The organism is Streptomyces griseorubiginosus (assembly GCF_017614965.1).
Classification (GTDB): domain Bacteria; phylum Actinomycetota; class Actinomycetes; order Streptomycetales; family Streptomycetaceae; genus Streptomyces; species Streptomyces griseorubiginosus_B.
In genome coordinates this window covers 1-41,024 of the sequence record NZ_WVUG01000045.1, presented here as the reverse complement: position 1 = coordinate 41,024, position 41,024 = coordinate 1, and the positions used below count along the sequence as shown (strand labels likewise).

39 protein-coding genes are annotated in these 41,024 nt (G+C 71.6%); 12 read left to right on the top strand and 27 right to left on the bottom strand.

Translation table 11 applies throughout. The annotated features are described in order from the left end of the window. The 6 genes from GRC12_RS11990 to GRC12_RS11965 all read right to left on the bottom strand — a co-directional run. Positions 1 to 688: hypothetical protein (locus GRC12_RS11990; RefSeq protein WP_208779200.1), on the bottom strand; the 688-nt coding region annotated here is incomplete at its 3' end. A 303-nt stretch (positions 689 to 991) separates the two neighbouring features. Next, positions 992 to 1,975 carry an aldo/keto reductase gene (locus tag GRC12_RS11985; protein ID WP_208779194.1) on the bottom strand — a complete coding sequence of 328 codons (984 nt, stop codon included), beginning with the start codon at positions 1,973 to 1,975 and terminating at the stop codon, positions 992 to 994. Positions 1,976 to 2,045: 70 nt separating this feature from the next. After that, a complete protein-coding gene (locus GRC12_RS11980) occupies positions 2,046 to 2,711 on the bottom strand; it encodes an NUDIX domain-containing protein (RefSeq protein ID WP_133048066.1) in 666 nt (221 codons plus the stop codon). A gap of 56 nt (positions 2,712 to 2,767) precedes the next feature. After that, entirely contained in the window at positions 2,768 to 4,216 is a 1,449-nt protein-coding gene (locus GRC12_RS11975; RefSeq protein WP_208779192.1) for an alpha-amylase family glycosyl hydrolase, read from the bottom strand. Continuing rightward, positions 4,213 to 6,945: an MGH1-like glycoside hydrolase domain-containing protein gene (locus tag GRC12_RS11970; protein ID WP_208779190.1), complete on the bottom strand. Its 2,733-nt coding sequence runs from the start codon at positions 6,943 to 6,945 to the stop codon at positions 4,213 to 4,215. Before GRC12_RS11970 ends, GRC12_RS11975 begins: the two co-directional genes overlap by 4 nt. A gap of 151 nt (positions 6,946 to 7,096) precedes the next feature. After that, entirely contained in the window at positions 7,097 to 7,591 is a 495-nt protein-coding gene (locus GRC12_RS11965) for a PaaI family thioesterase (RefSeq protein WP_208779187.1), read from the bottom strand. Between the two features lie 93 nt (positions 7,592 to 7,684). Here GRC12_RS11965 and GRC12_RS11960 point away from each other — a divergent pair, with 93 nt between their 5' ends. Further along, positions 7,685 to 8,158, top strand: coding sequence for a winged helix-turn-helix transcriptional regulator (locus GRC12_RS11960; protein WP_208779185.1), 474 nt, complete (start codon positions 7,685 to 7,687; stop codon positions 8,156 to 8,158). Between the two features lie 5 nt (positions 8,159 to 8,163). On the opposite strand, the gene GRC12_RS11955 is transcribed toward GRC12_RS11960, so the two are convergent. Next, entirely contained in the window at positions 8,164 to 9,345 is a 1,182-nt protein-coding gene (locus GRC12_RS11955) for an acyltransferase family protein (RefSeq protein WP_208779184.1), read from the bottom strand. Positions 9,346 to 9,536: 191 nt separating this feature from the next. Between GRC12_RS11955 and GRC12_RS11950 the strand changes: the two genes are divergently transcribed. The 4 genes from GRC12_RS11950 (at position 9,537) to GRC12_RS11935 (ending at position 12,337) form a co-directional block, all read left to right on the top strand. After that, the gene (locus GRC12_RS11950) at positions 9,537 to 9,785 is read left to right on the top strand and encodes a hypothetical protein (protein WP_208779198.1); all 249 of its coding nucleotides are present in this window, start codon (positions 9,537 to 9,539) and stop codon (positions 9,783 to 9,785) included. Between the two features lie 11 nt (positions 9,786 to 9,796). Continuing rightward, entirely contained in the window at positions 9,797 to 10,972 is a 1,176-nt protein-coding gene (locus tag GRC12_RS11945) for an SPFH domain-containing protein (protein ID WP_208779183.1), read from the top strand. Between the two features lie 76 nt (positions 10,973 to 11,048). After that, on the top strand, positions 11,049 to 11,336 hold the full coding sequence (locus GRC12_RS11940; protein WP_208779182.1) for a DUF1905 domain-containing protein: 288 nt from the start codon (positions 11,049 to 11,051) through the stop codon (positions 11,334 to 11,336). Continuing rightward, the gene (locus tag GRC12_RS11935) at positions 11,336 to 12,337 is read left to right on the top strand and encodes a glycoside hydrolase family 43 protein (RefSeq protein ID WP_208779181.1); all 1,002 of its coding nucleotides are present in this window, start codon (positions 11,336 to 11,338) and stop codon (positions 12,335 to 12,337) included. Before GRC12_RS11940 ends, GRC12_RS11935 begins: the two co-directional genes overlap by 1 nt. Before the next feature lie 57 nt (positions 12,338 to 12,394). On the opposite strand, the gene GRC12_RS11930 is transcribed toward GRC12_RS11935, so the two are convergent. Further along, on the bottom strand, positions 12,395 to 13,381 hold the full coding sequence (locus tag GRC12_RS11930; RefSeq protein ID WP_208779197.1) for an endonuclease/exonuclease/phosphatase family protein: 987 nt from the start codon (positions 13,379 to 13,381) through the stop codon (positions 12,395 to 12,397). Between the two features lie 116 nt (positions 13,382 to 13,497). Next, positions 13,498 to 14,145, bottom strand: a complete 648-nt coding sequence (locus GRC12_RS11925) for a M15 family metallopeptidase (RefSeq protein ID WP_208779180.1) — start codon at positions 14,143 to 14,145, stop codon at positions 13,498 to 13,500. Between the two features lie 87 nt (positions 14,146 to 14,232). Here GRC12_RS11925 and GRC12_RS11920 point away from each other — a divergent pair, with 87 nt between their 5' ends. Both GRC12_RS11920 and GRC12_RS11915 read left to right on the top strand, forming a co-directional pair. Continuing rightward, complete coding sequence (locus GRC12_RS11920) at positions 14,233 to 14,928, top strand: response regulator transcription factor (protein ID WP_208779179.1); 696 nt, start codon at positions 14,233 to 14,235, stop codon at positions 14,926 to 14,928. A gap of 10 nt (positions 14,929 to 14,938) precedes the next feature. Next, positions 14,939 to 16,054 carry a sensor histidine kinase gene (locus GRC12_RS11915; protein WP_244372656.1) on the top strand — a complete coding sequence of 372 codons (1,116 nt, stop codon included), beginning with the start codon at positions 14,939 to 14,941 and terminating at the stop codon, positions 16,052 to 16,054. On the opposite strand, the gene GRC12_RS11910 is transcribed toward GRC12_RS11915, so the two are convergent. The 4 genes from GRC12_RS11910 to GRC12_RS11895 are packed head-to-tail and all read right to left on the bottom strand — an operon-like array spanning position 16,029 to position 20,759. Then, a complete protein-coding gene (locus GRC12_RS11910) occupies positions 16,029 to 17,429 on the bottom strand; it encodes an acyl-CoA reductase (protein ID WP_208779177.1) in 1,401 nt (466 codons plus the stop codon). The two genes, GRC12_RS11915 and GRC12_RS11910, sit on opposite strands and share 26 nt — an antisense overlap. After that, on the bottom strand, positions 17,426 to 18,769 hold the full coding sequence (locus GRC12_RS11905) for a hypothetical protein (protein ID WP_208779176.1): 1,344 nt from the start codon (positions 18,767 to 18,769) through the stop codon (positions 17,426 to 17,428). Before GRC12_RS11905 ends, GRC12_RS11910 begins: the two co-directional genes overlap by 4 nt. Positions 18,770 to 18,779: 10 nt before the next feature. Continuing rightward, on the bottom strand, positions 18,780 to 19,505 hold the full coding sequence (locus tag GRC12_RS11900) for an ABC transporter ATP-binding protein (RefSeq protein ID WP_208779175.1): 726 nt from the start codon (positions 19,503 to 19,505) through the stop codon (positions 18,780 to 18,782). A gap of 15 nt (positions 19,506 to 19,520) precedes the next feature. Continuing rightward, on the bottom strand, positions 19,521 to 20,759 hold the full coding sequence (locus tag GRC12_RS11895) for an ABC transporter substrate-binding protein (RefSeq protein ID WP_208779174.1): 1,239 nt from the start codon (positions 20,757 to 20,759) through the stop codon (positions 19,521 to 19,523). A 126-nt stretch (positions 20,760 to 20,885) separates the two neighbouring features. Here GRC12_RS11895 and GRC12_RS11890 point away from each other — a divergent pair, with 126 nt between their 5' ends. Then, positions 20,886 to 23,582, top strand: coding sequence for an ABC transporter permease subunit (locus GRC12_RS11890; RefSeq protein ID WP_208779173.1), 2,697 nt, complete (start codon positions 20,886 to 20,888; stop codon positions 23,580 to 23,582). 28 nt (positions 23,583 to 23,610) lie between these two features. Here GRC12_RS11890 and GRC12_RS11885 read toward each other — a convergent pair whose 3' ends face one another. The 5 genes from GRC12_RS11885 to fabG are packed head-to-tail and all read right to left on the bottom strand — an operon-like array spanning position 23,611 to position 29,078. Continuing rightward, complete coding sequence (locus GRC12_RS11885) at positions 23,611 to 24,405, bottom strand: SDR family NAD(P)-dependent oxidoreductase (RefSeq protein ID WP_208779172.1); 795 nt, start codon at positions 24,403 to 24,405, stop codon at positions 23,611 to 23,613. Between the two features lie 17 nt (positions 24,406 to 24,422). Further along, on the bottom strand, positions 24,423 to 25,631 hold the full coding sequence (locus tag GRC12_RS11880; RefSeq protein ID WP_208779171.1) for an acetyl-CoA acetyltransferase: 1,209 nt from the start codon (positions 25,629 to 25,631) through the stop codon (positions 24,423 to 24,425). Then, complete coding sequence (locus GRC12_RS11875) at positions 25,628 to 27,067, bottom strand: OB-fold domain-containing protein (RefSeq protein ID WP_208779170.1); 1,440 nt, start codon at positions 27,065 to 27,067, stop codon at positions 25,628 to 25,630. Before GRC12_RS11875 ends, GRC12_RS11880 begins: the two co-directional genes overlap by 4 nt. Before the next feature lies 1 nt (position 27,068). Continuing rightward, the gene (locus tag GRC12_RS11870; RefSeq protein ID WP_208779169.1) at positions 27,069 to 28,298 is read right to left on the bottom strand and encodes an acetyl-CoA C-acetyltransferase; all 1,230 of its coding nucleotides are present in this window, start codon (positions 28,296 to 28,298) and stop codon (positions 27,069 to 27,071) included. 33 nt (positions 28,299 to 28,331) lie between these two features. Beyond that, entirely contained in the window at positions 28,332 to 29,078 is a 747-nt protein-coding gene (fabG, locus tag GRC12_RS11865; RefSeq protein WP_208779168.1) for a 3-oxoacyl-ACP reductase FabG, read from the bottom strand. 124 nt (positions 29,079 to 29,202) lie between these two features. Here fabG and GRC12_RS11860 point away from each other — a divergent pair, with 124 nt between their 5' ends. Further along, the gene (locus GRC12_RS11860; RefSeq protein WP_208779167.1) at positions 29,203 to 30,429 is read left to right on the top strand and encodes an acyl-CoA dehydrogenase family protein; all 1,227 of its coding nucleotides are present in this window, start codon (positions 29,203 to 29,205) and stop codon (positions 30,427 to 30,429) included. Here GRC12_RS11860 and GRC12_RS11855 read toward each other — a convergent pair. After that, positions 30,416 to 30,988 (bottom strand): DUF2889 domain-containing protein, encoded by a 573-nt coding sequence (locus tag GRC12_RS11855; RefSeq protein ID WP_208779166.1) that lies wholly within the window; start codon positions 30,986 to 30,988, stop codon positions 30,416 to 30,418. The two genes, GRC12_RS11860 and GRC12_RS11855, sit on opposite strands and share 14 nt — an antisense overlap. Beyond that, entirely contained in the window at positions 30,985 to 31,812 is an 828-nt protein-coding gene (locus GRC12_RS11850; RefSeq protein ID WP_244372653.1) for an enoyl-CoA hydratase-related protein, read from the bottom strand. Before GRC12_RS11850 ends, GRC12_RS11855 begins: the two co-directional genes overlap by 4 nt. 169 nt (positions 31,813 to 31,981) lie before the next feature. Between GRC12_RS11850 and GRC12_RS11845 the strand changes: the two genes are divergently transcribed. Together GRC12_RS11845 and GRC12_RS11840 are read left to right on the top strand one after the other, a co-directional pair. Beyond that, entirely contained in the window at positions 31,982 to 32,785 is an 804-nt protein-coding gene (locus tag GRC12_RS11845; RefSeq protein ID WP_208779164.1) for a FadR/GntR family transcriptional regulator, read from the top strand. Positions 32,786 to 32,911: 126 nt separating this feature from the next. Beyond that, a complete protein-coding gene (locus GRC12_RS11840) occupies positions 32,912 to 34,093 on the top strand; it encodes an amidohydrolase family protein (RefSeq protein WP_208779163.1) in 1,182 nt (393 codons plus the stop codon). Positions 34,094 to 34,143: 50 nt separating this feature from the next. Here the strand turns inward: GRC12_RS11840 and GRC12_RS11835 are convergent, their stop codons facing one another. Genes GRC12_RS11835 through GRC12_RS11810 form a run of 6 tightly spaced genes read right to left on the bottom strand, consistent with a single transcriptional unit; the run spans position 34,144 to position 39,017 of the window. Next, positions 34,144 to 35,241 (bottom strand): serine hydrolase domain-containing protein, encoded by a 1,098-nt coding sequence (locus GRC12_RS11835; protein ID WP_208779162.1) that lies wholly within the window; start codon positions 35,239 to 35,241, stop codon positions 34,144 to 34,146. After that, on the bottom strand, positions 35,234 to 36,724 hold the full coding sequence (locus tag GRC12_RS11830) for a class I adenylate-forming enzyme family protein (protein WP_308286532.1): 1,491 nt from the start codon (positions 36,722 to 36,724) through the stop codon (positions 35,234 to 35,236). Before GRC12_RS11830 ends, GRC12_RS11835 begins: the two co-directional genes overlap by 8 nt. 4 nt (positions 36,725 to 36,728) lie before the next feature. Further along, complete coding sequence (locus GRC12_RS11825) at positions 36,729 to 37,151, bottom strand: MaoC family dehydratase (RefSeq protein ID WP_208779161.1); 423 nt, start codon at positions 37,149 to 37,151, stop codon at positions 36,729 to 36,731. Then, on the bottom strand, positions 37,148 to 37,600 hold the full coding sequence (locus GRC12_RS11820) for an FAS1-like dehydratase domain-containing protein (RefSeq protein WP_208779160.1): 453 nt from the start codon (positions 37,598 to 37,600) through the stop codon (positions 37,148 to 37,150). Before GRC12_RS11820 ends, GRC12_RS11825 begins: the two co-directional genes overlap by 4 nt. A gap of 18 nt (positions 37,601 to 37,618) precedes the next feature. Next, positions 37,619 to 38,467 carry an enoyl-CoA hydratase-related protein gene (locus GRC12_RS11815; protein ID WP_208779159.1) on the bottom strand — a complete coding sequence of 283 codons (849 nt, stop codon included), beginning with the start codon at positions 38,465 to 38,467 and terminating at the stop codon, positions 37,619 to 37,621. A gap of 4 nt (positions 38,468 to 38,471) precedes the next feature. After that, positions 38,472 to 39,017 carry a PaaI family thioesterase gene (locus tag GRC12_RS11810; RefSeq protein ID WP_208779158.1) on the bottom strand — a complete coding sequence of 182 codons (546 nt, stop codon included), beginning with the start codon at positions 39,015 to 39,017 and terminating at the stop codon, positions 38,472 to 38,474. 145 nt (positions 39,018 to 39,162) lie between these two features. Between GRC12_RS11810 and GRC12_RS11805 the strand changes: the two genes are divergently transcribed. Further along, a complete protein-coding gene (locus GRC12_RS11805; protein WP_208779157.1) occupies positions 39,163 to 40,359 on the top strand; it encodes a CaiB/BaiF CoA transferase family protein in 1,197 nt (398 codons plus the stop codon). A 10-nt stretch (positions 40,360 to 40,369) separates the two neighbouring features. Here the strand turns inward: GRC12_RS11805 and GRC12_RS11800 are convergent. Beyond that, positions 40,370 to 41,024: SDR family NAD(P)-dependent oxidoreductase (locus GRC12_RS11800; protein ID WP_208779156.1), on the bottom strand; the 655-nt coding region annotated here is incomplete at its 5' end.

Below are 41,024 nucleotides of genomic sequence, written 5' to 3'. Positions count from 1 at the left end.
GGACGGAACCGGGGGTGGCCGGGGAGGGCGGTCCGTCGGTGCGTCGGCGGGCGCGCTCGTGGACCAGGGCCAGGACGATGGCGGCCGCGACCGCGATGAGGTGCTCGCGGCCCGCCAGGTTGGGGACGGCGATCGACTCCCAGACCATCGAGCCGCCGGTCAGCGTGAACACGATGGGGGCGCGGCGGACGACGGAGATGTACGTGAACAGGCCGACCACCGCCGCCGACGGGCCGGTGTCGAGGACCTGCCCGATCTCCGGCGGCAGCCCGATGCCGTGCCAGCCCGGCCCGATCGCGAGCATCACCCGCACCGTGAGGGTGCCGGCCAGGGTGGTGACGTAGGAGATGAGGAGGGTTCTGGCGCGGCCGAGCGCGAGTTCGGCGAGGGCGAAGGCCAGGAACAGCTGGGTGATGCCCGCCCACACCGGCAGGTCGAGGGCGGGCACGTACAGCGAGACCGGTGTGCGCAGCAGCGCGAGCCACAGCGGCAGGTCGGCGTAGACGCCGCCGAGCAGCCGTACGGCGGTCGCGCCGGCCGGGTGCTGGGCGATCGCGTGGAAGAAGATGACGCCGAAGGCGGCGAGGAAGGCGAGCGACAGCGCGGGCAGCCCCCGGCGTCTCAGCTGCCGTACCGGGTCGACGATGATGCCGTTCCACTCGCCGCGCAGTGTGCGCCACAGGAACAGCAGAGCCCGCCACCACCATACGGCCTGGGGTTGTCCCTCACCCCGTTCGACCAGGTCGGTCCCCCTGATAAGCAAGATTCCCCCGTCTCTCGAGTACGGCCCCCACCGTATGGACCGGAAATCCGCGCGGGTCGTTCATAACCCTTGGCTAAAGCTTCAGTGAATTTTTCGAGGCTGTCACGTGTACAACCATTGACCGACTGTTCCCGTCGACCTGGCGGCATCGGCGCTCCGCGCTGTCCTGCGAGTACCCAGGAGAGCCGATTTCTTCGCGCGCCGACCGGCGGTTGGTATACGGCCGGCTCAGTTCGCCGCGTCCAGCCTCGCGCGCTGGTCCGCCGTCAGTTCCAGGTCGACGGCGGTGAGGTTCTCCTCCAGCTGGGCGAGCGAGGACGCGCCGGCCAGCGGGACGACCGGGAAGTCCGAGCCCAACTGCCAGGCGAGGACGACCTGGTTGACGCTCGCGCCGGTCTCCGCGGCCACCTCGTGCAGGGCCGCGAGCCGGGGCGGGGTGCCGGGGTGGTCGTAGTCGTGCGGCAGCCGTTCGGGGCGGACGTAGGCGCCCTTCAGCAGGGGCGAGTAGGCGACCAGGGTCAGGCCGGGTTCGGCCCGCAGATAGCTCAGCAGCTGCGGGTCGACGGTGCCGAGGCTGCCGTCGGGGAAGAGCTCGCTCGGCACGTCGGTGCGCGGACGCAGGTAGCTGTGCTGGTACTGGAGGACCTGGTAGCCGGGCAGCCCGGCCGCGGCGGCGATCGCCCGGGCCCGCTCCACCCGCCACACGGCCTGGTTGCTCACCCCGAGCAGACCGACCGTGCCCTCGGCGACGAGCTCGGCGAAGCCCTCGACGGTCTCGCGCTGCGGGACCGTCGGGTCGTCGATGTGCGCGTACAGCAGGTCCAGCTTCTCCACACCGAGCCGTTCGCGGCTGCGTTCGGCGGACTCGCGGATGACCTTCGCGGACAGGCCCTCGGGATTGTCGACGTAGCTGGTGCCGGGGGCGAGGGGGCGGGCGCCGAGCTTGGTCGCGATGACGATCTCGTCGCCGACGCCGCGGCTGCGCCGCCACCGGCCGAGCAGTTCCTCGCTCTGGCCGCCCTGGCCGCCGTCCTCCCAGAAGGCGTAGTTGTCGGAGGTGTCGATGAAGGTGCCGCCCGCCTCGACGAACCGGTCGAGCAGGGCGTACGACGTCTTCTCGTCGGTGCGGGAGCCGAACAGCATGGCGCCCAGCGCGAGGACGCTGACCTCCCGGCGGTGAGCCGGCTCGGTTCCGATCGTGCGGTACTTCATGGGTGTCCTCCCGTTCGTGCCCGGATGAGCGGCTACGCACGGGAGTCTTCCTCTTGAAGTGCGCTTGAGGTCAACCCTTCGCGAAGGGTCCGTCGAGAGCGGCCCACTGCAGCAGCATGATGGTCTTGGCGTCGTTGATCTCGCCGGTGCGGATCATCTCCAGGGCGCGGCGGAAGGGCAGTTCGACGATCTCGATGTCCTCGCCCTCCTCCTCCAGGCCGCCGCCCTCGTGGGTGTGGGTGGAGGGTCCGTAGGCGGCGGCGAAGAAGCTGACGCGCTCGGTGACCGAACCGGGGCTCATGTAGACGTCGAAGACGTGCTCGACCTCGCCGATGGTGTGCCCGGTCTCCTCCACCACCTCGCGGCGCGCGGTGAGTTCGGGGTGCTCGTCATCGTCGTCGAGCAGTCCGCCCGGGGTCTCGATCAGCATGCCGTCGGGGTGGCCGTTGACATAGACGGGGAAGCGGAACTGCCGGGTGAGCAGGACGGTTTCGCGGTCGGTGTCGTACAGGAGCATGGTGGCGCCGTTGCCGCGGTCGTGCGTCTCGCGCTGCTGGCTGCTCCAGGTGCCGTCGGCGTGCTGGAAGTCGAAGGTGGTGGCGCGCTCCACGTACCAGTGGCTGGAGAGCAGTTTCACCTCGCGCACCCGCACGCGCGGGTTTCCGGTCAGGTCGAGGCCGGTTCTGTCCAGGCCCGTGCGGCCGCGGCGGTCCGGGGTGTCGATGCCGGCGGTCACAGGTCACCGCCTGTCGTGCGTGAGCAGGTCATGGTCGCTGTCTATCACGGCCCCCGTCAGGGCGCGCTCAGGACGTGGGAGTGCCAGGCGGGCAGGTCGACGAAGAGCCCCGGGGCGAGCAGCGCGTCGCCGTCGCGGTCGTACGTCAGGTCCGTCAGCAGGTCGGTGAGCCGGTGCGGGGTTCCGGCCAGGTCGGGCCAGGGCAGGGGGACCTGGCCCTGGGCGGGGGCGTCGGAGTGGTTGACGACGACGAGGTGGCGGGCGCCGGGGCCGGTCCAGGACCAGGCGAGCAGGTTGCGGTGGGTGTCGTTGTCGGGCCAGCCGGTCACGGGGAGCAGGCGCCACTCGCCGTCGCGCACGGCGGCGGCCGCCGGGAGCAACCGGCTGTAGAAGGCGCGGAGTTGTTCGTCGACCGGCTCGTCGGGGCGGCGGGAGAGGAACACCGGTGGGCGGACCCTGCGGCCCTCGAACTGGCCCTCGTGCCAGAGGGTGGCGCCCGGCAGGGTGGCGACGGTGATCGCCGCGGCGCGTTCCCGGTCGCCGGGGAGGGTGGCGGCGGCGCGGGGTTCGTCGTGGTTCTCCAGGAAGCGGACCAGGCCGCGCTGGTAGTCGAGGCCTGCCTGGAGGTGGCCGCGGACCGCGTCGGCGTCCTCGTGCAGGAGGCGGTCGTAGAGGCGCTTGTCGTAGCAGTGGTCGAAGCCCTGCTGCTGGAGCGCCCATTCGAGGTCCCAGTAGGCCTCGGCGACGAGGAGCAGGTCCGGGTGGCGGGCGCGGACGCGCGGGACGACGTACGGCCAGAAGTCCTCGGCGGGCGGCGGTCCCGCCTTCTCGCCCCAGGTCTTGGCGAAGACGTCGTTCATCAGGAGCATCGCCATGTCGCAGCGCACGCCGTCGGCCTGGTCGCCGATGGAGACGAGGGTGTCGACGGTCGCCGCGCGCAGGTCGTCGCTGAAGGCGTCGAGTTGGACGACGTCCGGCCAGGGCGCGAAGTAGGGGTCACGGCCGCGGGCGTAGATCTGCCCGGCGGCCTCCAGGTAGGCCTCGGGCGACCGGGCCAGGTCCTCCGCGCCGCCCCGGATGAGGCAGTGGGGGCGTTCGGCGAGCCAGGGGTGGTCGGGGGCGACGTGGTTGGGGACGTAGTCCAGGATCAACCGCAGGCCGCGCGCGGCGAGTCGGGCGCGCGCCTCGGCGAGGCCCTCCGGCCCGCCGAGGGAGGAGTCGACGACGTAGTTCCGTACGCAGTACGGCGACCCGGCGATGTCCGCCTCGGTGAGGTCGGGCAGGGACTGGACGAAGGAGGTGAGCAGGGACTCGTCGCGCAGGGCGATCGCGAGTCCGGCGGGGCTGCGCTCCCAGACGCCCATCAGCCAGACGGTGTCGACGCCCGGCACGGCGACCTCGTCCCAGGCCTCCTCCGGAACGTCGCCCAGGGTCACCGGACGGTCGTACCGGATGCTCAACTCACGCAGCCAGACGAGGGTGTTGATCTCGTGGATCACCGTCATGAGAAGGGCTCCTCCTCGTCGGTCGTGAACCGTTCGTCCCGGGGCCGCAGGGAGTCGCGCCCGCCGCGCCGCCAGTCGTCGGCGCTGATCGCGCGGAACACGGTGGCGGTGGCCGCGACCAACCCGGTCCAGCCGGTCTGGTGGGAGGCGCCGAGGCCCGCGCCGTTGTCGCCGTGGAAGTACTCGTAGAAGAGGATCAGGTCCTTCCAGTGCGGGTCCTTGGCGAACTTGGGCTGCGCTCCGTGCACCGGCCGGTGGCCGTCCTCGCCGCGCAGGAAGGTGGCGGTGAGGCGGTCGGAGATCTCGCGGGCGACCTCGTAGAGGTTCAGCTGCCGCCCGGAGCCGGTCGGGCACTCCACGGTGAAGTCCGGGCCGTGGTAGGCGTGCAGGTTGAGCAGGGCGCGGATCAGCAGGAGGTTCATCGGGAACCACACCGGGCCCCGCCAGTTGGAGTTGCCGCCGAACATGCCGGAGTCCGACTCGGCGGGCAGATAGCCGACTCCGTAGGTCTCGCCGTGCACCTCGAAGGTGTACGGGTGGGCCGCGTGGTGGCGGGAGAGGGACCGGATGCCGTGCGGGCCGAGGAACTCCTCCTCGTCGAGCATGCGAGCCAGGATGCGGCGCAGCCGGTCCTCGCCGAACAGGGCGAAGAGGTAGCGGCCGTCCGCGTCGGGCGCCGCGTGGACGTTCTGGTCGACGAAGGCCTCGACGGCCGGGTGCCGCTTGATGAACTCCTTCGCTCCCTCCACCAGTTCGGGGAAGACACCGTGGGCCCGGCCGCCGATCACACTGGTCGCCGCGAGAGGGATCAGACCGACCAGTGAGCGCACCTTCATCGGCTGCGCGCTGCCGTCGGGCAGCCGCAGCACGTCGTAGAAGAAGCCGTCCTCCTCGTCCCACAGGCTGGCGTTGTCCTTGCCGATGCGGTTCATGGCGACGGCGATCCAGGCGAAGTGCTCGAACAGCATCTGCGCCTGCTCGACGTAGACCGGGTTGTCGACGGCGAGTTCGATGGCGATCTCCAGGAGGTTCTGGCAGTACAGCGCCATCCAGGCGGTGCCGTCGGCCTGGTCGATGTGACCGCCGGTGGGCAGCGGGGCGCTGCGGTCGAACACGCCGATGTTGTCCAGGCCCAGGAAGCCGCCCTGGAAGACGTTGTTGCCGTCGACGTCCTTGCGGTTGAGCCACCAGGTGAAGTTCTTCGTCAGCTTGTGGAAGGCGTTCTCCAGGAAGGCGCGGTCGGCGTTCCCGGTGCGGTGCTTCTCCAGTTCGTAGACGAAGAGGGTCGCCCAGGCGTGCACGGGCGGGTTGACGTCGCCGAAGTTCCATTCGTACGCGGGGATCTGGCCGTTGGGATGCAGGTACAGGCGGCGCAGCAGCAGTTCCAGCTGGGACTTGGCGAAGCCGATGTCGACCATGGCCAGGGCGATGGTGTGGAAGGCGAGGTCCCAGGCCGCGAACCAGGGGTACTCCCAGGTGTCCGGCATCGAGATGACCGCGTCGTTGACCATGTGGTACCAGGCGCTGTTGCGCAGGCGGGGGTCGGCGGCCAGGGGGTCCACGCCGTGCTCGGCGAGCCAGCGCTCGACGTCCAGGTAGTAGTACTGCTTGCTCCACAGCATCCCGGCGAGTGCCTGCCGCACGACCCGCCGCTCGTCCTCGCCCATGCCGTCGGGAAGGACGCCGTCGTAGAAGGCGTCGGCCTCGGTCCGCCGCGCGTCCATCGTCGCGTCGAAGTCGCCGAAGGGGGCGGCGAGTTCACGGTCGCTGAGGCGCAGGCGGACGGTCACGCCGTCACCGGCGGGCACGGTCAGGACGGTGTGCAGGGCGGCCTTGGTGCCGGTCTGTGCCGGGTTGACGGCGGCGGTGTCGCCGTGGACGACACAGCGGTCGATGCCGTCCTTGACGTAGGGCGTGGTGTTGGGACTGCCGAAGATGCGCTCGTTGTTGGTCTCGTTCTCGGTGAACAGGGCGGTGGCGTCGGTGTCGTGGTAGAGCCAGCGCGGGCCCAGTTCCTCGTGGTCGGCGCGGATGGCGTCCGGTGTCTTCGTCAGGCTCGGTACGGCGGTACCGCCCGCCCAGGACCAGGTGTGCCGGAACCACAGGGTCGGCAGCAGGTGCAGGGTCGCCTCGTCGGGGCCCCGGTTGTGGACGCTGATCTCGATCAGCAGGTCCTCCGGGCCGGCCTTGGCGTACTCGACGAAGACGTCGAAGTAGCGGTCCTCGTCGAAGACCCCGGTGTCGAGCAGTTCGTACTCGAAGTCGTGGCGGGTGCGGGCCCGGTTGGTGTCCACGAGGTCGGCGTAGGGGAACTCGCCCTGCGGGTACTTGTAGAGGTACTTCATGTAGGAGTGGGTGGGCGTGGAGTCGAGGTGGAAGTAGTACTCCTTGACGTCCTCGCCGTGGTTGCCCTCCTGGTTGGTCAGGCCGAACATCCGCTCCTTCAGGATCGGATCGCGGCCGTTCCACAGGGCCGGCGCGAAACAGAGCCGCTGCTTGTCGTCGCTGACACCGGCGATGCCGTCCTCGCCCCAGCGGTAGGCGCGGGACCGGGCCTGGTCATGGGTGAAGTACGACCATGCGTCGCCGCCGGGGCTGTAGTCCTCCCGTACGGTCCCCCACTGGCGTTCGCTGAGGTAGGGCCCCCAGCGGCGCCAGTCGGCCCGGGACGCGTCGGCGTCCGCGAGCCGCTGCCGCTCGGCGCCCGTCACACCGCTGTCCGCCACCATGACCGCCTCCTCGTAGCCGGGCAACGCACCCAGCCTCGACGGTCCCGCGCGGCACCGCAATGCCTGAGCGGCGGAGGGGGGACTTCCCCACGCCGATGGGTGCCCAAGAGCGTCGTCAGCCCTGAGGAGGGGTCACTGGCGGGCTCTGTCTTCAGCTGGTGGGAACCGGGAACAGCATGCAACTGCTCGTCGCGTGGGCGAGGAGGCGGTCGGTCGGGTCGAGGAGTTTCGCCTCGGCGAGGGCGGTGCGGCGGCCGCTGCTGACGATGCTGCCGACGGCACGGACCTTGCCCGTCTCCGCTGTGACCGGGCGCAGGAACTTCACCGTCAGGTCCAGCGAGGTGTAGGCCATGCCCTCGGGCAGGACGGACTGCACGGCGCAGCCGGTCGCGGAGTCGAGCATGGTGGCGTAGACGCCGCCGTGGACGCTGCCGATGGGGTTGTAGTGCTCCTCTCCCGGCTCCAGGGAGAACACCACGTGCCCGTGGTCCACCTCTTCGAGCGCCATGCCCAAGGTGGCGGCGATCGGCGCGGCGGGCAGGCGCCCGGCGAGGATCTCCCGCAGGAACTCCAGACCCGAGCCGCGGCCCACGGCTCCCGCCGAGATCGCGGGATCCTCCCAGTCGTACGTCCGCGTGCGTTCCATGCGCCTGCACCATCTCCCTGGCTCTTTCCCACGAAGCTAGCCGTGCGTCGAGCTGGCTGTCAATGACAGAGTCAGGGGCCTACCATGGCCGTTATGAAGTGGCTGGAGATGAGCACGGAGAACTGCACCGTCCAGCGCACGCTCGACCTGGTCGGCGAGAAGTGGACGCTGCTGATCCTGCGGGACGCCTTCAACGGGGTGCGCCGGTTCGACGAGCTGCGCCGCCATGTCGGTCTCTCGGACGCCGTCCTCTCCGACCGGCTGCGCAAGCTGGTCGCCGCCGGCATCCTCAACACGGTGCCCTACCAGGAGCGGGGCAGCCGGACCCGGCACGAGTACCGGCTCACCCCCAAGGGCCGCGATCTGTGGCCCGTCCTCGTCGCGCTGCGCCAGTGGGGCGAGACGTACGTCGCCAATCCGGAGGGCCCGGTCATCGAGATCCGGCACCGCGACTGCGGCGCCCCGGTGCGGGTCGTGGTCGAGTGCCCCGAGGAGCACACCGCCCTCGCCCCCACCGAGGTCACCGTCCACCCGGGACCGGCAGCCCGGCCCGTGCCGCGGCCGTAGGCGCCCTACCGTTCGGGTGCGAGCCGCCCGACGGTGGGCCGCTTGCGCAGCAGCAGGCGTCGCCCCGGTACCTCCACCGCCTCGTACAGCACCCAGGCCAGCCCCAGCGACACGGCGAACGCGACGGCCGTGGTGGCCAGGCCCGCCGTGACACCGAAGCGCGGGGAGGTGCCGAGCAGGCTGGTAGCGGCCCGCAGGACCAACAGGTGGATCATGTAGAAGGCGAAGGACAGCTCCCCCAGCCGCACCAGCCACCGGCGCCGCCACAGCGAGGGCAGACCGCGCAGGTCCGCGACGGCCGCGGCCGGGATCAGCAGCGCGAAGCCGATCACCGTGCAGGTCGTGGCGGGGTAGCCGGCGGTGACCTGGGGCACCAGGAAGTAGCCGATGACCGCCAGGGCCAACGAGGCCTCCAGACCCGGCCCGCGCCAGCGGTCGAGCAGCACCAGCCGGGCCACGGCGGCGCCGATCACGAACTCGGGCAGCCGGGCGGCCGGGAAGGAGTACAGCGGCTGGTCCGCCCAGTGGTGCGCGTCCGCCCGGGCCAGCACGAACACCGCCAGCAGCGCGAGCCCGGCCAGTGTCGCCGAGCCCCGGGCGCCGAGGCGGCGCAGCAGCAGGGCGAGCAGGGGGAAGGTGCCGTAGAAGAACGCCTCGCAGGCCAGCGACCAGCTGACGGGGTCGAGGGTCTGCCACCAGGGGCGCCACCAGGAGTGCACCAGGAAGGCGTTGGCGAGGCCAGCGGTGAGGGTCGGTCTGTGCTGGTGGGCGAGGGTGAGGGCCATGACGAGGGCGACGGCCGCGGTGACCAGGTGGACGGGCAGGATGCGGGCGGCGCGGCGTCTGAAGAACGGCCACGCGCGGTCGCCGGGCCGCGCGGACCACATCAGGACGAAGCCGGAGAGCACGAAGAAGAACGACACTCCGTTGGCTCCGGCGCCGAAGGCCCACGTCATCAGGCGCTGGCCGGTGCCGTCGAAGTAGTGGAAGTTGTGCACGTGCAGTCCGAAGACCAAGAGCGCGGCGATCCAGCGCAGTCCGGTCAGGGACGGAAGCGTGGGCGCCGCGGCGGGGCGGGGAATCCTGTTCTTCGGTGTGCCGGTGGTCTCGGTGGCGGTGGTCTCGGTGCCGCTGATCTCGGTGGCGGTGGCGGGCGGTGTCCCGGGCGCCCTGGTCGCCGTCGTCATCGGGTCGCCCTTCCGGGGATGTGCGTACGGGGCATGAAAGGGAGCGTTGCCTCTTCGTCATCTTCCAATCGGTCCCGTGGACAACGTCACACCGATGGCGCTGGTTACGAGATCCGTCCCGGTGTTAGGCAGCGGTTACCGGTGGGTCTATCGTCGGAATCGTGGGCCACAGCATGGGAGGTCGGCCGGTGATGCCGCAGGACGAGGCCGTGATCGGCTGCATCGGGAAGGTGCTCATCGGAACCCGGGGAACCGCGGGCCCCGGTGAGGTCCTGGTGCCGGTCCGGGGCGGCTCGGAGACCTTCATAGCCTGGTCCGACGAACCCTTGCCGACGGGGGCGACGGTGCTCGTGATCGAGTCACGTGGGTGTCGTGAGGTCGGCGTCATCGAGTGGAGGGATCCACTCGGAGCGATCGGCGACCGTGCCGACGCGGACTGAGGAGTAGCAGAATGTTCGGTTACCGCGTTCCCGCTCCCGACGAGGCGATGCTGATCTCGGGTGGCAGGCGGGGACTGGGGGGCGCGCCGTTCCGGGTGGTGACGGGGCACGGGAAGTTCGTGTTGCCGTTCTTCCGAAAGACCCGTTTCCTCACACTGGCGATGTGCGAGTCCGAGGTCACGGAGACCTGTGTGACCCGGCAGGGCATCGCGCTGAACGTACGCGCCGTCATCGCGTTCAAGGTCGGCAACGACACCGAGAGCATCATCAACGCCGGGCAGCGCTTCCTCTCGGACCAGGAACAGATGTCGGTGCTGACCGGCCGGATCTTCGCCGGTCATCTGCGGGCCATCATCGGCTCGATGACGGTCGAGGAGATCGTCACCGAGCGGCAGAAGCTCGCCGCGGAGGTGCTGGACACCTCCAAGACCGAGATGGCGAAGATCGGTCTGATCGTGGACTCGCTGCAGATCCAGTCGATCGACGACGGCGACGCCGGCTACATCGACGCCATGTCCGCGCCGCACCGGGCGGCCATCCAGCGGCAGGCCCAGATCGCCCAGGCGCAGGCCACCCAGACGGCGGCCGAGGCGCAGCAGGAGGCGGCGCGCAAGCAGGCCGAGTACGCCCGGCAGACCGCGGTGGTCCAGGCCGAGTACTCGGCCGAGGTGGACCGCGCGCAGGCGCAGGCCGCGCAGGCCGGACCGCTCGCGCAGGCGCACGCCCAGCAGGAGGTGCTCGCCGCGCAGACCGAACTGGCCCAGCGGCAGGCCAAGTTGCGCCAGCAGCAGCTGGTGGCGGAGATCGTGAAGCCGGCCGAGGCGGAGGCCGAGCGGATCCGGCTGCTCGCCCAGGCGGACGCGCAGCGCATGAAGATCCAGGCCGAGGCGGCCGCCTCGTACGACCGGGTGGCGCTGGACCGGATGCTGATCGACCAGCTGCCGCAGATCGTGAAGGAGGCCGCGGGCGGTCTGGCCGGCGCCAATGTCAACGTCCTCAACGGCGCGGACGGCCTCGGTGAGATCGCCGCCGGTCTGGTCTCGCAGGGGCTGACGATCCTGGACTCCGTCCGGCAGAACCTCAGCGGCGGACAGGACGGCGAGAGCCGCCCGTCCGGCAACGGCGTGCTGGAGCTGCGCGCGAAGAACGAGCGCAAGTCCGACGACGGTCCCGTCAACGTCGACTGATCCGCTCCGAGGTCCCCGTCCCCGACGGGGACCTCGGCGTATTCCGACCCCCCTCTGGAGAAGCGGAGCCGAACGGGTGGAACTCGCCTTCACGGGCCGGGTGATCGAGTGGCGCGGCCCGGCGCCCTACTACTTCGTGCCCGTGCCGGAGCAGGAGTCCGCCGACATCCGCGAGGTGGCCGCGCTGGCCTCCTACGGCTGGGGCGTGATCCCGGTCGAGGCCCGCATCGGCGGGACGGCCTTCGCCACCTCCCTGTTCCCCAAGGACGGCGGCTATCTGCTGCCGCTGAAGAACGCCGTGCGCGTGCCGAGCGGGCTGTCCGCGGGAGACGACGTGACGATACGGATGACGGTGCGGCTGTGATGCTGCTTCCCGACATGCCGCTGCACGATCCTTTCGTCGTCGCCGACGGCACGTCCCGTACGTACCACCTGTACACGTCCAACGACCCGTCGGTGTCGGGTGTGGAGGGCGTGGGCACGATGGTGTACCGCAGCCGCGACCTGCGTGAGTGGCGGCGGCCCGTCGTGGTCTTCCTGGCCGGCGAGCAGGAGGGGATCTGGGCGGGCGACGGCGGTTGGGCCCCGGAGGTCCATCCCTGGGACGGCCGCTACTACCTGTTCACCACCCTGCACGACGAGAACAGACCGCTTCCCGTCCCCCCGCCCAACCGGTGGGGCACGCCCTTCCAGCTGGCCAGCCACCTGCGTGGCACGATCACCGCCGTCTCCGACTCGCTCCTCGGTCCCTTCGCCGTCGTCGACGCGGCCCGCCCCACCCCGCCCGCGCACCTCATGACCCTCGACGGCACGCTGCACGTCGACCCGTCCGGACAGCCGTGGATGGTGTACGCGCACGAGTGGCTGCAGACGGTCGACGGCACCATGGAGGCGATCCGGCTGGCCCCCGATCTGTCCCGGACGATCGGGGACCCCGTCTTCCTGTTCAAGGCGTCGGACGCGTCCTGGCTCGGCGAGCAGATCCCGGCGGGCGTGCCCGCCCAGCTCCCGCCGTACATCACCGACGGCCCCCAGCTGTACCGCACGCCCGACGGCTCGCTGCTCATGCTGTGGTCGACGTACGAGAAGAACACCGTCGGCCCGGACGGGAACATCAGCGGCGGTTACGTCCAGACCTACGCCGTCTCCAGGTCCGGTGACCTGACCGGCCCTTGGGAACAGCATCGGCCCCTGGTCCGGGACGACAGCGGGCACGGCATGCTCTTCCGCACCTTCGAGGGCGAGCTGATGATGATCCTGCACCGCCCCTTCGACAACGCCCGCGGCAAGCTGTACGAGATGCGGCTGGACGGCCATGAGCTGCGAGTCCTGCGCCAACGCACGGACCTCGACGGCGGCGGGTGAGCGTCGGCGTCTCCCGGCGGGCTGCGGTTGCGGCCGTTGAGGAACTCCGGTCGGCGGTCACCAGCTCACCCGGGCCGCCACCGGCAGGTGGTCGCTGCCGGTGGCCGGGAGCACCCAGGCGCTGTCCGGCCGCACACCCCTGACCAGGATCTGGTCGATGCGCTCCACCGGGAACCTCGCCGGCCAGCTGAAGCCGAAGCCGGCTCCGGCCTCCTCCTGCGCCGAGCGAAGCTGAGAGGTGAGGCCGGTGAAGGCGCGGTCGTCCATGGTGCCGTTGAGGTCGCCGAGCAGCACCACCCGCCGGGTGGGCTCGGCGGCGACGGCCTTGGCGAGCGCCTGCGCGCCTCTGTCCCGCGAGTCGGTCCAGAAGCCGACCCTGGGGTTCACGCGCACGGACCCCAGGTGGGCCACGTACACCGCCAGCGGCCCCTGCCGGGTGGTGACCGTGGTGCGCAGTGCCCGGTTGTAGGTCAGTTTCTCGGCGGCCGGCTTGGTGGCCGCCAGCGGCCCGTAGTCGGTCGCGATGTCGACCGGCCGGGTGTCCGAGAGCGGCAGCTTGCTCCACAGCCCGACCGTGCCCAGCACCGTGTGGTACCGGTAGGCCTTCGCCAGCTCCTTCTCGTACGTGCCCCGGTCCTGCTCGGTGATCTCCTCCAGGGCCAGCACGTCCGCGCCGGAGGCGGCCAGGTCGCGGGCGGTGGCGGCCGGGTCGGGGTTGTCGGCGGCGACGTTGTGGCTGACCACGGTGAGGTCGCCGCCCGGGTGGGACTTGTCGGTGAGCAGCCCGCCGAAGAGGCTCAGCCACACCGTGACGGGAAGCAGCAGCGCGGTCGCCGCCGAGAGGGAGCGACGCCAGAGGGCGCCGGCGAGGAGCACCGGGACGAAGAGGCCGAACCACGGCAGGAAGGTCTCCACCAGGCTGCCGAGATGGCCGATCCGGTTCGGGATCCTGGCGTGCAGCAGCATGAGCAGACCGAGCAGCAGCGCCAGCGCCGCGAGCACCGGGCCGCGCTTCCAGGGCTCCGGCCGGGAGCATCCGCGGATCGCGCGGCGGACACCCGCGCGCCAGGGACCGGTGCCGGTGTCCCGGTGGTCGGGGCCGGTCCGTGCGGTCCCGGCCGTGTCGACCTGCGTCGTCGTCGGTCCTCGCTCGCTGTCGGTCACTTCTGCATCCTGGGGTCCTGGGTGGGGTCGGCGTACATGTGCGGGCAGCCGTGGTCGACGGCCAGGGGCCGCAGTTCGTAGTGCCAGGGTTCGTTGCGGTAGATCCGGCACAGCCCGTACGCGGCACCGTGCTCGGACAGCCATTCCGTGGCGTCGGAGGGTCCGATGTCGACCGCGTCCCCGGAGACGTGCGGCGAGGTGGCCGCGGTGGCGACCCAGCGGGCGGCCTCGGCCTCGGAGCCGTACTCGGCGACCGCCTCGCCGAGCAGCCGGTTCTGGTAGGCCGGCGAACGCCAGCCGCTGTTGACACGGAACTCGAGCCCGTCGTCCCCGGCGTCCGTGGCGGCCCGGCGGAGGGCCCTGAGCAGGTCCGGGTCGAGCCTGGCCACCGCGGGGACCGTGTCGTCGAAGACCGTCACGCCGTCGGGGACGACCCCGTCCGCCTCGCCCAGCGCACCGCCGTGCCCACCGCGACGCGGAGCCGAGAGCGAGGCGTGCGAGGAGAACGAGGAGGAGGCGGACCTCGGTAACCGGTAGCAGAGGGCGGCGATGACCGCTGATATGACGACGGCCGCGAGAACGACGGCGAGGAGCCGGTGGATGCGGCGGGGCGGTGTGTGGGTCGAGCGCCGGGTCGGTGTCATGCCGCCAGTCAAGGCCGCGCGGTGTTGCCGGCCCGTATGCGGTTTTCGATATGCCGGCGATACGCGCCGGCTCCTAGCATCGGGAGCATGCGTGTGCTGATCGTGGAGGACGAGCCCTATCTGGCGGAGGCCATCCGCGATGGTCTGCGCCTGGCGGCGATCGCGGCCGACATCGCGGGGGACGGCCACGCCGCGCTGGACATGCTGGGCGTGAACTCCTACGACATCGCCGTGCTCGACCGGGACATCCCCGGCCCCTCCGGTGACGAGATCGCGAGACGCATCGTGGCCTCCGGCAGCGGCATGCCGATCCTCATGCTGACCGCGGCCGACCGTCTCGACGACAAGGCCTCCGGGTTCGAACTGGGCGCCGACGACTACCTCACGAAGCCCTTCGAACTCCAGGAACTCGCGCTCAGGCTCAGGGCACTCGACCGCAGGCGCGCGCACAGCAGGCCACCGGTGCGGGAGATCGCGGGTCTGCGGCTGGACCCGTTCCGCAGGGAGGTCTACCGGGAGGGCCGCTATGTGGCGCTGACCAGGAAGCAGTTCGCGGTGCTCGAGGTCCTCGTCGCCGCCGAGGGCGGGATCGTCAGCGCGGAGGAACTGCTGGAGCGGGCGTGGGACGCGCATGCCGACCCGTTCACCAACGCCGTGCGGATCACCGTCTCGGCGCTGCGCAAGCGCCTCGGGGAGCCCTGGGTCATCGCGACCGTACCGGGCGTCGGCTACCGCATCGACACGCAGGCGGAGGCCGGGCGGGAGGGGGCGGGCCGTGGATAGGGCGCCGGGCTTGAGCGTTCGCGTCAAACTCACTCTCAGCTACGCTGGATTCCTCATGCTGGCCGGTGCCCTGCTGCTGGCCGCCGTATGGGTGTTCCTCCTGCGGTACGTCCCCGACCGCGCGATGCTCATCAACCCCGACGACAGGCTGGACGGCAGTGTCTTCCCCATCCGGTCCGCGCTTTTGGCGGTCTTCGCTCCGCGGGCGGCCGCGGTGCTGGCGTTCCTGCTGGTCTTCGGCCTCGTGGGCGGCTGGATCCTCGCCGGCCGTATGCTCGCCCCCCTCACCCGCATCGCGGACGCCACCCGCACAGCCTCGAACGGGTCGCTCTCCCACCGGATCCGGCTGCCGGGCCGCAACGACGAGTTCCGCGAACTGGCCGACGCCTTCGACACGATGCTCGCGCGGCTCGAGGCGCACGTCGCCGAACAGCGCAGATTCGCGGCCAACGCCTCGCACGAACTGCGCACGCCGCTGGCGATCTCCAAGACCCTGCTCGACGTGGCCCGCACCGATCCGGACCACGACACCGAAGAGATCATCGACCGGCTCCACGCCGTCAACACCCGGGCGATCGGTCTGACCGAGGCGCTGCTGCTGCTCAGCCGCGCCGAGCAGCGGTCCTTCAGCCGGGAGGAGGTCGACCTGTCCCTCATGGCGGAGGAGGCGACCGAGACCCTGCTCCCCCTCGCGGAGAAGCACGGCGTCACGATCGAGACCCGCGGCGAGATCGCCCCCACGACCGGCTCGCAGGCACTGCTGCTGCAACTGGCCACGAATCTGGTGCACAACGCGATCGTCCACAACCTGCCGGAGAAGGGCACCGTGTGGGTCACCACCGATGTCCGCCCCGGGACCGTGGTCCTCACGGTCGAGAACACGGGCGACCCGCTCACCCAGGAGTTGGCCTCGACCCTCGTCGAGCCGTTCCAGCGCGGCACCGAGCGCGTTCACACCGATCACTCCGGCGTGGGCCTCGGCCTGGCCATCGTCAGGACCATCGCCGAGGCCCACGACGGGACGCTCACCCTCACCCCGCGCTCCGCGGGCGGGCTCCGGGTCGCCGTGGAGCTGCCCTCGCGGGCTACCGCCGGGGTCGTCACTCGTCGTTCACCCAGCGCATGAGCCGCTGCAGCGGGTAGAAGCCGTCGTGGGAGAGGCCCGGTGGCATGCCGCCCGCCCCGCCGAGGGACACCACGCGCTGGACCCCTGCGCAGGCCAGAGCGTCGCGCAGGCCCGCCTTGCGGGCGTCGGGGTACACGCCGACCGTCTGCGTGGCGACACCCGCGTGCGCGACGGCGTCGGACAGCGCGGCGACCGGGACGACGTTGACGATCTTTCCGTCCGGGTGGAAGTCCACCGGTTCCGGGGAGCGGATGACCAGACCCGTGCCGTCGTAACCGCCCCACACCCGGTAGTCGGGCGCGAGGGAGCGCAGTACGTCGATCTCCTCACGCAGTTCCGAGGCGACCCGCGGGCCGCGCTCCGAGCTGAACTCCCTTGCCACGCCGAGGCGTTCGCACAGCAGGGCGGCATAGCGGTCGGCGTCCTCGGGTGCTCCCTCGACGAACTGGAAGCGACTGGCCACACACGCCTGCTGGTTGAAGAAGGTGGCGTCGGCGGCTCCCGCCTCCGCGGCCTCGGCCAGGCTCCCGGGGGACGCGAAGGCCTCCCGGCCGATCAGCGAGATGGAGGTCTTCGGGTCGAAGGAGACCAGTTCGAAGCCCGGGCCGACGTAGCGCAGCGCCCCGCGGATCGTGCCCTCGCCGCCCCAGGCGACGAGCTTGTCGAAGAACTGGGGGCGGAACAGCACGCTCTCCACGGCCTCGTCGCCGCCGCGCCAGTAGGCGGCGGAGAACGAGCGCACCACGGGGTGGCCGGGGGCGACGCAGGCCATCGTGCGCAGGATCGCGGTCGCCGTGAACAGGTCGTTCGAGGGGAGTTTGAGCAGGTTGACGCCCTTGGTGAGGGCGCCGCGGACGACGGACATCGCGGCGACGCCGGGCGCGTTGCCGGCGATGATGTGCACCAGGCGTGGCGGGTAGGCGCGAGTGGCAGCCACCCGGCCCTCCGGCAGGCGCACCTCGCGCCAGCCGTCGAGGACGTCGGCGCCGCCGAGTTCGTGGTCGATCTGGGCGTACAGGGCGGGCCGGCGGAAGCTGCGCCACAGTACGGCGTAGGCGCGTTCGAGGACCTCGGCGGGGAGCGGGCTGACGGCTGTCATCCGCTCCAGCGCTTCGGCGAGCAGCCCGTCCCGGTCCGCTTTGAGGGCGTCGCCGGTCGCCACCAGCAGGTCGACGATCTCGGCGGTGGGTGTCTGGAAGGCGGGTCCCGGCTCGGTGCGGGGCCATACGAGGCGGTCCAGGTCGAGGGCGGGTGCCGTGAAGGCGGCTCCGGGGCGGCCGTGGGCGATGTGCGGGCCTTCGTCGACCTGGCCGCGGATGACGTGGACCACGGCCACCGGGGCGGCCGCGGTGCTGTCGAGGGTCGTGCCGGTCATCCGTGGATCATCCCCCGCACATAGGAGTCGAGTGTCGCCGCGCAGGTGATCTTGTCGTCGCCGCCGAGGTCGCCGTAGCGCTGGATGTCCGGCAGGACGGCGGGGCCCGGCCGGCCGCAGTCGCAGGGCGAGAAGTCGACGAAGACCCGGTCGCCGCTGATCAGTCCGCCCCAGCGGCCCTCCAGGGAGACGTCCAGGAAGGCGAACCGGCCCTCCACCACGCCGTGTTCGGGGTTGAGCAGGGTTTCGCCCTGTTGGTCGAGGACCAGCGGGATCACCCACGGCGGCACGTGGTAGTGGCCCTTCTCGCAGGCGAGGCAGGAGCCCTGGAGTTCCGTCATGCCGTAGCTGCGCACCCGGCGTACGCCGTCGTAGAAGGCGGCGAACTGCCGCTGGTAGTCCTCGGGCAGGGCACGGCCCTTGTTGCCGCCGCCGCTGAGCACCAGCGTGTCCGGGTGCAGGCCGCCGTCCGGGACGCCACGGGCGCGCAGGGCCTGGATCAGGGCGAACTGCTGGTTGTTCATGCCGGCGATGAGCAGCGGTTCGTCGCGGTGGGCGGCGATGTCGTCGACGATCGCGCCCACAGCCGCGTCCATCTCCGCCTCGCGGGCCTCGGAGGCGGTTTCGTAGGAGCTGATCTCCTGCGGGGTGGCGGTGCCCTCGGCGATCCTGCGGCGCAGCAGTGCGCTGCTCATCAGTTCCGACACCCGAAGCGGTTCGTCGGTGAGCAGTCGGGTCTCGCCGGGGCGGGCGAAGACCTCGGCGTGCCACCGGAAGCCGTCGATGGAGCGCATCGGGCCGCTCGCGGGGGCGAGCAGATATCCGCGGCGGGTGGGTTTCGGCGGCAGGGGGTCGGGCCAGCAGGTGAGGTGCTCCAGGATGTCGTGCAGGAAACTCAGGTCGCTCGCCGCGCAGTTGAGGAAGGAGACCTTCCCGGAGGTGCCGCTGGTGATGTACGGGCGGTGGCCGGCGGCCGTGATCCGCTCGGTCCACTCGTCGATGTCGCGTACACCGTCGATGTCGACCTCGCCGGGTTCGACCGTGGAGACGGTCGTGTACCAGCGCAGCAGCCGGTCCCATCGGCCGGCGGTGATGAGGGAGACGGGGTAGGACTTGTAGCTGGTGTGCGAGAAGAGCAGGGGGACGAGGTCGTCGAGGGCCGTGACCTCGCCGACGCCGGTCTCCTCCGCGCGGGTGCGCAGCAGCGGGATGCGCTCGCGGTGGGCGGTGAAGGCCTCCCGCGCCGCTTCGAGCTGCAACTCCCGTAGCTCTGCCGTTGGTTGGTCGAAGGTGTCGCCGGACAGGACCAGGGATCGGATCTGCGCGCGTGCGCCGGACACAGCATCCACCTCAATCGGTTGCATAGGTTGTCTTTTCCGCAGGCGACCCCGCGGTCAGGTACGACGACTCGATCGCGTCGAGGTCGCCGCGGAGTTCCGCCGGGGTGCCGGTCATGGCGACGCGGCCGCGGTGCAGGACGTACACGCGGTCGGCGATGTCCAGCACCCTGCGCACGTGCTGTTCCACCAGCAGCGCCCCGAGGCCCCGGTCGGCCGCCCTGCGCACGGCGCGCAGCAGACGGTCGACGACGAGGGGGGCGAGCCCGAGGGACAGTTCGTCCGCGAGCAGCAGCCTGGGCGAGCGGCTCAGCGCGCGGGCCAGCGACAGCATCTGCTGCTCGCCGCCGGAGAGCATGCCCGCGCCGGTCTTCAGGCGTTTCTCCAGTTCGGGGAAGAGCTCCAGCGCCTGCTCGGGGGTGACCCGGCCGACCCGGAGGTTGTCCGCGGTGTCGAGGCCGGTGAAGACCGCCCGCTCCCCGACGTGGGCCAGGCCCTGGCGGGCGCGGCGGTGCAGGGGTGCGCGGGCGGTGTCGCCCAGCCAGCGCACCTCGCCGGCCATGGGGGCGAGTTCCCCGGACAGCGCCCGCAGCGTGGTGGTCTTGCCCGCGCCGTTGGGCCCGAGCAGGGCGACGACCTCGCCGGGGCGCACCTCCAGGTCGAGGTCGCGCAGGACGGGTTGGCTGCCGTAACCGGCGCTCAGGGCACGGGCCTGGATCAAGGGCTCGGTGTCGTGCACGGACTTCCCCTTCGGTCAGCCGGCCGGTGTGGACGTCAGCACCTTCCGGACGTCGACGAAGGTCGACCCCGCCTTCGCCCACTCGATCTGCCCGCCCCGGATGGTCAGTTCGGTGGCGGTCGTGTTGTGGATGCGGTTGAGGCCCTTGATCGGCAGGGCTGTCGAGGCCTTCCAGGTCAGCGCGGGGGTCAGACCGCCGGTGTCGATGCCGGAGGTGGTGTTCAGCTCCTTCACCAGGGCCCCGGCCGAGATCGTGGGCAGCTGCTTGACCGCCTCGGTGAAGACCTTGAACGCCACCCAGGTCGTCTCGTTGGCGCCGTTGGTGGTGTCGATGCCCTTGTCGCCCTTGGCGGCCGCGAGGAAGTCCTTCCAGGCCGGGTCGGAGGCCGGCGGGTAGTAGCCGGTGATGGCCGCACCCTCCAGCGGGCCGCCGCTGCCGCCGGTGCTCGCGGCCAGCTGCGGGGTGAGGTTGCCGACGACGCTGCCGAGCTTCGTCTTCGCGCCGGACTGGACATAGGACTTCACGAACAGGCCGGAGGCGGTACCGAGGATGACGCTGACGCAGTCGCTGCCCTTGGTGGCGGCGGCGACCTGCGGGGCGAGGTCGGTGGCGGTGAGCGGCACCTTGATGTCCTTGGGCACGGCGCCTCCGGCGGAGGTGGCCCCGAGGGTGAGGAACTGCGAGACGATCGCGGCGGCCGCGAGGTCGTAACGGACGCCGGCGATCTTCTTGCAGCCCTCCTGCACCAGTTGCCGGCCGTGCGCGGCGAACACCGCCGGGGTGCCCCCGTTGACCGGGAAGGACAGCGGGTTGGAGAACTCCGCGGCCGAGACGCCGGTTCCACCGAGGTAGGGGATGCCGGCCTTCTGCAGGATCGGCATGTAGCGGTCGCCCGCGAGGCTGTACGAGCCCACGACCGCGACCACCTTGTCGGCCACCGCCTGCTGGGCGCACTTCTCGGCCTCGTCGGGGTCGTTCTTCTCGTTGCAGGTCAGTACCTTCAGCGGGCCGCCCTTGATCCCGCCGTTGGCGTTGATCCACTTCTCGTAGGCCTGGGCGGTGAGCCGCACCCCGGGCTGGGCGCTGCCCTGGGTGTCCTCCGGGTTCCAGACCATCACCTTGACGGGCGCGCCCTTCAGGGAGGTCTGGGTCGAGCTGCCGGACGCCTTGCCGCCGCAGCCTGCCGCCAGCAGGGCTGCGGTCACCGCGAGACAGGTCGCTGCGGCACTTCTGCGTCGGTGTGAGTCGTTCATGGCCCCTCCGCGGGCTCGTCGTCGAGATGGCGAACAGCATGGGGTGCGTTTTTGGGTTAGTGAAGTACTCTCGGCACAATTATTTAAATAAATGCGCTGTCTGGCTGACCTCCGGGAGGTTCCCCGATGGACGACATCCTGCGTTTCGCCCTGCTCGGCCTGGGGCTCGGCGCTCTGTACGCACTCACCGCGCACGGCATCGTGCTGGTCTACCGGGGCTCCGGTGTACTGAACCTCGCGCACGGCGCGATCGGGATGGCGGGCGCCTATGTGCAGTGGGAGCTCGCCGTCAACCACGGCGTGCCGTACTGGCCGGCCGTCGCGTGCGGGGTGCTGACCTCCGCACTGCTGGGCGTGCTCACCCATCTGCTGGTGCTGCGGCCGCTGCGCCGGGCGTCCACCCTGGCCCGGCTGGTCGGCACGCTCGCGGTGTTCATCGTGCTCACCGCCGTCGCCGTCAAACGCTACGGCGACAGCCTGCAACTGGTGCCCGGCAAGCTGCCCACCCGACTGCTGACGATCGCCGGAGCCACCATCTCCGAGGACCGCGTCTGGCTGCTCGGCATCGCGCTCGCCGTCACCGCGCTGCTCCATCTCCTCTACCGGCGCACCCTGTTCGGCCTGGGCACCACCGCCGTCGCCGAGAACGAGCACGCCGCCGCCTCGCTCGGCTGGTCCCCCGACGTGATCGCCACCGGCAACTGGGCCCTCGGCTCGGCGCTCGCCGGGCTCACCGGCATCCTGATCGTGCCGGTCATCGGCCTGTCGGTCTCCGGGCTGACCACCCTGCTGCTGAGCGCGCTGGCCGCCGCGCTGGTCGGCAGGTTCTCCTCGTTCCCCGTGACGCTCGCGGGCGGTCTGGTCATCGGCCTCGTGCAGTCCGAGCTCACCCGGTTCGGCTCCGGCGTCACGGGACTCGCCTCGTCGGTGCCGTTCCTGTTCATCGCCCTGGTGCTGGTGGCCCGCGGCCGGGCGCTGCCGCTGCGCGGCACCTTCCTGGACCGGCTGCCGGCGCTGGGCAGCGGACGGGTGCGCCCCCTGCCGCTCGCGTTCGCCGCCGTGGCCGGGCTGGTCCTGGTCGGCGTGTCCACCCCGCTGTGGGCCGACGCGATCACCAGCACCCTGGTGCTCTCGCTGATCATCCTGTCGATCGTCGTGGTCACGGGGTACGCGGGACAGGTCTCGCTCGCGGCCTACGCCCTCGCCGGCACGGGCGCCTTCATCGCCGGGCACGCGGCGGCGGACTGGGGCTGGCCGTTCGAACTGGCCCTGCTGGCAGGCGTGTTGGGCACCGTGCCGATCGGTCTGCTGTTCGCCCTGCCGGCGGTCCGCACCCGTGGCGTCAACCTGGCGATCATCACGCTCGGCCTCGGCACCACGCTGGAGGCGATGGTCTTCCAGAACACCAGTCTGTCGACGACCCCCGGCAGCGACGGCATCGCGGTCGGACACCAGACCCTCTTCGGGATCAGCATCTCCGGAGTCGACCACCCGCAGCGCTACGCCGCCGTGGTCCTGGTGATGTTCCTCGCCGCCACGCTCCTGGTCGCCAACGTCCGCCGCGGCAGGACCGGCCGCCGGCTCGTCGCCGTACGGGCCAACGAGCGGGCCGCCGCCGCGCTCGGCATCGACGTCCGCGCGGCCAAGCTCTACGCCTTCGGTCTGTCCGCGGCCATCGCCGCCCTCGCCGGAGTGCTCATCGGCTTCCGCTCCACCTCGGTGGTCTTCTCCGACTTCGCCAGCTTCGACTCCATCACCGCGCTCGGGCTGGCCGTCATCGGCGGTGTCGGCTTCCTCGTGGGGCCGCTGTTCGGGGCGATGTTCGCCGTGGGCACGGTCGGCGCGCGCATCGGGGACTGGGTGCTGCCCGGGCTGAGCGCGTGGATGCCGCTGATCGGCGGGGTCGTCCTGGTGCTCACGCTGGTGGGCAACCAGGACGGCATCGGCAAGGACGCCGGCCGGCCCGCGGCACGCCTGCGCGACCGCCTGCCGCGCAAGGACACCTCGCAGGCGGTCGAGGGCGAGCCGGCGGCCGTGGCGGACGTCTCCCGGGCCGCGCCGCTGGCCCTCCACGTCCGGGACCTGACCGTGCGCTACGGCGGTGTCGTCGCCGTCGACGGGCTCTCGCTGGACGTCGAGCCGGGCCGGATCGTCGGGCTCATCGGGCCCAACGGCGCCGGCAAGACCTCCGCCATCGACGCCGTCACCGGCTTCACCCGGGCCGTGTCCGGCAGCGTGCGCCTCGCCGAACGGGACGTGACACGGCTGCCGGTGCACCGGCGGGCCACGGCCGGACTGAGCCGGTCCTTCCAGTCGCTGGAGCTGTTCGAGGACATGACCGTCCGGGACAACCTCGCCGTGGCCTGCGAGCGGCCCGGCCCGTGGGCGTACCTCACGGACCTGATCCGCCCCGGCAGCCGCCCGCTCCCCGGTCATGTGCTGGTCGCGGTACGGGAGTTCGGGCTCCAGGACAGCCTCGACCGGCCCGTGGCGGAGCTGTCGTACGGGGAACGGCGGCTGCTCGCCATCGCCCGCGCGGTGGCGGCCTCCCCCTCCGTGCTGCTCCTCGACGAGCCGGCCGCCGGGCTGTCCGACGACGAGACGCGTGAACTCGCCCACCTGGTACGGCGGCTGGCCGAGGACTGGGGCATGGGGGTACTGCTCGTCGAGCATGACGTCGACATGGTCATGAGCGTCTGCGACGAGATCGTGGTGCTGGACTTCGGACGCCGGATCTGCGCGGGCACGCCCGAGGAGGTGCGCCGGGACCCGGCGGTGCGGGCGGCGTACCTGGGCGACCTGGAGCCGGAGGCGCTCGCGTGAGGAGCCCCTCCGGCCGCGGGCCCGGGCGTCAGGCGTCCCGCAGGTCGGCGACGTAGGGCTGGTGGGAGAGCAGTCCGCCGTCCACCCGCAGGGTGTGCCCGGTGATGAAGGCGGACTCGTCGCAGGCGAGGAAGACGACCGCCGCGGCGACGTCCTCCGGGCGGCCCAGGCGCGGGGTGAGGTGGTGGCGCAGCATCGCCTCACGGATCGCGCCGTGGGCCGAACCGGCGCTCGCGGGCGTGACGATGAAGCCGGGCGCGATGGCGTTGCAGCGCACGCCCTGCTTGCCGTACTGGGTGGCGACGTACTGGGTGAGGTTGATGAGCGCGGCCTTGGAGGCGCCGTAGGCGGGGTTGCGCAGGTCGCCGGAGAGGCCGGACCCGGACGAGGTGTTGATGACGGAGCCGCCGCCCCGGGCGATCATGTGCGGGACGGCGGCCTGGATCGCGACCATGGTGCCGCGCAGGTTGATCCGCATCGTGTCGTCCCACACCGCCGGATCGGCCTCGGCGACGGCGAGGTCCCGGTGGGCGGCCAGGCGGGTGGCGGCCGCGTTGTTGTGCAGCACGTCGAGGCCGCCGTAGGTGTCGGCCGCCGCGGCCACCATGGCCCGTACGCTGTCGACGTCGCCGAGATCGACCTCGACCGCCGTCGCGGACCCGCCGGCGGCGCGGATCTCCTTGGTCACCGCCTGCGCGCCGTCGAGGTCGAGGTCGGCGACCACCGTGTGCGCGCCCTCGGCCGCCACCCGACGTGCCGAGGCGGCGCCGATGCCCGACGCCGCCCCGGTCACGACGGCCACCTTGCCGTCGAGTCGTCCCATGTCCCGAACCGCCTTTCCTACTCGGTGAGTTCACTGCCGACGATGGACACGAAGGAGACGCATTCGCCGGGCCCGCCGCCGAGGTTGTGGGTGAGGGCGAGCGAACGCCCCTCGGCCACGGACGGCACCGTGCGCTCCGGGGGTGCCTCGCCCCGCAGTTGCAGCCACGCCTCGAACATCATCCGCAGCCCGGAGGCGCCGATGGGGTGGCCGAAGGCCTTGAGACCGCCGTCCGGGTTGACCGGCAGCGAGCCGTCGAGGTCGAACGCCCCGTCGCTCACGTCCTTCCACGCCTGTCCGCGCGCGGAGAAGCCGAGGTCCTCCATCAGCACCAGCTCCGTGGGCGTGAAGCAGTCGTGGACCTCGGCGAGCGCGAGTTCGGTGCGCGGGTCGCTCACGCCCGCCTGCCGGTAGGCCTCCTGGGCGGAGGCGACGACCTCGGGGAAGGTGGTGAAGTCGTACTCCGGGTCGAGGAGTCCGTCCGCGGGGCCGGCGACGAAGGACAGCGCCTTCACGAAGATCGGCTTGTCGGTGTAGCGGTAGGCGTCCTCGGCGCGTACGACGATCGCGGCCGCCGAGCCGTCCGAGACGCCGGAGCAGTCGAACACGCCGAGCATGCCCGCGACGATCGGGGCCGAGCGGATGCGGTCCAGCGGCACCTCCTTGCGGAACTGCGCGCGGGGGTTGCGGGCGCCGTTGACGTGGTTCTTCCAGGCGATGCGGGTGATGACGTCCTTCAATTCTTCTTCCGCTAGGCCGTACTTGGCGGCGTAGGCGGGGGCGAGGAGGGAGAAGTTGGCGGGGGCGGTGATCTCGCCGCGGCTGTCGTCGCCCGCGCCGGGGATCGCGGTCCCGGACAGCCCGGACATGCCGGAGTCCTTGAGCTTCTCCACGCCGACCGCCATGGCCACGTCGTAGGCGCCGGAGGCGACGGCGTAGCAGGCGTTGCGCAGGGCCTCCGAGCCGGTGGCGCACATGTTCTCGACGCGGGTGACCGGCTTGTTCGGCAGCCGCAGGGCGCGGCTGAGGGTCAGGCCGGAGACGCCGGAGGCCTGGGTGCCGAACCAGAACGCGTCGACGTCGTCGAGGGTGACCCCGGCCGAGGTCACCGCCTCCCCCACCGCGTCGACCAGCAGGTCGTCGGCCGACCGGGTCCAGTGCTCGCCGAAGGGCGTGCAGCCCATGCCGACGATCGCGACCCGGTCCCGGATTCCGTGTGAGCTCATCCCTGTGTCCCCTCGGTCTCGCCGGTGCGCACCGGGCGGGCCTTCCAGAAGTAGTTGTGGATGCCGGACGCGGTGACCGTGCGCCGGAAGGTCATCTCCACCCGGGCGCCGATGACGGCGTCGGCCTCGGTGGCGTCGGTGAGCTGGCAGCGGAAGCGTCCGCCGCCGTCGTAGTCGACGACCACGACGAGCATGGGCGGGCTGGGCGTGTGGGCCAGCCGGTCGACGGTGAACGTGGCGACCGTGCCGCGTACGTGTTCCATCGGCTCGTCGGCCATGGCGTCGACGCTGTGGCAGCCGGCGCACACCCGGTCCGGCGGCAGCTGGCGGGTGCCGCACTTCTCGCAACGGGCCGCGACGAAGCCGTACTTCCAGGCGGTGCGCCGGTGCGCGGGCGGGGCGTACGGCGGCTCGGGGTCCGGGCGGCGGGGCGGTTCGCGGTCGAGCAGGCCGCGCCAGGAGAGGTAGGTGGTGTACGGCATCGGGGCGCTGCCCGCGGCGATCTGCGCGGCGACCGGGCGGGCGCTGCGGTGGGCCGGCAGCGCGTCGGTGGTGCGCAGCAGCAGGACTCCGGCGCCGTCGCCGAGCACGACGAGGGCGATGACCTCGCCGGGCGCCGCGCGGTCGAGGACGTCGGCGAGGAGCAGGCCGGGCTGGGCGGTGCCGGCGTTGCCGATGGCGTCGGTGAGGTCCGGGACCGCCGCCTCGGGGCGGGTGCCGGCGCTCCGCCGTAGGGTCGCACAGGCTCGCGCGTGCAGGCCCGAGACGACGAGGTGGTCGACGGCGCCCCGGTCCAGTCCCGCCTGGTCGAGGGCGGCGCTCAGGGCCTTGTCGGCGAGGGAGACGTAGATCTCCTCGGCGAAGCGTTCCTCCCAGACGCGGGAGGCGGGGGCGCCCGGCAGCCGCCAGCGGTCGAGGAGTTCGTCGCTGACGGTGTCGTGGGCCAGCAGCTCCGCGATGACCGGCGCTCCGTTGCGGTGGCCGCCGAAGACGAACGCCGCCGCGCCGTCGCCGCCCTGGACCTCCTCGGCGCCGCCGGGCAGGCCGGTGCGCAGGTCGGACAGGACGGCCAGGGTGGGGATCGGGGAGCGGGCGGCGGTGACCAGCGCGCCGAGGCCGGAGCGGACCGAGCCCGCCATGTCGGCGGCGAGGACGTGCTCGTCGAGGCGGAGCGCGGCGTGCACGGCGGTCGCGTTGGTCTTGTCGAGGTAGGCGGGCGCCGCGGTGGCGAGGAAGAGCTGGCCGATGCGGGCGCGCAGCCCGTCGCGGGCGAGGGCGGTGCGGGCCGCCTCGACGGCCATGGACGTGGTGTCCTCGTCGTAGCCCGCGACCGCGCGGGTGCCGCGTCCGGGCGCCGTCCCGAGGGTGGCGGCGACATCGGCGCGGGCCAGGCGGTGGTACGGCACATGGGCGCCGTAGGCGATCAGTCCGGCCATGTCAGCGTCCTCCAGTGGCGTTGCCGGTGCGTTCGAAGATGGCTGCCAGGCCCTGGCCGCCGCCGAGGCACATGGTCTCCAGGCCGTAGCGGGCCTGGCGGCGGTCGAGTTCGCGCAGCAGGGTGGCGAGGATGCGGCCGCCGGTTGCGCCGACGGGGTGGCCCAGCGAGATGCCGGAGCCGTTGACGTTCAGCCGCTCGAAGTCGGCCTCGGTGAGGGCCCATTCGCGGGTGCAGGCGAGGACCTGCGCGGCGAAGGCCTCGTTGAGTTCGATCAGGTCCATGTCGGCGAGCTTCAGATCCGCGCGCTCCAGGGCCCGGGCCGTGGCGGGCACGGGTCCGATGCCCATCGTCTCGGGTGGCACGCCCACGACGGCCCAGGAGACCAGGCGGCCCAGCGGGCGCAGGCCGAGTTCGGCGGCGCGTTCGGGGTGGGTGACCACGCAGAGCGCGGCGCCGTCGTTCTGGCCGCTGGCGTTTCCGGCCGTGACGGTGGCCTCCGGGTCCTGGCGGCCGAGCACCGGTCGCAGCCCGGCGAGCTTTTCCAACGAGGAGTCGGCGCGCGGGTGTTCGTCGGTGTCGACCACCGTCGCGCCCCTCCGGGTCCGCACGGCGACCGGCACGATCTCGTCGGTGAACCGGCCCTCCTTCTGGGCGGCGACCGCCTTCTGGTGGCTGCGCAGGGCCAGTTCGTCCTGTTCCTCGCGCGGGATGCCGTACGCGCGGCGCAGGTTCTCGGCGGTCTCCAGCATCCCCCCGGGGACGGGGTGGTTGACACCGCCGGAGGTGACCCGGCCCCGGGCCAGCCGGTCGTGCAGGGTGGTGCCCGCGCCGCGCACCCCCCAGCGGACGTCGGTGGTGTAGAACTCGGCCCGGCTCATGGACTCGACGCCCCCGGCGAGCACGAGGTCGCTCGCGCCCGTCTGCACCTGCATCGCGGCGGTGATGACCGCCTGCAGTCCGGAGCCGCAGCGGCGGTCGATCTGGAGCCCGGGCACCTCCACGGGGAGTCCGGCGTCCAGTGCCGCCACGCGGCCGATGGCGGGGGCCTCGCCGTTGGGGTAGCACTGGCCCAGGAGCACGTCGTCGACGGCCGTGGGCGGGATTCCGGTGCGCTCCAGCAGGGCCCGGACGACGGTGGCGGCGAGTTCGGCCGCGGTGACGTCGCGGAAGGCTCCGCCGTAGCCGCCGACCGGGGTCCGGATCGGTTCGCAGATCACCGCGTCACGCATCGGTCATGCCTTTCGTCAGCGGGTTCGGCGGGCTCACATGTACCGGCCGCCGGTCACCTCGACCACGGCCCCGGTGATGTAGCTCGCCATGTCGGAGGCGAGGAAGAGGACGGTCTGGGCGACCTCGGCGGGTTCGCCCGCGCGGCCCAGGGGGATCTCGGCGAGCTTCGCGTCCCAGGCGGCCCGGGGCATCGCCTCGGTCATGGCGGTACGGATCAGGCCGGGCTGTACGGCGTTGACGCGGACGCCCGCCTTCGCGAGCTCCTTGGCGGACGCCTTGGTCAGGCCGACCAGGCCGGCCTTGGCGGCGCTGTAGTTGGTCTGGCCGAAGTTGCCGACCTTGCCGGCGATGGAGGAGATGTTGACGATGCTGCCGCCCCGCCCGTGCGCGCGCATCGCCTCGGCGGCGTACCGGGTGCCGTTCCAGGCACCGGTGAGGTGCACGTCGAGGACGGCGCGGAAGTCGGCGAGGGGCATCTTGCGCAGGGTCGCGTCCCGGGTGATGCCGGCGTTGTTGACCATGACGCCGAGCGGGCCGAAGGTGTCGGCGCAGTGCGCCACGAGGGCGGCGACCTCGTCCTCGTCGGTGACGTCGCAGCGCAGCGAGGTGGCGGCCACGCCCTGGTCGGCGAGGCGTTTCGCGGCGTCGGCCGCGGCGTCCTCGTCGATGTCGCCGAGGACGACACTCGCGCCCGCGCCGCCGAGGACGCCGGCGATCTCGAAGCCGATGCCCTGTGCGCCGCCGGTGATCACCGCGTTCCGGCCGTCCAGCAGTCCCATGTCAGCCCGCTTCCGACTCGAACCTCTTCACGTCTCTTCCGCGTTAAATAGATAACCTATTATGCTGAAACAATCAATACAGCGATCAGCTGTGCGGGCGGCGCCGGACGAGGAGTGCACGCAGGTGGACATCAGCTATCCCCCGGAGACGGAGACCTTCCGCGCGGAGGTCAGGGCCTTCCTCGGCGCGTCGCTGCCGGCCGGCTGGAGCGGCATCGGCGCCCTGGACGAGGAGGCCGCCTGGACCTTCGCCCGCACCTGGCGCCGGCGGCTCGTCGAGCGCGGCTATCTGTCGTTGACCTGGCCCGAGGAGTACGGCGGCCGTGGCCTGTCCAAGCTGCACCAGGTCGTCCTGATGGAGGAGCTCGCGCGGGCGGGGGTGCCGTTCGGGCTGCCGCAGGACACCTTCGGCGTGAAGATGCTGGCGAACACGCTGCTGCGCTGGGGCACCGAGGAGCAGAAGAGCCGTTTCCTGCCCCGCATCCTCAGCGGTGAGGACACCTGGTGCCAGGGGTACTCCGAGCCGGACGCGGGCTCCGATCTGGCCTCTCTCAAGACCCGGGCCGTGCGCGACGGCGACGAGTGGGTGATCGACGGCCAGAAGGTGTGGACCTCCGGCGCCCACCACAGCGACTGGATCTTCGTCCTGGCGCGGACGAACCCCGAGGCCCCCAAGCACCGGGGCATCTCCTTCCTGCTGGTCCCGCTCGACCAACCCGGCGTCGACGTACGGCCCTTCCGCATGATGAGCGGGCAGCTGCACTTCAACGAGGTCTTCTTCGACGCCGCCCGCACCCGCGCCGACCTCGTGGTCGGCGGTGTCGACAACGGCTGGACGGTCGCCCAGAGCCTGCTGGGCGTCGAGCGCGGGGAGGAGGCGGCGACCAACCCGATCCTGTTCCGGGCCGAGGTGGAACGCCTCGTGGACCTCGCGCGACAGTACGGCAAGGACCGGGACCCGGTGATCCGGCAGCGGATCGCCTGGTGCTGGTCCAAGGTCGAGATCATGCGCTGCCTGGGCTACCGGATCCTGACCGGCTGGCTCAAGGGCGCCGAGCCGGGTCCCGAGTCCTCGATCGCCAAGCTGTACTGGAGCGAGTACCACACCGAGGTCACCGATCTGGCGATGGACATCATGGGCATGCACGGCCAGGTGCCGGTCGGCCGGCCGCCCCTGCGCACGTACCGCACGGACGACCCCGGCGCGGCGAACTCCTCCGCGTCCTGGTCGACGACGTATCTGATCGCCCGCTCCGGCACGATCTACGCGGGCACCTCGCAGGTGCAGCGCAACATCCTCGCGGAGAAGGTGCTGGGGCTGCCGCGCGAGCCCCGGCTCACGAGTCCCTAGACGCCTCGAAGACGCCGAGCTCCGGGACCGGACGCGGACCGGGGCCCGGCGTCCAGCCCGCCTCGATCTTGCGCAGGCCCACCCCGTCCGGCGCCCAGACGTGGCAGCTGTTCAGCACCCAGGAGGTGGCGCGCGGGTCGTGGGAGGCCGGGCCGCCCGCGCGGTTGCGGGCCGAGATGGCGGCCTGGACGACGGCCGGCCCGAGCGCGCGGGTCAGTTCGTACAGGTGGGTACAGCCGGACACGCCCCGGAACCGCTCCTGGATGGCCCGGTTGTAGCCGCCGGCCACGCTGAGCCCGACGAGACCGTCGAAGGCGGGCGCGATCCGCGGGCACTCGGCGTGCGGGAAGTCCTTCATGCCGGCCTCGGCCGCCACGACCACCATGTCCGCGAGCCGCACCCGCACCGCCAGCACCATGCGGTGGACGGTGCCGCCCGGCGGCCGCTCCCAGGGGCGCTCGTCGCGCAGTTCCGCCTCGACCGAGATCTCGCCGGCACCCTCCTCGAAGGCGGTGACCGTGATCGTGCGGCGGTGCAACGGCAGTTCGGTCCGGGTCATGACGAGGTCCCCTCCAGCTGCGACGCGTCCTCCCCCAGCGCGGGGAAGGCCGGTGGGCGGCGCTCGATGAAGCTGAGCACGCCCTCCCGGTAGTCCGGGGCACGCTTGGCCACCGCCAGCAGCTCCGCCGCCCGCTCACTGCTCTCGGCGAAGGTGCGCGCCTGGTCGTCGGCGAGCTGCCGCTTGATGAGGGACATCGCGTACGGACTCGCCGATCGGGCCAGCCCGGTGGCGTAGGCGAGGGCCTCGGGGAGCAGGTCTTCGGGCTCGACCAGGCGGTTGACCAGGCCCATCGCCAGGGCCTCCGTTCCGGTGATCCGGCGCGAGGACAGCAGCAGGTCGGCGGCGTTGCCGTGGCCCACGAGCCGGGGCAGGATCCAGGAGACCCCGTCCTCGGCCACCAGTCCGCGGGCGCTGAAGGCGGCGGCGAACTTGGCCTGCGGCACGGCGAACCGGACGTCGCACATCACCGCCTGGTTGAACCCGATGCCCGCGCAGGCACCGTTGACGGCCGCCACCACGGGCTTGGGAAAGGTCATGGGGCGGGTGCGCGGAGGCAGCTGTCCGGTGGGCCAGGGCCGGGCGCCGGAGGAGGCCCCGTCCAGCACGCTCATGTCCATACCGGGACAGAAGCTGCGTCCGGCGCCGGTCAGCACCACCGCCCGCACCCGCGGATCCGTCTCCGCCCGGTCGAACAGCTCGTTGTAGAGAAGCTCCATCTCCAGCGTCCAGGCGTTGTGCCGCTCCGGCCGGTTCAGGGTGAGGATCATGACCCCGTCGTCGGTGAGTTCGGTGAGGATCACCGGGGTCGCCTGCTCGGTCATCGAGGTCACTCCCACGGGCCGGAGACGCTTAATAGATAGATGAATCATCTATATCCCACGGAGTGGCACCGGCGCCAGACCGGGTCGGACGAAGACATGATCAAGCATCCCTTGACCTGGTACCCTCGATGCACTAAGACGATTCATTTTGCTATATGAGGAGCCCACCGTGGCCGAGGCAGCCCGCGCAAGTGAAACGGCGGCCGTGCCCGCCCCCGCCCGCAGCCGCGTCGGACGCCAGGTACGGGTACCGAAGACCGCCGAGCTGGTCGCCGGGCACCTGCGCCGCCAGATCGTCCGGGGCGAACTGAAGCCGGGGGACGCGCTGCCGCCCGAGTCGGGACTGATGGAGCAGTTCGGCATCTCACGGCCGACCCTGCGCGAGGCCTTCCGCGTCCTGGAGTCGGAGTCCCTGATCACGGTGCGTCGCGGCGCCCACGGCGGCGCCCGGGTCAGCGCGCCCGACGCGGACGTCGCCGCCCGTTTCGCCGGCCTGATCCTCGAGTACCGCGGCGCCACACTGGGCGACCTCTACCGCGCGGCGGCGCTCATCGAGCCGCCCTGCGCCCGCCAGCTCGCCGCGAAGCACACCGCGGCCGACATCGACCGCCTGCGGGAGGCGGTCGCCGCCGAGAAGGCGGTCCTGGACGACCCGCTGGCCCTGGTCGAGGCACAGGACGCCTTCCACGCCCTGCTGGTCGAGCTCACCGGCAACCAGACCCTGATCCTGCTGTGCGGCATGGTGCGCAACATCATCGACCGGGCCAACGCCTCCTACACCGCGGCCGCCACGGACGCCGAGACCCAGAAGGCGCAGGCCCTCAAGGGCCACCGGGCGCATGTGCGGCTCATCGGCCTGATCGAGTCCGGCAAGGCGGACGAGGCGGAGAAGCTCTGGCAGCGGCACATCTCCAGCGCGGACGACGTGGTGAACGCCGCCGGCCCCAAGACGGTGCTGGAGCTCATCGACTGATCCGCCGGGCCGCCCGGACGAGTCCGTCCGGGACAACCCCTTGCCTCCGAGAAACAGTTAGATAATTATAGAAGGAGCACTGAATACGCTGCATTGAACAGAACCTGGGGTCCGGAGGCGACGGCCATGGCCGAACACCGCAAGCGCATCTTCGACTGCGACCAGCACATGTACGAGGAGCGGGACTCCTTCACCCGCTACCTCCCCAAGGAGTTCCTCGGTGCGGCGGTCGCACCGGTGACCCTGCCGGACGGGCGGGAGGTGATCCTCGCCGGGGACCGCATCGTCGTGTGCCTGGAGCCCGAGTTCGGGCAGGTCTACCGTCCGGGCTCGCTGAAGGAGATGCTCAAGGCGATGGCCTCGGGCAATCCGGAGGAGACGTACCAGTTCGAGCCGATGCACGAGTCCTACCAGAACCGCGAGTCACGGCTGCGGGTCATGGACGAGCAGGGCCTGGACCAGACGATCATGTATCCGGGCGGCTGGGCGCTGGTGGCCGAGGAGTACGTCAAGGGCGTCGAGCCGCTGTACGCCAACTACCACTCGTTCAACCGCTACATGAACGAGGTGTGGGGCTTCAACCACCAGGGCCGCATCTACGCCCCGGCCCTGCTCTCCCTGCGCGATCTGCCCAGCGCCGTCAAGGAGTTGGAGTACGTCCTGGAGCAGGGCGCCCGCTTCATCCTGCTGCCCACCGGACCGGTCTACGGCCGCTCGCCGGGCGACCCGTACTTCGACCCGTTCTGGAAGCTGGTCAACGAGGCCAAGGCGAGCGTCTGCTACCACATCAGCGAGTTCTACTACAACTCGCAGGTCGCCCCCTCCTGGGGCTTCGACCCGAACCCGATCCACTTCCGGATGTCGGCCTGGCAGTGGCAGAACACCTACGGCCAGCGTCCCATCGAGGAGACGCTGTCCGCGCTGATCTTCGACAACCTCTTCGGGCGCTTCCCGGACATCAACATCCTGGTCTCCGAGTTCGGCTCCGAGTGGGTGCCGCACTTCGTGCGCCACATGGACAAGAGCCGGGGCATGGGCCGCAACGGCCCCTGGGTCGGCGGGCAGCTGGACGAGCGCCCCAGCCAGGTCTTCCGCAAGCACGTCCGGGTGGTGCCCTACCCGGAGGACGACATCGTGGACGTCGTCCGGCGGCTGGGCTACCACGAGTCCATCGTCATGGGCTCGGACTTCCCGCACGCGGAGGGCCTCGCCGCCCCGGCCGACTTCCGCAAGCTGATCGCGGAACTCGACGAGTCCGCGCAGGACGACATCATGTTCAACAACGCCCAGCAGCTGATCAGCCGCTGAGCCTCGCAGGACCCCGCCTGGCGGCGGGCCCGGCCGGCAGGGCAAGACCCCTAACCGGCCAGGCCCGCCGCCAGGTTCGCGATGTCGTCGAGCAGGGCGGTGCCGTGCGGGGAGTGGTCGTAGCCGGCGAGCGGGTAGCCGTTGCACAGGCAGGCGAAGGACAGGCCCGACTCCGGGTCCATGAAGCCCAGTTGGTAGGCGGCTCCGGCGCTGCCGAAGAGCGCGGGCGAGCCGGCCGACGGCAGGTTGCTGCCGGCGTCGGGGCCTGCCACGGTCACGAACAGCCCCATGCTCGTACGACGTCCTCCGCCGCCCCCGTAGATCCGCTCCCCGTGCGGGTGGTCGGTGAACCGGATGCGAATGCCCTCCGCGACCGCCTCCGGCTTCCACAGGCCGGAGTGGAACAGTGCCTGGAAGTACAGGGCCACGTCGGCGGCGGTGGCGACCAGCGCGTGACTGGGCTCTCCGGCCGCCAGGACCTTCGGGTCGGACAGGTACCACGGCCCCCACGGGTCGGGCTCCTGCGAGTCGTCCGTGCGGTCGGTGGCGAGCATCGGGGCCACGGAGCCCGGCTGCCGGTCCACGGGCACGCCGAGCTCGATCGACGACAACCCCAGCGGCTCCACGATCCGTTCGCGCAGGTAGTCGGCGAAGGCCAGACCCGTACGCCGTTCGACGATCTCGGCGATCAGCCAGGCGGCGGAGGTGAGATGGAACTGGAAGCGGCTGCCGGGCGGGTAGTCGAGCCGCCAGCGTCCGAAGGCGGCGAGCCGCTGCTCGCGGTCCAGCGCCTTGGAGAGCCCGAGGGGCGCGAAGGGGAACCCGGCGGTGTGCGTGAGCACCTGCTCGACGGTCACCGCCTCCTTCCCGTTGGGCGCGAACTCCGGGATGATCGCGGCCACTTGCTCACCGACGTCCAGAAGCCCGTCGCCGATCAGCTTCCACACCGCACCGGCGACGATCGACCGTCCGACGGACTGCAGGACGTACCGGGTGCCGGGGTGGGCGTCGCCGTAGGTCTCGAAGGCCACCAGCCGCCCGTCGTGGGCGACGGCGACCTGCGCGGACGGCAGGGGGCCGTGCTCGACCTCCCGCCGGATCCGGTCCAGGAGTGTGTCGAGGCGGTTCGGGTCGACGGGCTCAGGCATGGGTTTCTCCTTCGTACGGCTCCCGCAGGTCACGGCGTACGACCTTGCCGTTGGCGTTGCGCGGCAGGTCCTCCACGAACCACCAGCGCACCGGGACCTTGAACCCGGACAGCCGGGCCCGGGTATGGCTTCTGAGCGCCGCCGGATCGGGCGGGGCACCGGGGTCGGCCGGCACGACGAAGGCGACGACCGTCTGACCGAGCCGGTCGTCGGGCACGCCGGTCACCGCCGCGTCCGCCACACCGGGATGCGCGGTCAGGACCGTCTCGACCTCCAGCGGATGGACGTTCTCACCACCCCGGATGATCATGTCGGTGCGACGGCCGAGGAGGTAGAGGTAGCCGTCGTCGGCGATCCGGCCCAGGTCACCGCTGTGCAGCCAGCCCTCGGCGTCGACGCGGAAGAAATGGCCGGCGCGGGCGTGGATCTCGCCGACACCGTCCGGTCCGGCACGGTCGACCCTCACCTCGACGCCGGGGGCGGGCCGGCCCACCGAACGCAGCAACTCGGCGCGCCCCGCCACCGCGTCCCGGTGGTCCTCGGGAGTGAGCACGCTGATCGGCGAACCCTCCGTCTGTCCGAACATGTTGAGCATGCGGACGCCGGGCATCGCCTCGTACGTCCGCCGCAGGGTGCCGGGACGCACGGGCGCACCCCCGTACTGGAGGGTCCGCAGGCTCGGGTGGCGTGCCTCGCCCGCGGCCAGCAGGGTCTCCAGCATCGCCGGGACCATGCTGGTGTGGGTGGTGCCGAGGTCCCGCAACAAGGTCCAGCCCTCGACGCTGAAGCGGGGCAGGCCGGTGACCAGCGCGCCGGCGGCGAGGGCGACGGCGATGTTGCCGAGGCCCGCGATGTGGTGGAAGGGGGCGCTGCCGCCGTAGAAGCTGTCGGGGTCGAGCCCGCACAGCCGCCCGTTGACCCGGGCCCGGGCGGCCAGCCGCCGCTGGCTCATGGGAACGGGTTTGGGCAGGCCGGTGGTGCCGGAGGTGTGCAGGACGGCGGCGAGTTGATCGGGTCCGGCCGCCAACGCCCGTGCTTTGCTGTCCAGTTCGGGCACGATGGCGAACATCCGGCCGGACAGCTCGGCGACCTGTCCGGCGAGGTCGGCGAACTCGGGCTGCGCCAGCAGGACCCGGGCCGGCATCCCCTTGACCACGGCGGCGATCTCGTGCGCGGTCATCCGGACGCCGAGCGGCGCGAGCGGGTGCCCGGAACCGGCCCCGCCGATCACCAGCGCGAGGGCGTCGGCGGAGGTGGCGACCAGCGCCGGGACGGGGGCGCCGGGCTCCAGCCCGAGCCCGTCCAGCCAGTCACCCGCCCCACCGGCCCGATCGAGCAGCTCGCGGCCACTCCAGACCAGGTCACCGAACCGGACGGCGGGGCGATCGTGGTCGTAGGCGCGGCTCACCATGGCGCTCCAGGTGGCCTCCGGCCCGGACCGCCGCACGGTGGCCGCCTGCCCGGACTGCTGTGTGGCGGTCACCGGATCAGGGGTCCAGGCGGGCCGTCGCGGTGCCGGTGACCACCTCGACGCCGTCCTGGTTGACCGTGCGCAGGGAGAAGCGGGCGACCGGGCCGTCCGGTGTGTCCTCGACCGCCTCGACGGTGGCCGTGGCGGTCAGGGTGTCGCCGGGCCAGACCTGCGCCTTGAAGCGCACGCCGTAGCGCAGCAGCGACTCGGGGCCGACCCAGTCGGTCAGAACCCGGCCGGTCATGCCCATCGTGAGCATGCCGTGGGCGAAGACACCGGGGTATCCCGCCGCCTCGACGGCGAACCGCTCGTCGGTGTGCAGGGGGTTGAAGTCCCCGGAGGCGCCCGCGTACTGCACGATCCGGGTCCGCTTCAGGTCCTCGACGAGGACGCTCTCGCGGGTCTCGCCGACCTTGATGTCACTGCTGCTCAGGCTCATCGGGCATCCTTCGGGGTGGCGGGGCCCTCGGGCACGACGGCGACGGTCACGGAGCTGACCACCGGCTGCCCGTCGGCGTCCCGGTACTCGGTGACGCGCTCGCTGAACAGCAGCCGGCCGCTGCGGCCCTGCTTCTCCCAGCTGCGCCCCGGGACGGTGTGCGCGTACAGCGTCTCGCCGGCGCGCACCGGGCGGTGGTACTCGAAGTGCTGCTCGGCGTGGAGTCCGCCGCCGCCCTCGGCCATCACACCGGGTCCGCCGCCGGAGCCGAACCACTCCTGGTCCCCTTTGGGCCGCAGGTGGTAGTCGGGGTCGTAGTGCGCGCTCGCCATGGTGAAGGTGGGCGGGGCGAGGGCCGACTCGCCCTGGTACGCGGGGTGTTCGTCGCCGATGGCGCGGGCGAACATCATGATGTGCCCGGCCTCGACGGGGAACGGCTGCCCTGTCATCCTCGAAAACCTCCTCGGTCAGTACGGCAGGAACGCGTCTCGGGTGGCCTCGTCCGGGTCGAAGTCCGGCGGCAGGCCCTCGAACTTCGGCTCCCGCTTCTCCATGAAGCTCGCCACGCCCTCCCGGAAGTCGGGCGAGCCGGCGAAGAACTCCATGGCGGAGTAGGAGCGGGCCAGCGCGTCGGTGAAGGTGCGGTCCAGGTCGCCGTACACCTGGTGGCGTACGACGGCCATGGCGCGCGGGGAGCAGTTGCGGGCGATGTCCCGGGCGTAGGCGCGGGCGGCGTCCAGCAGGTCCTCGGGTTCGACGACCCGGCTGACGAGGCCGAGGGCCTTGGCCTCGTCGGCGTCGAAGACCCGGCCGGACAGCAGCAGGTCGAGCGCGTTCTCCAGGCCGACGACGCGCGGCAGCACGTACGGCAGGTTGTACTCGCCGGCCAGACCGCGCCGGGTGAAGGCGGTGGTGAAACGGGCCCCGCGGGCGGCGAAGCGGACGTCGCAGATCAGTGCCTGGACCAGTCCGATGCCCGCGCAGGCGCCGTTGACGGCGGCGATCATCGGCTTGGGCAGGGTGCGCCTGCTGTACATGGGGACGCGGGCCTGGAGGTTGAGGGACTGGCCCGGCTGGGCGTTCTGTTCCAGGCGCTGTACGTCCATGCCGGGACAGAAGGCCTTGCCCGCGCCGGTGACGATCACGACCCGGACGGCCGGGTCGTGCGCGGCCTCGTCGAGGAGCGCGAAGAAGCGGCGCTCCATGGGGATGCTCCAGGCGTTCCTGCGCTCGGGCCGGTTGAGGGTGACGGTGGCGACACCGTCCTCGTCGACCTCGTACAGCACCAGGTCGTCCTGGGCGGGTTCCTCGGTCATGCGGTCACTCCTCCGTCAGGGAGTCGATGGGGGTGAGGTGATCGATGGGGTCGAGGGGAGCGGAGGGATCGAGGGGATCGATCGGGTCGCCGACGCCGGGCCGCTCCCCGGAGATGCTCACCACCACCTGCCCCCGCGCGCACAGGCGGCCGTCGGTCAGCACGTCGACGTCCGCGAAGTGCAGCCTGCGGCCGCGCCGCACGCAGCGCGCGTGGGCGACGGCCTCCCGGCCGCGGGCGGGGGCGAGGTACTGCACGGACATCGTGACGGTGCTGAGCCGGCTTCCGTGGGTGAAGTCGTGTCCGGCGATGACGGCTCCGGCGCCGGCGGTGTCGATGAGCGCCGAGATGACCCCGCCGTGGAAGACGTCCTCGTGGGCGGAGAGGGACTCGGCGTAGGGCAGCACGATCTCCACGGCCTCCGCGTCCCAGCGGGTCACCCGGATGCGGCAGTGCCGGTTGAAGGCGACTCCGCGCTCCCAGCGGGCCCGGAACCACACCCGGCGTTCGCGCTGTTCCTGTTCGGTGAGGGTCCTCGCCGCGACGGTCATCAGCACGCCCTCCGGTCCCGGCCGGTCGGCCGATCCATATAGTTACATGATTTGAATAGTTGAGCAATCAAGCGGGTATCGCTTCAACCGCCAGATGTATTATTTATATAACTCATTCGCTGTCTGTGAACAGAGGGGGACCTCGATGCCGTCGACCGCCCTGGCCGGGATCCGCGTCCTGGACCTGTCCCGCGTCCTCGCCGCTCCCCTGGCCACCCAGCTGCTGGCCGACCTGGGCGCCGAGGTGATCAAGGTGGAACGGCCCGGTACGGGTGACGACTCCCGGACGTACGGCCCGCCGTTCGCCCCCGGCACGGACACCGCCGCCTTCTACCTCTCCTGCAACCGCAACAAGCGGTCGGTCACCGTCAACCACGCCACCGCCGAGGGGCAGGAGGTGATCCGTGCCCTCGCCGCCCGGTCGGACGTGCTGGTCGAGAACTTCCGCACGGGCACGCTGGCGAAGTACGGCCTCGACGCGGAGAGCCTGCGGGAGCTGAACCCCCGGCTCGTCTACCTCTCGGTGACGGGCTTCGGCCAGACCGGTCCGTACGCCGAACGCCCGGGCTACGACGGCATCTTCCAGGCCATGTCGGGGATGATGAGCGTCTCCGGGCACCCCGACGAACCGATGAAGGTCGGCGTCAGCATGGTCGACATCCTCACCGGCCTGTACGCCGCGACGGCCGTGCTGGCGGCCCTGCGGCACCGGGACGTCACGGGCGAGGGCCAGTTCATCGACCTCTCCCTGCTGGACTGCGGACTGGCCTCGCTCTCCCACTTCGCGATGAACTACCTGGTCTCCGGTGAGGTACCGGCCCGGCGCGGCAACGGCGGTTACGGCGGCATCCCCTCCCAGGCGTTCCAGTGCGCGGACAAGCCGCTCTTCCTGGTGGCCGGCAACGACAAGCAGTTCGCCGCCTTCTGCGCGGCGGCCGACCGCACCGACCTGCTCCAGGACCCCCGGTTCGCCACCACGTCCGCGCGCATCGCCCACCGCGAGGAGATCCTGCCGGTGCTGGAGGCGGTCATGCGCACCCGGACCCGGGACGAGTGGCTGGCCGTGCTCGACGAACACGACGTCCCCGCGGGGCCGTTCAACGAGATGCCCGAGGTCTTCGCCGATCCGCAGATACGGCACCGGGAGATGCTGGTCGAGGTCGAGGACCCGGTGTCGGGGCGCCTGCCGCTGCTCGCCAATCCGATCCGGTTCGCGGCGACGCCTGTCGAGGGGTACGCCCCGCCGCCGGCGTTGGGCGAGCACACCGCCGAAGTGCTGGCCGAGGTCGCTGGATTGACGGAGGATCAGGTCCGCGGGTTGCGCGGTCGGGGCGTCGTCTGACGCGCCACTCCTAGCCGATCAGGGTCCGGCCGCCCTCCAGCATCAGCGTGGCACCGGTCAGATAGGCCATGTCCTCGCTGACCAGCGCGGCCACCGCCCGCCCGATGTCCGTCTCCGGGTCGCCCATGCGGCCCAGCGGGATGCCGGCCACCACCTGCTCGGCCTTCTCCGGATGGGCGTCGAAGTACTCCTGGGCCGCCGGGCTCAGCGCGGCCGGGCAGACGACGTTCACCCGGATCCCGTACGGGCCCCACTCCCGCGCGGCGACGCGGCTCAGCCCCCGGACGGCCTCCTTGGCCATCGCGTAGGACGCGAACCCCGCCTCGCCCAGCACCGCCGCCGACGAACCGAGGTTGACGACGCTGCCGCGGCTCGCCCTCAGGTGCGGCAGGGCCGCCCGCATGGCGTGGAAGGTGGCCAACGGGCCGCTGCGGTAGGCGAGTTCGACGTCGTCGTACGACGTCTGCTCCAGACGGCGCTGCACGGAGCTCTGCGCGTTGTTGACGAGCACGTCGAGGCCGCCGAACTCCCGGACGGTCTCCGCCACCATGCGCTCGACGTCGGCCCGTTCCCCCACGTCCCCGACGACGGTGTGCACCCGCCCGCCGCGCTCGGCGATCACCCGCGCGGTGTCCTTGAGTCTGCCCTCGGTCCGGCCCGTGACC

Coding starts and splice junctions, on each gene's coding strand:
- GRC12_RS11985 (WP_208779194.1), bottom strand. CDS start 1,975: ATGAAGTACCGCACGATCGGAACCGAGCCGGCTCACCGCCGGGAGGTC.
- GRC12_RS11975 (WP_208779192.1), bottom strand. CDS start 4,216: ATGACGGTGATCCACGAGATCAACACCCTCGTCTGGCTGCGTGAGTTG.
- GRC12_RS11970 (WP_208779190.1), bottom strand. CDS start 6,945: ATGGTGGCGGACAGCGGTGTGACGGGCGCCGAGCGGCAGCGGCTCGCG.
- GRC12_RS11965 (WP_208779187.1), bottom strand. CDS start 7,591: ATGGAACGCACGCGGACGTACGACTGGGAGGATCCCGCGATCTCGGCG.
- GRC12_RS11960 (WP_208779185.1), top strand. CDS start 7,685: ATGAAGTGGCTGGAGATGAGCACGGAGAACTGCACCGTCCAGCGCACG.
- GRC12_RS11955 (WP_208779184.1), bottom strand. CDS start 9,345: ATGACGACGGCGACCAGGGCGCCCGGGACACCGCCCGCCACCGCCACC.
- GRC12_RS11950 (WP_208779198.1), top strand. CDS start 9,537: ATGCCGCAGGACGAGGCCGTGATCGGCTGCATCGGGAAGGTGCTCATC.
- GRC12_RS11945 (WP_208779183.1), top strand. CDS start 9,797: ATGTTCGGTTACCGCGTTCCCGCTCCCGACGAGGCGATGCTGATCTCG.
- GRC12_RS11935 (WP_208779181.1), top strand. CDS start 11,336: ATGCTGCTTCCCGACATGCCGCTGCACGATCCTTTCGTCGTCGCCGAC.
- GRC12_RS11925 (WP_208779180.1), bottom strand. CDS start 14,145: ATGACACCGACCCGGCGCTCGACCCACACACCGCCCCGCCGCATCCAC.
- GRC12_RS11920 (WP_208779179.1), top strand. CDS start 14,233: ATGCGTGTGCTGATCGTGGAGGACGAGCCCTATCTGGCGGAGGCCATC.
- GRC12_RS11910 (WP_208779177.1), bottom strand. CDS start 17,429: ATGACCGGCACGACCCTCGACAGCACCGCGGCCGCCCCGGTGGCCGTG.
- GRC12_RS11895 (WP_208779174.1), bottom strand. CDS start 20,759: ATGAACGACTCACACCGACGCAGAAGTGCCGCAGCGACCTGTCTCGCG.
- GRC12_RS11890 (WP_208779173.1), top strand. CDS start 20,886: ATGGACGACATCCTGCGTTTCGCCCTGCTCGGCCTGGGGCTCGGCGCT.
- GRC12_RS11885 (WP_208779172.1), bottom strand. CDS start 24,405: ATGGGACGACTCGACGGCAAGGTGGCCGTCGTGACCGGGGCGGCGTCG.
- GRC12_RS11880 (WP_208779171.1), bottom strand. CDS start 25,631: ATGAGCTCACACGGAATCCGGGACCGGGTCGCGATCGTCGGCATGGGC.
- GRC12_RS11875 (WP_208779170.1), bottom strand. CDS start 27,067: ATGGCCGGACTGATCGCCTACGGCGCCCATGTGCCGTACCACCGCCTG.
- GRC12_RS11870 (WP_208779169.1), bottom strand. CDS start 28,298: ATGCGTGACGCGGTGATCTGCGAACCGATCCGGACCCCGGTCGGCGGC.
- fabG (WP_208779168.1), bottom strand. CDS start 29,078: ATGGGACTGCTGGACGGCCGGAACGCGGTGATCACCGGCGGCGCACAG.
- GRC12_RS11855 (WP_208779166.1), bottom strand. CDS start 30,988: ATGACCCGGACCGAACTGCCGTTGCACCGCCGCACGATCACGGTCACC.
- GRC12_RS11850 (WP_244372653.1), bottom strand. CDS start 31,812: ATGACCGAGCAGGCGACCCCGGTGATCCTCACCGAACTCACCGACGAC.
- GRC12_RS11840 (WP_208779163.1), top strand. CDS start 32,912: ATGGCCGAACACCGCAAGCGCATCTTCGACTGCGACCAGCACATGTAC.
- GRC12_RS11835 (WP_208779162.1), bottom strand. CDS start 35,241: ATGCCTGAGCCCGTCGACCCGAACCGCCTCGACACACTCCTGGACCGG.
- GRC12_RS11825 (WP_208779161.1), bottom strand. CDS start 37,151: ATGAGCCTGAGCAGCAGTGACATCAAGGTCGGCGAGACCCGCGAGAGC.
- GRC12_RS11820 (WP_208779160.1), bottom strand. CDS start 37,600: ATGACAGGGCAGCCGTTCCCCGTCGAGGCCGGGCACATCATGATGTTC.
- GRC12_RS11815 (WP_208779159.1), bottom strand. CDS start 38,467: ATGACCGAGGAACCCGCCCAGGACGACCTGGTGCTGTACGAGGTCGAC.
- GRC12_RS11810 (WP_208779158.1), bottom strand. CDS start 39,017: ATGACCGTCGCGGCGAGGACCCTCACCGAACAGGAACAGCGCGAACGC.
- GRC12_RS11805 (WP_208779157.1), top strand. CDS start 39,163: ATGCCGTCGACCGCCCTGGCCGGGATCCGCGTCCTGGACCTGTCCCGC.